Source organism: Streptomyces sp. NPDC040432, assembly GCF_055595445.1.
Window position 1 is genome coordinate 1 of the sequence record NZ_JBVIVP010000022.1, and the last position, 57,033, is coordinate 57,033.

Annotated in this window: 51 protein-coding genes (1 of these 51 only partly in view); 18 read left to right on the forward strand and 33 right to left on the reverse strand. The window is 73.0% G+C overall.

Annotated elements, in window-relative coordinates:
• The first annotated feature begins 733 nt into the window (after positions 1-733).
• Entirely contained in the window at positions 734-1,732 is a 999-nt protein-coding gene (gene trpS, locus ACZ58N_RS31130) for a tryptophan--tRNA ligase (protein WP_471166616.1), read from the forward strand.
• A gap of 23 nt (positions 1,733-1,755) precedes the next feature.
• Here the strand turns inward: trpS and proC are convergent, their stop codons facing one another.
• The 5 genes from proC to ACZ58N_RS31155 form a co-directional block, all read right to left on the reverse strand.
• The gene (proC, locus tag ACZ58N_RS31135) at positions 1,756-2,565 is read right to left on the reverse strand and encodes a pyrroline-5-carboxylate reductase (RefSeq protein WP_281209170.1); all 810 of its coding nucleotides are present in this window, start codon (positions 2,563-2,565) and stop codon (positions 1,756-1,758) included.
• 104 nt (positions 2,566-2,669) lie between these two features.
• On the reverse strand, positions 2,670-3,407 hold the full coding sequence (locus tag ACZ58N_RS31140; protein WP_471166619.1) for an ABC transporter permease: 738 nt from the start codon (positions 3,405-3,407) through the stop codon (positions 2,670-2,672).
• The gene (locus ACZ58N_RS31145; protein WP_471166622.1) at positions 3,404-4,249 is read right to left on the reverse strand and encodes an ABC transporter ATP-binding protein; all 846 of its coding nucleotides are present in this window, start codon (positions 4,247-4,249) and stop codon (positions 3,404-3,406) included. Before ACZ58N_RS31145 ends, ACZ58N_RS31140 begins: the two co-directional genes overlap by 4 nt.
• A gap of 92 nt (positions 4,250-4,341) precedes the next feature.
• A complete protein-coding gene (locus tag ACZ58N_RS31150) occupies positions 4,342-4,791 on the reverse strand; it encodes a hypothetical protein (protein ID WP_471166884.1) in 450 nt (149 codons plus the stop codon).
• Positions 4,792-5,098: 307 nt separating this feature from the next.
• A complete protein-coding gene (locus tag ACZ58N_RS31155) occupies positions 5,099-5,431 on the reverse strand; it encodes a peptidase (RefSeq protein WP_471166625.1) in 333 nt (110 codons plus the stop codon).
• Between the two features lie 106 nt (positions 5,432-5,537).
• On the opposite strand from ACZ58N_RS31155, the gene ACZ58N_RS31160 reads away from it, so the two are divergent.
• Positions 5,538-7,685, forward strand: a complete 2,148-nt coding sequence (locus ACZ58N_RS31160; protein WP_471166628.1) for a serine/threonine-protein kinase — start codon at positions 5,538-5,540, stop codon at positions 7,683-7,685.
• Between the two features lie 31 nt (positions 7,686-7,716).
• On the opposite strand, the gene ilvD is transcribed toward ACZ58N_RS31160, so the two are convergent.
• From ilvD to ACZ58N_RS31180, 4 genes are all read right to left on the reverse strand, one after another.
• A complete protein-coding gene (ilvD, locus tag ACZ58N_RS31165; protein WP_471166631.1) occupies positions 7,717-9,567 on the reverse strand; it encodes a dihydroxy-acid dehydratase in 1,851 nt (616 codons plus the stop codon).
• Between the two features lie 138 nt (positions 9,568-9,705).
• Positions 9,706-10,329, reverse strand: coding sequence for a TetR/AcrR family transcriptional regulator (locus tag ACZ58N_RS31170; protein WP_471166633.1), 624 nt, complete (start codon positions 10,327-10,329; stop codon positions 9,706-9,708).
• Positions 10,326-11,135 (reverse strand): sugar phosphate isomerase/epimerase family protein, encoded by an 810-nt coding sequence (locus tag ACZ58N_RS31175; protein WP_471166636.1) that lies wholly within the window; start codon positions 11,133-11,135, stop codon positions 10,326-10,328. Before ACZ58N_RS31175 ends, ACZ58N_RS31170 begins: the two co-directional genes overlap by 4 nt.
• A 137-nt stretch (positions 11,136-11,272) precedes the next feature.
• A complete protein-coding gene (locus ACZ58N_RS31180) occupies positions 11,273-12,199 on the reverse strand; it encodes a Ppx/GppA family phosphatase (RefSeq protein ID WP_471166639.1) in 927 nt (308 codons plus the stop codon).
• A 62-nt stretch (positions 12,200-12,261) separates the two neighbouring features.
• Here ACZ58N_RS31180 and ACZ58N_RS31185 point away from each other — a divergent pair, with 62 nt between their 5' ends.
• A complete protein-coding gene (locus tag ACZ58N_RS31185; protein WP_281209179.1) occupies positions 12,262-13,062 on the forward strand; it encodes a DUF3109 family protein in 801 nt (266 codons plus the stop codon).
• Between the two features lie 47 nt (positions 13,063-13,109).
• On the opposite strand, the gene ACZ58N_RS31190 is transcribed toward ACZ58N_RS31185, so the two are convergent.
• Positions 13,110-14,990 (reverse strand): RNA polymerase sigma factor, encoded by a 1,881-nt coding sequence (locus ACZ58N_RS31190; protein WP_471166643.1) that lies wholly within the window; start codon positions 14,988-14,990, stop codon positions 13,110-13,112.
• A gap of 304 nt (positions 14,991-15,294) precedes the next feature.
• Here ACZ58N_RS31190 and radA point away from each other — a divergent pair, with 304 nt between their 5' ends.
• Together radA and disA are read left to right on the forward strand one after the other, a co-directional pair.
• Entirely contained in the window at positions 15,295-16,710 is a 1,416-nt protein-coding gene (gene radA, locus ACZ58N_RS31195; RefSeq protein ID WP_471166646.1) for a DNA repair protein RadA, read from the forward strand.
• 225 nt (positions 16,711-16,935) lie between these two features.
• Positions 16,936-18,060, forward strand: a complete 1,125-nt coding sequence (gene disA, locus ACZ58N_RS31200) for a DNA integrity scanning diadenylate cyclase DisA (RefSeq protein ID WP_471166649.1) — start codon at positions 16,936-16,938, stop codon at positions 18,058-18,060.
• Between the two features lie 152 nt (positions 18,061-18,212).
• Here disA and ACZ58N_RS31205 read toward each other — a convergent pair whose 3' ends face one another.
• Complete coding sequence (locus ACZ58N_RS31205; RefSeq protein ID WP_471166652.1) at positions 18,213-18,971, reverse strand: hypothetical protein; 759 nt, start codon at positions 18,969-18,971, stop codon at positions 18,213-18,215.
• A 223-nt stretch (positions 18,972-19,194) separates the two neighbouring features.
• Between ACZ58N_RS31205 and ACZ58N_RS31210 the strand changes: the two genes are divergently transcribed.
• From ACZ58N_RS31210 to ACZ58N_RS31240, 7 genes are all read left to right on the forward strand, one after another.
• Positions 19,195-19,800, forward strand: a complete 606-nt coding sequence (locus ACZ58N_RS31210; RefSeq protein WP_471166655.1) for a phosphatase PAP2 family protein — start codon at positions 19,195-19,197, stop codon at positions 19,798-19,800.
• 29 nt (positions 19,801-19,829) lie between these two features.
• Complete coding sequence (locus ACZ58N_RS31215; protein ID WP_471166657.1) at positions 19,830-20,735, forward strand: HhH-GPD family protein; 906 nt, start codon at positions 19,830-19,832, stop codon at positions 20,733-20,735.
• Positions 20,736-20,951: 216 nt separating this feature from the next.
• Positions 20,952-21,512 carry a SigE family RNA polymerase sigma factor gene (locus ACZ58N_RS31220; RefSeq protein WP_281209186.1) on the forward strand — a complete coding sequence of 187 codons (561 nt, stop codon included), beginning with the start codon at positions 20,952-20,954 and terminating at the stop codon, positions 21,510-21,512.
• A 65-nt stretch (positions 21,513-21,577) separates the two neighbouring features.
• The gene (locus tag ACZ58N_RS31225) at positions 21,578-22,231 is read left to right on the forward strand and encodes a hypothetical protein (protein ID WP_471166660.1); all 654 of its coding nucleotides are present in this window, start codon (positions 21,578-21,580) and stop codon (positions 22,229-22,231) included.
• A gap of 13 nt (positions 22,232-22,244) precedes the next feature.
• Positions 22,245-22,955 (forward strand): two-component system response regulator CseB, encoded by a 711-nt coding sequence (gene cseB / locus ACZ58N_RS31230; RefSeq protein ID WP_471166662.1) that lies wholly within the window; start codon positions 22,245-22,247, stop codon positions 22,953-22,955.
• Positions 22,952-24,268 (forward strand): two-component system sensor histidine kinase CseC, encoded by a 1,317-nt coding sequence (cseC, locus tag ACZ58N_RS31235; RefSeq protein ID WP_471166664.1) that lies wholly within the window; start codon positions 22,952-22,954, stop codon positions 24,266-24,268. Before cseB ends, cseC begins: the two co-directional genes overlap by 4 nt.
• A 108-nt stretch (positions 24,269-24,376) precedes the next feature.
• Entirely contained in the window at positions 24,377-25,573 is a 1,197-nt protein-coding gene (locus ACZ58N_RS31240; protein WP_471166667.1) for a LamG-like jellyroll fold domain-containing protein, read from the forward strand.
• A 66-nt stretch (positions 25,574-25,639) separates the two neighbouring features.
• Here ACZ58N_RS31240 and ACZ58N_RS31245 read toward each other — a convergent pair whose 3' ends face one another.
• On the reverse strand, positions 25,640-26,263 hold the full coding sequence (locus ACZ58N_RS31245) for a M23 family metallopeptidase (protein ID WP_471166669.1): 624 nt from the start codon (positions 26,261-26,263) through the stop codon (positions 25,640-25,642).
• Between the two features lie 865 nt (positions 26,264-27,128).
• Positions 27,129-29,654, reverse strand: coding sequence for an ATP-dependent Clp protease ATP-binding subunit (locus ACZ58N_RS31250; protein WP_471166671.1), 2,526 nt, complete (start codon positions 29,652-29,654; stop codon positions 27,129-27,131).
• Between the two features lie 450 nt (positions 29,655-30,104).
• On the opposite strand from ACZ58N_RS31250, the gene ACZ58N_RS31255 reads away from it, so the two are divergent.
• Positions 30,105-30,701: an SCO3374 family protein gene (locus ACZ58N_RS31255; RefSeq protein WP_471166674.1), complete on the forward strand. Its 597-nt coding sequence runs from the start codon at positions 30,105-30,107 to the stop codon at positions 30,699-30,701.
• On the opposite strand, the gene ACZ58N_RS31260 is transcribed toward ACZ58N_RS31255, so the two are convergent.
• The 11 genes from ACZ58N_RS31260 to ACZ58N_RS31310 form a co-directional block, all read right to left on the reverse strand.
• Complete coding sequence (locus ACZ58N_RS31260) at positions 30,683-31,018, reverse strand: histone-like nucleoid-structuring protein Lsr2 (protein WP_281211103.1); 336 nt, start codon at positions 31,016-31,018, stop codon at positions 30,683-30,685. The two genes, ACZ58N_RS31255 and ACZ58N_RS31260, sit on opposite strands and share 19 nt — an antisense overlap.
• Before the next feature lie 165 nt (positions 31,019-31,183).
• Positions 31,184-31,714: an amino-acid N-acetyltransferase gene (locus tag ACZ58N_RS31265; RefSeq protein WP_471166678.1), complete on the reverse strand. Its 531-nt coding sequence runs from the start codon at positions 31,712-31,714 to the stop codon at positions 31,184-31,186.
• 9 nt (positions 31,715-31,723) lie between these two features.
• The gene (locus ACZ58N_RS31270) at positions 31,724-32,176 is read right to left on the reverse strand and encodes a BlaI/MecI/CopY family transcriptional regulator (protein WP_471166681.1); all 453 of its coding nucleotides are present in this window, start codon (positions 32,174-32,176) and stop codon (positions 31,724-31,726) included.
• Positions 32,177-32,300: 124 nt separating this feature from the next.
• Positions 32,301-32,468, reverse strand: coding sequence for a hypothetical protein (locus ACZ58N_RS31275; RefSeq protein WP_362882126.1), 168 nt, complete (start codon positions 32,466-32,468; stop codon positions 32,301-32,303).
• Between the two features lie 142 nt (positions 32,469-32,610).
• Complete coding sequence (locus ACZ58N_RS31280; protein ID WP_471166683.1) at positions 32,611-33,246, reverse strand: hypothetical protein; 636 nt, start codon at positions 33,244-33,246, stop codon at positions 32,611-32,613.
• A 236-nt stretch (positions 33,247-33,482) separates the two neighbouring features.
• Positions 33,483-33,677, reverse strand: coding sequence for a DUF397 domain-containing protein (locus tag ACZ58N_RS31285; RefSeq protein WP_471166686.1), 195 nt, complete (start codon positions 33,675-33,677; stop codon positions 33,483-33,485).
• Between the two features lie 606 nt (positions 33,678-34,283).
• On the reverse strand, positions 34,284-35,093 hold the full coding sequence (locus ACZ58N_RS31290; RefSeq protein ID WP_471166689.1) for a type III pantothenate kinase: 810 nt from the start codon (positions 35,091-35,093) through the stop codon (positions 34,284-34,286).
• Between the two features lie 3 nt (positions 35,094-35,096).
• Positions 35,097-36,065, reverse strand: a complete 969-nt coding sequence (nadC, locus tag ACZ58N_RS31295) for a carboxylating nicotinate-nucleotide diphosphorylase (protein ID WP_471166691.1) — start codon at positions 36,063-36,065, stop codon at positions 35,097-35,099.
• Between the two features lies 1 nt (position 36,066).
• Entirely contained in the window at positions 36,067-37,818 is a 1,752-nt protein-coding gene (locus ACZ58N_RS31300) for an L-aspartate oxidase (RefSeq protein ID WP_471166694.1), read from the reverse strand.
• Complete coding sequence (gene panC, locus ACZ58N_RS31305) at positions 37,815-38,810, reverse strand: pantoate--beta-alanine ligase (protein WP_471166697.1); 996 nt, start codon at positions 38,808-38,810, stop codon at positions 37,815-37,817. Before panC ends, ACZ58N_RS31300 begins: the two co-directional genes overlap by 4 nt.
• Positions 38,807-39,757 (reverse strand): Rossmann-like and DUF2520 domain-containing protein, encoded by a 951-nt coding sequence (locus ACZ58N_RS31310; RefSeq protein WP_471166700.1) that lies wholly within the window; start codon positions 39,755-39,757, stop codon positions 38,807-38,809. The genes panC and ACZ58N_RS31310 overlap by 4 nt, the downstream gene beginning before the upstream one ends.
• A 108-nt stretch (positions 39,758-39,865) precedes the next feature.
• On the opposite strand from ACZ58N_RS31310, the gene ACZ58N_RS31315 reads away from it, so the two are divergent.
• Positions 39,866-40,993: a threonine aldolase family protein gene (locus tag ACZ58N_RS31315; RefSeq protein WP_471166702.1), complete on the forward strand. Its 1,128-nt coding sequence runs from the start codon at positions 39,866-39,868 to the stop codon at positions 40,991-40,993.
• Between the two features lie 100 nt (positions 40,994-41,093).
• Here ACZ58N_RS31315 and ACZ58N_RS31320 read toward each other — a convergent pair whose 3' ends face one another.
• Entirely contained in the window at positions 41,094-41,306 is a 213-nt protein-coding gene (locus ACZ58N_RS31320) for a hypothetical protein (RefSeq protein WP_471166705.1), read from the reverse strand.
• 166 nt (positions 41,307-41,472) lie between these two features.
• Here ACZ58N_RS31320 and ACZ58N_RS31325 point away from each other — a divergent pair, with 166 nt between their 5' ends.
• Together ACZ58N_RS31325 and ACZ58N_RS31330 are read left to right on the forward strand one after the other, a co-directional pair.
• Positions 41,473-42,594, forward strand: a complete 1,122-nt coding sequence (locus ACZ58N_RS31325; protein WP_471166707.1) for a DUF5937 family protein — start codon at positions 41,473-41,475, stop codon at positions 42,592-42,594.
• A 168-nt stretch (positions 42,595-42,762) separates the two neighbouring features.
• The gene (locus tag ACZ58N_RS31330) at positions 42,763-44,319 is read left to right on the forward strand and encodes a M20/M25/M40 family metallo-hydrolase (RefSeq protein WP_471166709.1); all 1,557 of its coding nucleotides are present in this window, start codon (positions 42,763-42,765) and stop codon (positions 44,317-44,319) included.
• 36 nt (positions 44,320-44,355) lie between these two features.
• Here ACZ58N_RS31330 and ACZ58N_RS31335 read toward each other — a convergent pair whose 3' ends face one another.
• Positions 44,356-45,411, reverse strand: coding sequence for an SAM-dependent methyltransferase (locus ACZ58N_RS31335; protein WP_471166712.1), 1,056 nt, complete (start codon positions 45,409-45,411; stop codon positions 44,356-44,358).
• A 107-nt stretch (positions 45,412-45,518) separates the two neighbouring features.
• Here ACZ58N_RS31335 and ACZ58N_RS31340 point away from each other — a divergent pair, with 107 nt between their 5' ends.
• Together ACZ58N_RS31340 and ACZ58N_RS31345 are read left to right on the forward strand one after the other, a co-directional pair.
• On the forward strand, positions 45,519-46,721 hold the full coding sequence (locus ACZ58N_RS31340; protein WP_471166714.1) for a sensor histidine kinase: 1,203 nt from the start codon (positions 45,519-45,521) through the stop codon (positions 46,719-46,721).
• A gap of 12 nt (positions 46,722-46,733) precedes the next feature.
• On the forward strand, positions 46,734-47,402 hold the full coding sequence (locus tag ACZ58N_RS31345; RefSeq protein ID WP_319196060.1) for a response regulator transcription factor: 669 nt from the start codon (positions 46,734-46,736) through the stop codon (positions 47,400-47,402).
• 15 nt (positions 47,403-47,417) lie between these two features.
• On the opposite strand, the gene ACZ58N_RS31350 is transcribed toward ACZ58N_RS31345, so the two are convergent.
• The 7 genes from ACZ58N_RS31350 to ACZ58N_RS31380 form a co-directional block, all read right to left on the reverse strand.
• Positions 47,418-48,827, reverse strand: coding sequence for a DUF6177 family protein (locus ACZ58N_RS31350; RefSeq protein WP_471166718.1), 1,410 nt, complete (start codon positions 48,825-48,827; stop codon positions 47,418-47,420).
• Positions 48,824-52,894 (reverse strand): type VII secretion protein EccCa, encoded by a 4,071-nt coding sequence (eccCa, locus tag ACZ58N_RS31355; RefSeq protein ID WP_471166720.1) that lies wholly within the window; start codon positions 52,892-52,894, stop codon positions 48,824-48,826. The genes ACZ58N_RS31350 and eccCa overlap by 4 nt, the downstream gene beginning before the upstream one ends.
• Complete coding sequence (locus tag ACZ58N_RS31360; RefSeq protein ID WP_471166722.1) at positions 52,891-54,021, reverse strand: hypothetical protein; 1,131 nt, start codon at positions 54,019-54,021, stop codon at positions 52,891-52,893. Before ACZ58N_RS31360 ends, eccCa begins: the two co-directional genes overlap by 4 nt.
• Before the next feature lie 16 nt (positions 54,022-54,037).
• Positions 54,038-55,384: a type VII secretion integral membrane protein EccD gene (gene eccD, locus ACZ58N_RS31365; protein ID WP_471166725.1), complete on the reverse strand. Its 1,347-nt coding sequence runs from the start codon at positions 55,382-55,384 to the stop codon at positions 54,038-54,040.
• Positions 55,385-55,397: 13 nt separating this feature from the next.
• The gene (locus ACZ58N_RS31370; RefSeq protein WP_471166727.1) at positions 55,398-55,640 is read right to left on the reverse strand and encodes a hypothetical protein; all 243 of its coding nucleotides are present in this window, start codon (positions 55,638-55,640) and stop codon (positions 55,398-55,400) included.
• 230 nt (positions 55,641-55,870) lie between these two features.
• Entirely contained in the window at positions 55,871-56,629 is a 759-nt protein-coding gene (locus ACZ58N_RS31375) for a hypothetical protein (protein WP_471166730.1), read from the reverse strand.
• Positions 56,630-56,880: 251 nt separating this feature from the next.
• On the reverse strand, positions 56,881-57,033 hold the 3' portion of the coding sequence (locus ACZ58N_RS31380; RefSeq protein ID WP_471166733.1) for a hypothetical protein. Its footprint extends 927 nt past the window's final position; only the last 153 of its 1,080 coding nucleotides appear in the window; its start codon lies off the right edge, out of view; the stop codon is at positions 56,881-56,883.

Below are 57,033 nucleotides of genomic sequence, written 5' to 3' on the forward strand. Positions count from 1 at the left end.
CCCTCGCGGGTTTTCCTCCGGGCTTTCGTTCTGTTGTCCTGCTCTGTTCTTGCGTTTCCGACTCTATCAGACTCTCTCGGGCCCGATTTCCTCGGTGCTTTCCAGGTCCTGCGCTTTCACGCTTTCCCTTTCCGGCGATTCCGACTCTATCAGATCCTTTCGGGCCTGACTCCCAGTCAGCGGGGTTTGCCCTCGGGGCTGTTGGGCCCTTCCGGCGAGTGAGACAGTAGCGGATTCCCTGCCCCCGAAGCCAATCGGCGGCTGCGTCCTGGGACGCGGATTCCTCATTCGCAAATACGCATGAAAACGAGACGACAACGTGAGTCGTTCGTTCGAATGTGTGGTGCGGGATGGCTGTCCGGGGACCGACCGGGGTCGGCGCTCACTTCGGACAACTCGAAGAACCTTACGGATCGGGCACGGGTGTGTCAACCCCCGGCTGACCGCGCGTGAACCGCGGGAGCGGAGGGGCGGAGGTGCAGCCGGGCGCGGCGCGGGTGTGGGCGGAAAACGCTCCGCCCGGCGCCCTCCCCGGGCTACGGTGGTTCGTATGACCACGCATGCGATCACGCTCGACCTTCGCTGGTGGGCCGCCTGACGGCGGCCACCTTCCACGCGAGCAGACATGCGTACCCGGCCGCCCTTACGGCGGCCGTTCCTGTTCCTCCCCTCCCGGGGGTGGCTCGGTCGCCCGACACGGCGGCCACGACACCACACACAGAGGGAGCGGGACATGACGAGGATCTTCAGCGGGGTCAAGCCGACCGGGCACCTGACCCTGGGGAACTACCTGGGGGCCGTGCGGCAGTGGGTCGCCGCCGAGCAGAAGCCCGACGACGCGCTGTTCTGCGTCGTCGATCTGCACGCCCTGACCGTCGAGCACGATCCGGCGCGGGTGCGCCGGCTCAGCAGGCAGGCCGCGACGCTGTTGCTCGCCGCCGGGCTGGGCCCCGAGAAGTGCACGCTGTTCGTGCAGAGCCACGTGGACGAGCACACCCGGCTCGCGTACCTGCTGGAGTGCACGGCCTCGGACGGCGAGCTGCGCCGGATGATCCAGTACCGGGAGAAGGCAGCGAAGGCGCAGGACGCCGGCGAGGGCGTACGGCTGTCGCTGCTCACCTATCCGGTGCTGATGGCCGCCGACATCCTGGCGTACGACACCGCCGAGGTGCCGGTCGGTGAGGACCAGCGGCAGCACGTGGAGCTGACCCGGGACCTCGCCGTGCGGTTCAACCAGCGGTACGGGCACACATTCACCGTGCCCAGGGCCACGCATCCCCAGGTGGCCGCGAGGGTCATGGACCTGCAGGAGCCGACCTCGAAGATGGGGAAGTCCCACGAGAGCGGTGCGGGGATCGTCTACCTGCTCGACGAGCCGGCGGTGATCCGCAAGAAGGTGATGCGGGCCGTGACCGACAGCGGTGCGGACGGCGTGGTCTACGACCGGACCACGCGCCCGGGAGTCGCGAACCTCCTCGACGTCCTCGCGGCCTGCACGGGCGACGAGCCGGCGGTGCTCGCGCGGGGGTACGCGCAGTACGGGCCCTTGAAGCGGGACGTCGCCGACGCCGTGGTGGAGCTGCTGCGGCCCCTGCGCGAGCGGCACGCGGAGATCTCCGCCGATCCGGGCGAGGTGGAGCGCGTGCTGCGGGACGGTGCGGGGAGGGCGAGGGCGCTGGCGCGGCCGGTGGTGGACCGGGCGTACGAGGCCATCGGGCTGCTGGCCCCCTGAACCCGTACGCCCTCCCCGTACGGTCAGCTGTTGCCGGAGGCGAGTTCGCGGCTGCGGTCGCGGGCCGCCTCCAGGGCGGCGATCAGGGCCGCCCGTACGCCGTGCTTCTCCAGCTCGACGATGGCGTTGATGGTCGTACCGGCCGGGGAGGTGACGGCCTCGCGGAGCTTGACCGGGTGCTCGCCGCTGTCGCGGAGCATCACGGCGGCGCCGATCGCAGCCTGGACGATGAGGTCGTGGGCCTGGGCGCGGGGCAGGCCGAGGAGGATGCCGGCGTCCGTCATCGCTTCGACCAGGTAGTAGAAGTAGGCGGGTCCGGAGCCGGAGAGCGCGGTGGCCGCGTCCTGCTGGGATTCGGGGACCCGAAGGGTCTTGCCGACGCCGCCGAAGATCTCCTCCGTGTGCTGGAGGTGCGCGGCGGTGGCGTGGCTGCCGGCCGAGATGACGGACATGGCCTCGTCGACGAGGGCCGGGGTGTTCGTCATGACACGGACGACCGGGGTGCCGGGGGCGAGCCGTTCCTCGAAGAAGGAGGTGGGGATGCCCGCGGCGCCGCTGATGACCAGGCGGTCGGCCGGGATGTGGGGTGCCAGCTCTTCGAGGAGCTTGCCCATGTCCTGCGGCTTGACGGTGAGGATGAGGGTGTCGGCGCGCTTGGCGGCTTCGGCGTTGCTGACGGCCTCGACGCCGTAGCGGGTGCTGAGCTCCTCGGCGCGCTCGGCGCGGCGGGCGGTGACGAGCAGCTTGCCCGCCGGCCGGCCGCCGCGGATCATCCCGCTGAGCAGGGCCTCGCCGATCTTGCCGGTACCGAGGACTGCGACTGTCTGGGTCATGCCGGGTTCACCTCGCCGAACGAACGTAAGGACGTACGGGTTCATCCTTGCACCCGGTCGGGGGGCGGCGGGCGGGCGTCCGGTCCGTGGGCGGGCGGGGGCGGCTACGGGGTGCGGCGGCGGAGGGTGGCCGCGCCGAGGACGAGGACGAGCAGGGCGCAGCCGGCGACGACGAGGGTGTCGCGGACGAAGTCGGCCGTCATGTCGGTGTGGGTGAGGACCTGGGTCATGCCGTCGACGGCGTAGGACATGGGCAGGACGTTCGAGAGGCCTTCGAGGACGGGCTGCATGGTGTCGCGGGGCGCGAAGAGTCCGCACAGGAGCAGCTGTGGGAAGACCACGGCGGGCATGAACTGGACGGCCTGGAACTCGGACGCGGCGAAGGCGGAGACGAAGAGGCCGAGGGCGGTGCCGAGGAGGGCGTCGAGGAGGGCGACGAGGAGGAGCAGCCAGGGCGAGCCGATGACGTCGAGGCCGAGGGCCCAGAGGGCGAGTCCGGTGGCGAGGAGGGACTGGACGACGGCGACGGCGCCGAAGGCGAGGGCGTAGCCGGCGATCAGGTCGCCCTTGCCGAGGGGCATGGCGAGGAGGCGTTCCAGGGTGCCCGAGGTGCGTTCGCGCAGGGTGGCGATCGAGGTGATCAGGAACATGGTGATGAGGGGGAAGATCCCGAGGAGGCTCGCGCCGGTCGTGTCGAAGGTCTGCGGGCTGCCGTCGAACACGTAGCGCAGCAGGGTCAGCATGACCACGGGGACCAGGAGCATCAGCGCGATGGAGCGCGGGTCGTGGCGGAGCTGGCGCAGGACGCGGGCGGCGGTGGCGAGGGTGCGGGCGCCGTTCATCGGCGGGTTCCTTCGGTGGAGGGCGCGGCGGGCGCCGGGGTGGTGGGCGTGCCCGCGTCGTCCACGAGGCGGAGGAAGCCCTCTTCGACGGTGGCGGAGCCGGTGCGGGTGCGCAGGGCGTCGGGGGTGTCCTGGGCGAGGATCCGGCCCTCACGCATGAGGAGCAGGTCGTGGCAGCGCTCGGCCTCGTCCATGACGTGCGAGGAGACGAGGATCGTCGTGCCGCGGCGGGCGGTGAGGTCGTGGAAGAGGTTCCACAGGTCGCGGCGCAGGACGGGGTCGAGGCCGACGGTGGGTTCGTCGAGGACGAGGAGTTCGGGGGTGCCGAGGAGCGCGACGGCGAGGGAGACGCGGCTGCGTTGGCCCCCGGAGAGGTTGCCGGCGAGGGCGTCGGCGCGGGTCGTGAGGTCGACGTCGGCGATGGCGCGGGTGACGGCTTCCGCGCGGCGGGCCGCCGCGGTGCGGCCGGGGTCGAGGACGGCGGCGAAGTAGTCGAGGTTCTGCCGGACGGTGAGGTCGTCGTAGACGGAGGGGGCCTGGGTGACGTAGCCGATCCGGGCTCGGTTCCCGGGGTGGCCGGCGGGGCGGCCGAGGACGTCGAGGGTGCCGGTGACGTGGGCCTGGGTGCCGACGACGGCGCGCATGAGGGTGGACTTGCCGCAGCCGGAGGGGCCGAGGAGGCCGGTGATGCGGCCGCGGGGGACGTCGAAGGCGATGGCGTCGAGGACGGTGCGGGGGGAGCGGCCGGTGCCGCGGCGGACGGTGAGGCCGTGGGCGTGGACGGCAGGGGCGGGGTGGGCAGGGGTGTGGGGCCCCGTTCCCTCCGGGTCTTTATTCATCATGTGATGAATAATGCTCCCGGCGGTGCCGGGGCGTCAATCGGCCGGGGGGTACGGACTTGGGGCGGCGCCGCGGGGAGGGGCGGGAGGAGCCGCTACTTCTTGCGCTTGGGGCGACGGGCGGCGGGGTTGCCCGTACGGCTGCTGCGGCGGCGGTCGAACTCGGTGACGGCACGTTCGTACTCGGCGCGGTGCAGCTTCTCCCCGGGGGCCTCGACGAGGCAGCGCAGGAAGTACGCGATGAGGGAGCCGATGAAACCGATCGCCTTCAGACCCTTGAGGGCGGCCTCGTCGGAGGAGGGGGCGGCGCGGCGACCGAAGGACTCCCAGGTCTTGGCGAAGGCGATGGAGCTGGCGATCGCGAAGAGGATGACGACGGAGATGCTGAGGAACGGGCCGACGTTGCCGATCTCCAGGCCCTCGTAGGCGAGGCGCAGCAGGTAGGCGCCGGCGACGGCGGCGACGAGCGCGCCGACGGCGACGGCCGCGCGGCGCGGGGCGTAGCCGTTGTCGTGGTTCACCCAGGTGGTGCCGAAGAACCGGATCGGCTCGGGCCGGGGGCCGGGCGCGGGCTCGGCGGACGCGGTGGGCGCCGCGGGGTCGGCGGGCGCGGTGTCCCCGCCGGCGCCGCCGGTCGGGCCGTTGCCCCGGCCGGGTTCCTGGGCCCGCCCGCGACCCCGGGCCTGCCCCTGTCCCTGTCGCCGCCCCTGGCTCGGGCTCTGGCTCTGGTCTCGCTGCTGGTCGTCGCTCACAGCAGCGATTATCCCCCGGCGGATCCGGTCGGCCGGGGGCGTCTCGCGTGGCGGAACGGGTGACGGGCCCAGGTCCCGGGGAGGAGCCCCGGATCGGCGCTCAGCCGCAGCGGCCGGCCACGTAGCCGTCGCTGCCCGTCCTGACGTAGGCATCGGAGACGAACTGGCCGTTGCCGATGCAGTCCCACAGGTCGGTGGTGCCGTACGGGCCGCTGATCATCGTGCCGGGGCACTGGCAGCGGATCGTGACGGTGGCCCCCAGCGGCAGGACCCGGGCGATCGAGTACTGGGTGCCGGGGCCCGTGCGGACGTTGACCTGGTGGCCGGGGGCCACCGGGAAGGACGGGAAACCGGAGGCGGCGGCAGCCACCAGGCTCTCCGCGGCCTCGTTCTCCTGGGTTTCCGGCCGGCCGGAAACGTTCTCGACGGACATGTGAAACATCCCCCCTCGGATGTGCCCTTGCGCAACGCGCGCAGGGTGGCGAGCCCTTGGATGTTCCCACGGGCCATCGACTAGGCTCCGGCGGGGGTGGTGAGCAGTGCAGTCGCGGCGTGCGGACTACGCGGGATTTCCGGAGTACGCCGGGCAGTACCGGCTCGAATCCGTACTCGGCTCCGGTGGCATGGGCGTCGTCCACCTGGCCGCTTCCAGCTCCGGGCTGAAACTCGCCGTCAAGGTCGTGCACGCCCAGCACGCGGTGGACCCGGAGTTCCGGGCGCGGTTCCGGCAGGAGGTCGAGGCCGCCCGGCGGGTGAGCGGGGCGTTCACCGCGCCCGTCGTCGATGCCGATCCGGATGCCGAACGGCCCTGGATGGCCACCTTGTTCATCGATGCCCCGACGCTGTCCGAGCGGGTACGGGAGCGGGTCCTGGACGCCGTCGAGCTGACCCGGCTCGCCGCGGGCCTGGCCGAGGCGTTGCGCGACATCCACCGGGCCGGGGTCGTGCACCGGGACCTGAAGCCGAGCAACGTCCTGATGGCCCCGGACGGGGTGCGGGTGATCGACTTCGGGATCTCCCGCCCGGCCGACAGCGACCTGCGCACCGAGACCGGCAAGCTGATCGGCACGCCGCCGTTCATGGCGCCGGAGCAGTTCCAGCGGCCCCGGGAGGTGGGGACGGCCGCCGACGTGTTCGCGCTGGGCGCCGTGCTCGTGCACGCGGCCACGGGACGGGGGCCGTTCGACTCCGACAGCCACTACCTCGTCGCCTACCAGGTCGTGCACAGCGAGCCCGATCTGACCGGGCTCCCCGCCCGGCTCGTCCCCGTCGTGGCCCGCTGCCTGTCCAAGGATCCCGCGGAACGACCGACGGGTGACGAGCTGATCGCGGAGATCCGCAGCCTGGGCGGTCGGACGGCGGAGGACACGCAGGCCTTCATACCGCAGCCGCGCCCGCCCGTGCCCGACGAAGTCGTCACGCACCAACGGGACGTGGCGCAGGCCGTGTCCGAGGTCCCGCCCGGTACGCCGCCGCCGTCCCGCCCCCGGCGGACACCGCGCAAGGCGCTGGTCGCGGGCGGGGTGGCGCTCCTGCTGGCCGTCGCCGCCACGGGCGGGTACGCGCTCCTCGGAGACCGTGCCGAGGAGGCGGACCAGCAGGTGACGGCCGTTTCGGCGAAGCCCCCCGCGGTCGTGCCGTGGGCGGTGGAGGTGGGTGAAGGCGCGGCGGGCAAACGGTTCGCCGCCTGTTCCTGGTCCGCCCCGGCCCTCCACTGCTCTGCGCGGGGCACGGCCGTGGTGCGGCTCGATCCGGCGGACGGTTCCGTGGTGTGGTCGGCCGCCTCGCCGGCCGCCGCCGACCGTACGGCGACGGACAGCGCTCCCGTGTACGGCGGCGGCGTCGTCGTCTCCCTCGCGTCGGGCAGTCGGCTGTTGCGCGCCCTGGACCCGGCGGACGGCAAGGAGCGCTGGAGCCGCCCGCTGCCGGACGGCACCCGACTGGTGGCCGCCGGGGAGCAGCTGCTGCTGGTGGGGTCGGGCGGCGAGGTGACCGCCCTGAGCACGGCGTCGGGCACCCCCCGGTGGACGAGGCGGATCGGCGGCCCGGGCGCCGAATGGTGGGCGGGGCCCGACGCGTCGGGGCAGCCGGCGTTGTACGCGGCCACGCGCGACGCGTCCGGCAGGTCGACCCGGTTGGCCTCGGTGGACCCCGGGAGCGGGCAGGAGCGTTGGCACGTCGATCGGCCGGGACTGCTGCGGCCGACCGGGGTGGCCGCGGGCGCCGTGCACCTGCTGGAGATCGATGCCTCCAGCGCGGCCCTCGCGGTCGTCCGGGTGGACCTGTCCGAGCGGTCCGTGCGGCGGACGCCGCTGTCGGCTCCGCTGCCCGACGCGGAGGCGACCGCCGGCCCCGACGGGACCGTCTACGCCCTCGGCACCGGGGGCCGGATCGTGGCCGTCGGATCCGACGGCGAGCGTTGGCGGTTGGAGACGGGTACGGCCTCCGCCTCCCGTCCCGTGTACGCGGACGGGCGGCTGTACCTGACCACACCGGACGGGCGGCTCCTGGCGGCCGACACCGGCACCGGGCGGCTGGTGGGGCAGACGAGGACCCGCATGGGCAGTGGGCAGGACACGTTCAGCTCCGCGATCCCCGCCCCCGTGGTCGCCGACGGCCGGGTCTTCGCGTCCGCGCCGGACGGGAGCGTGTTCGCCGTGGACGCGAAGAACCCCGCCGGGTGGTGAAGCGCCCGGCGGGGCTCGGAGCGGAGCGGGGTCAGCCCAGGCGGGAGACGTCGCGGACCGCGCCCTTGTCGGCGCTGGTGGCCATCGCCGCGTAGGCGCGCAGGGCCGCGGAGACCTTGCGCTCGCGGTCCTTCGGGGCGTAGACGCCGCCCAGGGCCTCGTGGCGGGCAGCGAGGGTGGCGTCGTCGACGAGGAGCTCGATCGAGCGGTTCGGGATGTCGATCCGGATCCGGTCGCCGTCCTCGACGACGGCGATGGTGCCGCCCGAGGCCGCCTCGGGCGAGGCGTGCCCGATGGACAGGCCCGAGGTGCCGCCGGAGAAGCGGCCGTCCGTCACGAGCGCGCAGACCTTGCCGAGGCCGCGGCCCTTGAGGAAGGACGTCGGGTAGAGCATCTCCTGCATGCCCGGGCCGCCGCGCGGGCCCTCGTAGCGGATGACGACGACGTCGCCCGCCTTGATCTCCTTGCGGAGGATCTTGTCGACGGCCTCGTCCTGCGACTCGCAGACGACGGCCGGGCCCTCGAAGGTCCAGATCGACTCGTCGACACCGGCCGTCTTCACGACGCAGCCGTCGACGGCGATGTTGCCGCGCAGGACCGCGAGGCCGCCGTCCTTGGAGTACGCGTGCTCCACCGAGCGGATGCAGCCGCCCTCGGCGTCGAGGTCGAGGGTCTCCCAACGCTCGGACTGCGAGAACGCCGTCGCGGAACGCTTGCAGCCGGGGGCCGCGTGCCACAGCTCCATGGCGGTGGCGGAGGCGGTGCCGGAGCGGGCGTCCCACTCCGCCAGCCAGTCCTCCAGGTTGTCCGAGTGGACGGAGGTGACGTCCTTGTTGAGCAGCCCGCCGCGGTGCAGCTCGCCCAGGATGGCCGGGATGCCGCCGGCCCGGTGGATGTCCTCCATGTAGTAGGTGCCGCCGGGCGCCACGTTCGGCGCGACCTTCGACAGGCACGGGACACGGCGCGACACCTCGTCGATGTCGGTCAGGTCGTACTCCAGGCCCGCCTCCTGCGCCGCGGCCAGCAGGTGCAGGATCGTGTTCGTGGAGCCGCCCATCGCGATGTCGAGGGCCATGGCGTTCTCGAAGGCCTGCCGACTGGCGATGTTGCGCGGCAGGACCGAGTCGTCGTCGCCCTCGTAGTAGCGCTTGGTGATCTCCACGACCGTACGGCCGGCGTCCTCGTACAGGGCGCGGCGGGCGGTGTGCGTGGCGAGGACCGAGCCGTTGCCCGGGAGGGCCAGGCCGATGGCCTCGGCGAGGCAGTTCATCGAGTTGGCGGTGAACATGCCCGAGCAGGAACCGCACGTCGGACAGGCGTTCTCCTCGATCCGCAGGACGTCCTCGTCGGAGACGTTCTCGTTCGAGGCGTCGACCATGGCGTCGATCAGGTCGAGCTTGCGGACGGTGCCGTCGACGAGGGTGGCCTGACCGGCCTCCATGGGGCCGCCGGACACGAACACGACGGGGATGTTGAGGCGCATCGCGGCCATCAGCATGCCGGGGGTGATCTTGTCGCAGTTGGAGATGCAGATCAGCGCGTCGGCGCAGTGCGCCTCGACCATGTACTCAACCGAGTCGGCGATCAGGTCGCGCGAGGGCAGCGAGTACAGCATGCCCGCGTGGCCCATGGCGATGCCGTCGTCGACCGCGATGGTGTTGAACTCGCGCGGGATCGCACCGGCCTCGCGGATGGCGTCGGAGACGATCCGACCGACGGGCGCCAGGTGGGTGTGGCCCGGGACGAACTCGGTGAAGGAGTTGGCGACCGCGATGATCGGCTTGCCGATGTCCTCGCTCGCTACGCCCGACGCGCGCATAAGCGCACGTGCGCCTGCCATGTTGCGGCCGTGGGTGACGGTGCGGGACCTCAGCTCGGGCATCGGGTTCACTCCCCATGAGTGCGGCCGGCCCGACGGACGCGACCGCGACTGTAGATATGAATCAGTTACGAGGCTACGCCTGTCGCCCGCGATACGGACAGGCTGTCCGGATGTCGGGACGGGCGGCTCATTCTTCGGTCAGGTGCCGCCCTCGGTCAGGTACCGCTGGAGCGTCGGCGCCACCAGGGCCACGATGTCCTCCGGATCCGCCGACGCGAGCGGCTCGACCTGGACGACGTAGCGCAGGACGGCGATCCCGACCATGTGCGAGGCGGCCAGCTCCGCCCGGAAGGTGGGCTCCGGCACGTCCAGATCGGCGGCGACCCGCTCCAGGACCCGGCGCAGGATCAGCCCGCGCAGGACCTTCGCCGCCGCCTCGTGGGTGAGGGCGGACCGCATCACCGCGAGCATCGGGGCCCGGGTGACCGGGTTCTCCCAGACGCCGAGGAAGTAGCGGGCGAGCCGTTCCCCGATGCCGTCCGGGCCCTCGCCGACCACCGCCGGGACGATCAGGGCGGGCTCCATGCTCACCTCGATCGCCGCGGCGAACAGGTCGTCCTTGCTGCCGAAGTAGTGGTGCACCAGCGCCGGGTCCACCCCGGCGACCTTCGCGACGCCGCGTACGGACGTCTTGTCGTAGCCGCGCTCCGCGAACACCTCCCGGGCCGCGAGCCGGATGACCTCCTGGGTGCCGGGGCCGTCACCGACCTCGTCCTGCCGGGGCCGGCCGGGACCGCGACGCCGCTTCACGGGCTCCGTCATCGGCGCCGCGCCGGGTCCGCGAGGTGCAGCCGGGTGAAGGCCAGCGCCTCGGCGAGGTCGGCCTCGCGCTCGGCGGAGGACATCGCCCGCCGCGTGTTGACCTCGATGACGATGTGCCCGTCGAAGGACGTACGGGCCAGGCCGGCCAGCAGCTCCGCGCAGGGCTGGCTGCCACGGCCGGGCACCAGGTGCTCGTCCTTCGCCGATCCGTTGCCGTCGGCGAGGTGGATGTGCGCGAGCCGGTCGCCCATCCGGTCGATCATGGCGTTGGCGTCCGTACGGGCGGTCGCGGTGTGGGACAGGTCGACGGTGAAGTGCCGGTAGTCGTCCTTGGTGACGTCCCACTCCGGGGCGTAGGCGAGCATCTCGCGGTCCCGGTAGCGCCACGGGTACATGTTCTCCACGGCGAACCGGACGTCCGTCTCGTCCGCCATCCGCCAGATGCCGGTGACGAAGTCCCGCGAGTACTGCCGCTGCCACCGGAACGGCGGGTGCACGACCACCGTCGACGCCCCGAGGCTCTCGGCCGCCGCCCGGGCCCGCTGGAGCTTGATCCACGGATCCGTCGACCAGACGCGCTGGGTGATCAGCAGGCAGGGGGCGTGGACGGCCAGGATCGGCACCCGGTGGTGGTCGGACAGTCGGCGCAACGCGTCGACGTCCTGACTGACCGGGTCCGTCCAGACCATCACCTCGACGCCGTCGTACCCGAGGCGCGCGGCGATCTCGAAGGCGGTCGCCGTGGACTCCGGGTACACGGAGGCCGTGGAGAGCGCGACTTTCGGGATCCGGACTGGTTCTGCCACGGGGACAGGTTACGGGGCGGGGGCGGAGCCGGGGTGGGACAGGTCGACGCCGGGGGTGGGGCCGGTCCGCGGCCGGGGTGGGCGGTGCTCCCCCGGCCCCCGGCCCCCGCTCCCCGGCCCCCGCCCCCCGCCCACCCCTACGGCAGGTGGTCCAGCCTGCGGAGGATGACGCCCTCCCGGAGGGCCCAGGGGCAGATTTCCAGTTCCTCCACGCCGAAGAGGTCCATGGTGGCCTCCGCCACGAGGGCGCCGGCCAGGAGCTGGGAGGCGCGGCCGTCGGAGACACCGGGCAGGGCCGAGCGTTCGAGCGTGGTCATCGCGGCGAGCCTCGGGACCCATTCCACCAGCGACTTCCGGGTCAGGTCGCGCTGGATGTAGAGGCCGTCGGCCTCACGCGCCGCGCCCGCGATGCGGGCCAGTTGCTTGAAGGTCTTCGAGGTGGCCACGACGTGGTCCGGCAGGCCGGAGCGGCTGAACTCCCCCACCGTGCGGGCGATCTGGGCCCGGACGTGTCTGCGCAGGGCCTTCACGTCCGCCGGGTCCGGCGGGTCGCCGGGGAGCCAGGCGGAGGTGAGGCGGCCGGCGCCGAGGGGGAGGGAGACGGCCTTGTCGGGGTCCTCGTCGATGCCGAAGGCAATCTCCAACGACCCGCCGCCGATGTCCAGCACCAGGAGCTTGCCGGCGGACCAGCCGAACCACCGCCGGACCGCCAGGAAGGTCAGGCGGGCCTCGTCCTCGCCGCTGAGGACGGGCAGGTCGATGCCGGTCTCGGCCTTGACGCGGGCGAGGACCTCATCGGCGTTGGTGGCCTCGCGCACCGCGCTGGTGGCGAAGGGCAGCAGGTCCTCGCAGCCCTTGTCCTCGGCGGCCTGCACGGCCTCGCCGATCACCGCGACGAGCCGGTCGATGCCCTCGGGGCCGACCGCACCGTGCTCGTCGAGGAGTTCCGCCAGCCGCAATTGCACCTTGTGCGAGTGCGCGGGCAGGGGGCGCGCACCGGGGTGTGCGTCCACCACCAGCAGATGAATCGTGTTCGAACCCACGTCAAGGACACCGAGTCTCATACGAGAAACGCTACTGGGCGGAACGCGTGGGGGTGGAGTAAGGGGCGCTTAGGCTTGGGTTTGTGCCAAATACGAAGAAGGCCAACAAGACCCGGTCCAAGAAGGACAAGGGCAAGGAGCCCGACGAGAAGGGCCTGGACTTCCCCCGGGCCTGGGTGGAATTCCCCGATCCGGCGGACGACGAGCAGGTCTTCCGGTGCGACCTGACCTGGCTGACCTCCCGCTGGACCTGCATCTTCGGCAGCGGCTGTCAGGGCATCCAGCCGGGCCGCGCCTCCGACGGCTGCTGCACGCTGGGCGCGCACTTCTCGGACGAGGACGACGAGAAGCGCGTCGCGGAGCACGTCGCGCGGCTCACCCCGGAGGTGTGGCAGTTCCACGACGTCGGCAGCGAGAGCGGCTGGACACAGTTCGACGACGACGGCGAGAAGCAGACGCGCCGCTGGGACGGGGCCTGCATCTTCCTGAACCGGCCCGGTTTCCCGGCGGGCGCGGGCTGCTCCCTGCACATCCTGGCGCTCAAGGGCGGCCAGGAGCCGCTGGAGACGAAGCCGGACGTGTGCTGGCAGTTGCCGATCCGGCGCACGTACGACTGGATCGACCGGCCTGACGACACCCGGATCCTCCAGGTGTCGATCGGCGAGTACGACCGGCGGGGCTGGGGTCCGGGCGGCCACGACCTGCACTGGTGGTGCACGTCGGCGACGTCGGCGCACGGCGCGGGCGACCCCGTGTACGTGTCGTACCGGCCGGAGCTGACGGAGCTGATGGGCAAGGAGGGCTACGACGCCCTCGTCGCCCTCTGCGAGGCACGGTTGGCGTCCCTGCTGCCGATGGCGCCGCACCCGGCGGACCCGGCCTGACCCGCACTCGCGCCCGCACCCGCACCCGCACCGACGGCTCCCCCGCTCTATCCCCCGGCCGGCGCCGGGGGCGGGTCGGGGGAAACCGTTCCTCCTGAGGAGGGTTCCGGCGTCGGAGTCGGGGTGCCGGGGTCCGGCGGGGTCGGGGTCGGTGTGGGCGTCGGCGTGGGCGTGGGCGTCGGGGTCGGCTCCGGGGTGGGTGCCGCGGTCGGCGTGGGCGTCGGGGTCGGCTCCGGGACGGGGGCCGGGCGGCCCCGGCCCTGGATGGAGACGACCGCGCCCGCCGGGTCCACGCCCACCCGGGCGCTCCAGGCGCCGACGGGCTGGGCAGCGGCGTCCACGGTGATCCGTAGGGTGACCGATTCTCCGGGCCGCATCGTGCCCGCCGTCTGACTCGCCCGGAGCCACGGGGCGTCGGACCAGAGCCGCCAGTCGACGGGACTGCCGCCCGAGGCGGTGAGGGTGAGCAGGGTGACGGACCCCCGGGTCGTGGCGGCTGCGGTGAGCCGGCCGGGGGTGCCCGGACCGGCCGCTTCCGGGGTCGGGGGCTGGCCGACGCTGATGACCTCGACGGAGACGTCGGGGCCCGCGGCGCCCGGGGCGAAACCGGGCTCGCCGGTGGTGTGGGCGGTGTTGCCGGTGTTCTCGTAGGCGGTGAGCGAGCGGCCGTCGGCGTACGGCAGGGGGATGTCGGACTCGCTGGCGGAGATCCGGGTGCCCTCGCCCCCGACGGGCTCCCCGGTGCTCGGAGCTCCCCGGTACGCCGCCCACAGCGCGATGACCGGCGCGGCGACGACGGTCGCGACGACGGTGGTGGTCACGGCCCGGGCCCGGAGCCGGTCGCGGCGGGCGGCGCGGTCCTTGGGGTCCATGGGGAAGCCGGTCCGGTCGAAGCGCGGGCCGGGGCGGCCACCGCGGCGGCGCCCGGAGCGCAGCATCGCCGCGTGGACGGCGGGGCGGGGCGCCGGGACGAGCGGGAGGGCGGCGTCGACGCCGCCGGTGCCCGGCCAGGGCGCGCCCGCGCCGCCGCGTTCGGCGGCGCGGCGGCAGCGGGGGCAGTCGTCGACGTGGCGGACGAGTTCGGTACGCAGGGAGCTGGACAGCAGGACGTTGCCGTCGCCCCCGTCGCCGTCGTCGCCGGTGAGTCGGGAGACGACGGGGCAGTTCCCGGTCTCGACGACGGCGAGGGCGGCGCGGGTGCGTTCCACCTCGCAGGCGGCCCCGGACAGCAGCTCCCGCGCGGCCGCGGGTCCGGTGCCGAGCACGGAGGCCAGTTCGGGGACGCCGAGGCGGTGGCGGACGGCGAGTTCGAGGGCCTCGCGCTGCTCGGGGGTGGTGCCGGCGGCTTCGGGCCAGGCGAGTCGGGCCAACTCCGTGCGTCGGTAGGCGCTGACGTCGAGTGCGCGATGGGCACCCGGCGCGTGGTCGGGGTCGCCGTGCTCCGGCGCACGCCGGGCGGAGTGCGCGCCCTGGCGGGCGCGGCGTCGCTCGGCCAGCCGGCGCAGGCAGGCCCAGCGGGCGAGGGCGTACAGCCAGGCGCGCCGTTCCCCTTCGTCGGGGCAGCGGCCGGGGTGTCGTTCGGCGACGGCGAGGACGTCCCCGAGGACGTCGGTGGCGGCGTCGTGGTCGCACAGGACCGACAGGCAGTACGTGAACAGGCCGTCCAGGTAGGGCTCGTGCCGGAAGGGCGGTGGCGGGGGCGGCGCGGTCGGCCGCTCGTCGGGGGTGTCGGGGGCACCGGTCGGGCGGGCGGCCGAATCCGGGGCCGGGGTGCCCGCGGTGGGTGGTCCGCCGGTCGGGCGGCCGGTGGCGGCGTCAACCGGTCCATCGGCCGGGACTCCGGATCCTGGCGTGCTCCGCCCCCCATGCGCCTCATGCGCCCCTCGTGCCCCGGGTGCCCCGTACTCCTCGTACGCCCCGTCCGTCACGTCGGCCGCACCCTTCCTCTCGGGCCTCTCGGGCCCCTCGGCAGCCCCGACGGCTGGGGCGGGCGCGCCCCTCGTCGGACCCGCGGCGGGCATGCGCCCGTGCGCCCGGTGTGCGCCGGTGCGCGCTGCGGGGTGTCGTTGGTTGCTGCTGTTCACCTGGCGACCGTAGGCGGCGCGCCGGTGACGGCCCGGAAGCCTTCAGCAGTTTTAGTCCTTACGGGTGAACAGATCGGCTCCGAGCTGACGGTGCCCCTGACGACCGCTCCGCCCGGCGTTGTCGGTGGGGGCCGCTACCGTGGGGCGCATGGCTGCCCGCACCGCTCGTTCATCCGCCAAGGACCGGCCGTCCTACCGCTGCACCGAGTGCGGCTACACGACCGCTAAGTGGCTCGGGCGCTGCCCGGAGTGCCAGGCCTGGGGGACGGTCGAGGAGATGGGCGGCGCCCCCGCCGTACGGACCACCGCGGCCGGGCGCGTGTCGTCACCCGCGCTGCCGATCGGCCAGGTCGACGGCCGGACGGCGACGGCCCGCAGCACCGGGGTGGACGAGTTGGACCGCGTCCTGGGCGGCGGGCTGGTCCCCGGGGCCGTCGTCCTGCTGGCCGGGGAGCCGGGCGTCGGCAAGTCGACGCTGCTCCTCGACGTCGCGGCGAAGGCGGCCGACGGCGACCACCGCACCCTGTACGTCACCGGTGAGGAGTCGGCGAGCCAGGTGCGGCTGCGGGCCGACCGGATCAACGCCCTCAGCGACCACCTCTACCTCGCCGCCGAAACCGACCTGTCCGCGGTCCTGGGCCACCTCGACGCCGTGAAGCCGTCGTTGCTGGTCCTGGACTCCGTACAGACCATCGCCTCACCCGAGATCGACGGCGCGCCCGGCGGCATGGCCCAGGTGCGCGAGGTGGCCGGGGCCCTGATCAGGGCCTCCAAGGAGCGGGGCATGTCCACGCTCCTCGTCGGACACGTCACCAAGGACGGGGCCATCGCGGGCCCCCGTCTGCTGGAGCACCTGGTGGACGTGGTGTTGAGCTTCGAGGGCGACCGGCACGCGCGGCTGCGTCTGGTGCGCGGCGTGAAGAACCGGTACGGGGCCACCGACGAGGTCGGTTGCTTCGAGCTGCACGACGAGGGCATCACCGGGCTCGCCGACCCGAGCGGTCTCTTCCTCACCCGGCGGGCCGAGGCGGTGCCCGGGACCTGTCTGACGGTGACCCTGGAGGGCAAGCGTCCGCTGGTCGCCGAGGTGCAGGCACTGACCGTCGACTCGCAGATCCCCTCGCCCCGCCGGACCACGTCCGGGCTGGAGACCTCACGCGTCTCGATGATGCTGGCCGTCCTGGAGCAGCGCGGCCGGATCACCGCGCTGGGCAAGCGGGACATCTACAGCGCGACCGTGGGCGGGGTGAAGCTGACGGAGCCGGCGGCGGACCTGGCGATCGCGCTGGCGCTGGCCTCGGCCGCCAGTGACGTACCGCTGCCGAAGAACCTGGTGGCGATCGGGGAGGTGGGCCTCGCCGGTGAGGTGCGGCGGGTGACGGGCGTGCAGCGCCGGCTCGCGGAGGCGCACCGGCTGGGCTTCACGCACGCGCTGGTGCCGGCGGACCCGGGCAAGGTCCCGGCCGGCATGAAGGTGACCGAGGTCGCGGACATGGGCGAGGCCCTGCGGGCACTGCCGCGCGGCCGGTCCCGTACGGCGGCCAAGGAGCGCGGGGCGGAGTAGGGGAGCGGCGCCCCGGCGACGCCGGCCAGGAGCGGAATCAGGGGGTCCGCCAACGGGTCGGGCAGCAGGTCAGGGGCCTGCCGCCGGCATCCGCGGGACGGGTACGGGCCAAGGCTCGGCGGGCTCACAGCCCGCGCCGGTAGACTTTGTGCTGGTCCGCCCGGCCGTACGCACGCCCTCGTGCCCGTGGCGCGGGGCGGTACGACCCGCGACCGGAGGAGTGCAGTGGCAGCCAAGGACGGGGCAGCAGCATCCGGCAAGTCGGGCGCCGGCTCCAAGCAGGAGGCCATGATGCGCGCCTCGCTCAGCGCGGTCGCTCCTGGTCAGCCCCTACGTGACGGCCTGGAGCGGATCGTTCGCGGCAACACGGGCGGGCTCATCGTCCTCGGCATGGACAAGTCCGTCGAGGCGATGTGCACCGGCGGTTTCGTGCTGGACGTGGAGTTCACCGCGACGCGGCTGCGCGAGCTCTGCAAGCTCGACGGCGCGCTCATCCTCGACAAGGACATCACCAAGATCCTGCGGGCCGGCGTGCAGCTGGTGCCGGACGCGTCGATCCACACGGAGGAGACGGGCACCCGGCACCGCACCGCGGACCGCGTGTCCAAGCAGTGCGGCTTCCCCGTGGTGTCGGTGTCGCAGTCCATGCGCCTGATCGCGCTCTACGTGGACGGCGAGCGGCGCGTCCTGGAGGAGTCCGGGGCGATCCTGTCGCGGGCCAACCAGGCCCTGGCGACGCTGGAACGGTACAAGCTGCGCCTCGACGAGGTCGCGGGAACGCTCTCCGCGCTGGAGATCGAGGACCTGGTGACCGTCCGCGACGTGACCGCGGTCGCCCAGCGGCTGGAAATGGTTCGCCGGATCGCGACCGAGATCGCCGAGTACGTGGTCGAACTGGGCACGGACGGGCGACTGCTGTCGCTCCAGCTGGACGAACTGACGGTCGGGATCGAGCAGGAGCGGGAGCTGGTGATCCGCGACTACGTCCCGGAGCCGACGGCGAAGCGTTCCCGCACGGTGGAGGAGGCGCTCCCGGCACTGGACGCGCTGACGCACCCGGAGTTGCTGGAGCTGGCCATCGTGGCGCGGGCCCTCGGCTACACGGGCTCCCCGGAGACCCTCGACTCGGCGGTCTCGCCGCGCGGGTACCGGCTGCTGGCGAAGGTGCCGCGGCTGCCCGGGGCGATCATCGAGCGGCTGGTGGAGCACTTCGGCGGGCTGCAGAAGCTCCTCGCGGCGAGCGTCGACGACCTGCAGACCGTGGACGGCGTCGGGGAGGCCCGCGCCCGGAGCGTCCGCGAGGGCCTGTCGCGCCTCGCGGAGTCCTCGATCCTCGAACGCTACGTCTGATCCCTTCGCGGACTCCGCACGGGACACCCGCGTCGGACTCCACGCCGGGCACCCGTCGCGGGACACCCGCCCCGGGCTCCCGCCCCGGGCTCCCGCCGGGCACCGGCCACGGACACCCGCCCCCGGGCGCCGTTCCCGGCGCCCGGGGCGCCTCAGTCCTGCTTCAGGACGAAGGACGCCTGCACCACCGGCATCCCCGGGGCCTTGACCTCGACCATGTAGGTGCCGGGGGTCGCACTGCCCGCCGGGGGCGTCTGGCACTGGTCCGCCGCGCTGAACTTGCGGTCCCATTCCAGGGACTGCTTCGTCTCGCCCTGCGCCGGCACCCGGAAGAACGCCTCGGCGGCGCCCGCCGGGCAGTCGCCGGAGGACCAGACGGCCTTGGCGCCGTTCGACTGAACGATCGTCAGCACCGCTTGCTTCGGGCCGAGTCCGACCTTGCAGGTACTGCCGGAGGTGTTGCGGACGAGCAGTTCGAGACGGGGCTTCTCGTTCGTCTCGTACTCGTTCTTCACGCTCTTGACCTCCCAGCGCAGCGAACCCGCCGGGCAGGTGGGCAGCGGGGAGTCCGCGGGCACCTGCGCCCCGCCGCCGGCGCCGCCCGAGCCGCCCGAGCCCGCGGCGCCGGCCGAACCGGCCCCGCCGCCCGCGGCGTTGCCGCCACCGGGCTCACCGTTCTTGCCCGAGCTGCCGGTGCCGCCGCCGGAGCCGGAGCCCCCGCCGGAGCCCGACTCGGTCCGCCCGCCCGGGGCCTGACTGATCGCCGAGCCGGACGGGGACGGTCCCGCCGTGATCGTGTCCCGCGGGCCGGAGCCGTCGCCGCCCTTGCCGTTCGTACTCGACTTGCCCGCGCCGGAACTGACGGTCCATACGGCGAGGAGGGCGAGGAGCGCCACAACGGACGCCAACACGGCCCTCCGTCGCCAGTAGATGGAAGAGGGGAGCGGCCCGACCGGATTGCGCATAGATCCCACGCACCGAACCTTACGAGAACTCGCACGGCGATCAGCGCCCCCCATGCCGTACAACCGGCAGGTTTTGCCGATGATCATCCTGCGGGAGCAGAGCGGATCGCAAAGTTCCGGCCAAGGGTCCGATGCGATGACGATCCGTCCTTGAGTACGGTCTGTGACCATGGACAGTTCCGACCTCTATCGCGACATCACCGACTTCGCCCGTGACACGCCCTCCTGGGTGCAGTCGGCGTTCGAGGCCGAGACCAAATACGGGCTCCTGCTCTTCGGTGTGCTCTTCATAGCCGTCTGGTGGCGTTCCCGCGGTCACGACGACCGGGCCGTGGCGCTCGCCGTCCTGGCACCGCTGGTCACCGCCATCACGTACGTCGTCTCCGAGACGGTGAAGTCGACCGTCGACGAGGAACGGCCCTGCCGTGCCGTCGCCGGCGCGGCGGCCTCACTGATCGCCTGCCCCGAGTACGGGGACTGGTCGTTCCCGAGCAACCACTCCGCCATCGCGGGCGGCGCGGCCGTCGGCCTCGCCATGGCCGCCCGCCGGCTGGCCGTGTGGACCCTGCCGCTGGCCGTGCTGATGGCCTTCTCCAGGGTCTTCGTGGGGGTGCACTACCCGCACGACGTGGCGATGGGCCTGCTGCTCGGCTTCTCGCTCGCCGCGCTCCTGATGGTCGCGCTGGCCGGTGTGATGAGTCGCGTCGTGGCCGCCGTACGGGCGAGCCGGGCGCCGGTGGCCGTCTGGTTCACCGGTCCGGGCCCGGCGCGCTGAGCCCGAAACGTGCCAGGATGCCGTCTGCCATGACTGCATCCACCACTCCTTCCCCCGACGTCTCCCACGCGCTGCACTCCCCCGTCATCGCGTGGTTCGACGAACACGCCCGTGATCTCCCCTGGCGCCGCCCCGAGGCCGGCTCCTGGGGGGTCATGGTCAGCGAGTTCATGCTCCAGCAGACCCCCGTCAGCCGGGTCCTGCCGGTGTACGAGCAGTGGCTCGCCCGGTGGCCCCGGCCGGCCGCCCTGGCCGCCGAGGCACCCGGCGAGGCCGTCCGCGCCTGGGGCCGGCTCGGCTACCCCCGCCGGGCCCTGCGCCTGCACGGGGCGGCCGTCGCGATAACGGAACGGCACGGCGGCGACGTACCGCGCGAGCACGCGCACCTGCTGGCGCTGCCCGGGATCGGCGAGTACACGGCCGCCGCCGTGGCCTCCTTCGCGTACGGGCAGCGGCACGCGGTGCTGGACACCAACGTGCGCCGGGTGTTCGCCCGCACCGCGACCGGGGTCGAATACCCGCCGAACGCCACCACCGCCGCAGAACGCCGCCTGGCCCGCGCCCTGCTGCCCGAGGACGAGGCGACGGCGGCCCGCTGGGCCGCCGCCTCGATGGAACTGGGCGCCCTGGTGTGCACCGCCAAGAGCCCGGACTGCGTCCGCTGCCCGGTGGCGGGACTGTGCGCGTGGCGCCTCGCCGGGAAGCCCGCGCACGACGGTCCGCCGCGACGCGGTCAGACGTACGCCGGGACGGACCGGCAGGTGCGCGGCAAACTGCTGGCGGTGCTGCGCGACGCCGTGGGCGCGGTCCCGCAGGCGGTCCTCGACACCGTGTGGGACGAACCGGTGCAGCGGGCCCGGGCACTGGACGGTCTGGTCTCCGACGGTCTGGTGGAGCCGCTCGCGCAGGGCATGTACCGGTTGCCGCAGAGCTGAGTCCGCGGCGGTCGCGAACTCCTCGAACCCGGCTCGTAGCTGACTCAACTATTCCGCTTCGGGCCGGGAAACCGCAGCTCACCGGCACTGTTACACAACCTACGGCTGTCCGTGCGTCCACCGAAGGCTCACCCGCACAGTGCCGTGACAACCCGTCCGTACCTTCGGATCCGTAAGACGGCGGAGACGGTTGTACGGCAGCGGAGGCGGTCAGAGATGGCACACGGCGAGGTGCTCGGTTTCGAGGAGTACGTACGCACCCGGCAGGACGCGCTGCTGCGCAGTGCCCGCCGCCTGGTTCCGGACCCCACGGACGCCCAGGACCTCCTCCAGACGGCTCTCGTGCGCACCTACGGCCGCTGGGACGGCATCGCCGACAAGTCCCTGGCCGACGCCTACCTCCGCCGTGTCATGATCAACACCCGGACCGAGTGGTGGCGGGCCCGCAAGCTCGACGAGGTCCCCACCGAGCAGCTCCCCGACGCGTCCGTCGAGGACGGCTCCGACCAGCGCGCCGACCGCGCCCTCCTCATGGACATCCTCAAGGTGCTCGCGCCCAAGCAGCGCAGTGTCGTCGTCCTGCGACACTGGGAGCAGATGAGCACCGAGGAGACGGCCGCGGCGCTCGGTATGTCGACGGGAACCGTGAAGAGCACCCTGCACCGCGCACTGGCCCGGCTCCGGCAGGAGCTGGAGAGCCGGGACCTCGACATGCGCGCGCTCGAACGCGGCGACCACACCAGCCGGTACGAGGGGCGGGAGCGGTGCGCGGCCTGAACGGCCAAGACCTGAGTGACAGAGGCTCCCCCCCGGCCCGTGCCGGGAGGGGGCCGCTCGTACTGGTGTCGGCGGGGACGATCGTCCTCGTCGGCACCGTGCTGTTCGCGGTCGGTTGCTCCACGGGCGGCAGCGGGCTGCGCGACGGCGGCCCCGCCCACACCGATCAGGTGGCCAGGACGGCCAAGCCCTCGGAGGACGCGGACACCGCGCCCGTCCCGCCCGGCAACGCCCCCGCGTCGTCCTCCGGCAGCCCCCTCAAGAAGGTCGACGCGGTGGCCCTGCTGAAGGCGGACCCCAAGGTCAGCCCCGCCGTCAAACGGGACCTCAAGCCCTGCACGGGCAAGGAGTACCCGATCGACGTGAGCTACGGGAAGGTCACCGGCGGCGGCTCCGTGGACGTCGTCGTCAACGTCCTGTCGTGCGCGGACGCGCTCGGGCTCGGCTCGTACGTGTACCGGGCCGATGGCGGGAAGTACGAGAATGTGTTCACGGACGAACAGTCACCGGTCTACGCGGAGATCGACCGGGGCGACCTGATGCTCATCAAGCAGGTTTACGGCAAGGGCGACGCCCTGGCCTATCCCTCCGGCGAGGACGTGATCACGTACCGCTGGAGCGGGGAGAAGTTCACCGAGCAGGACCGTGTGCACACGGAGTACAGCAACGTGGTCGACGGCGGGGGCCAGCCCGCCCCGGCCCTGACGCAGAAGAACTGAAGTGAGGCTGGGCATGGCCGAGACCCATGTGCTGTTCGTGGAGGACGACGACGTCATCCGCGAGGCCACGACCCTGGCGCTGGAGCGCGACGGGTTCGTGGTCACCGCCATGCCCGACGGGCTGTCCGGACTGGAGTCCTTCCGGGCCGACCGGCCCGACATCGCCCTGCTGGACGTGATGGTCCCCGGGATGGACGGCGTCAGCCTGTGCCGCCGCATCCGTGACGAGTCCACCGTCCCCGTGATCATGCTGTCGGCGCGTGCCGACTCCATCGACGTGGTCCTCGGCCTGGAGGCGGGCGCCGACGACTACGTCACCAAGCCCTTCGACGGCTCCGTGCTCGTCGCCCGCATCCGCGCCGTCCTGCGGCGCTTCGGCCACGCCGGCGGACCGCAGAACGGCGGCCAGGGCGGCGGCGAGGGACCGGCCGGGGAACGCGGCGTGCTCTCCTTCGGCGACCTGGAGGTCGACACCGAGGGCATGGAGGTCCGCCGGGCGGGCGCCCCCGTCGCCCTGACGCCGACCGAGATGCGGCTGCTGCTGGAGTTCTCGTCCGCACCCGGCACCGTGCTCTCCCGCGACCGGCTGCTGGAGCGCGTCTGGGACTACGACTGGGGCGGCGACACCCGCGTCGTGGACGTCCACGTCCAGCGACTGCGCACGAAGATCGGTCAGGACCGGATCGAGACGGTCCGGGGCTTCGGATACAAGCTGAAGGCATGAGGAGCTTCACCCTCCGCACGGGCATCCGCTGGAAGATCACACTCGCCATCGCCGCCGTGGGCGCCCTCACCGCGGTCGCGCTGAGCCTGGTCGTGCACAGTGCTGCCCGCGTGTCGATGATGGAGAGCGCCCGCGACGCCGAACTGGAGCGCGTCCAGTACATCGCCACGCGCAACGCCGACATGGGCCGCAAGCCCATCTGGGGGGCCAAGCTCAACGACCCCGAACTCCCGCCGCAGTTGCGGGAGAAGGCCCGGTCGGGCCGGCGCGGCACCTACGTGCAGGAGCACCCGCACAAGCCGCCGGAGGTGTGGGCCGCCGTCCCCCTCGGGAACGGTCAGGTGCTCTCCCTGCACCACCCCTTCCGGGAGAGCGCCAACATGGTGCGCGACCTGGACCAGGCCCTGCTGGTCGGCTCCCTCTCCGTCGTCATCGGCGGTTCGGCCCTCGGCGTGCTCATCGGCGGCCAGATCTCGCGCCGCCTGCGCAAGGCGGCGGCCGCCGCGCAGCGCGTGGCGCACGGGGACCCCGAGGTCCGGGTGCGGGACGCCGTCGGTGGCGTCGTACGGGACGAGACGGACGACCTCGCGCGGGCCGTGGACGCCATGGCGGACGCCCTCCAGCAGCGACTGGAGGCCGAACGGCGGGTCACCGCCGACATCGCGCACGAGCTGCGGACCCCGGTGACGGGCCTGCTCACGGCGGCGGAGCTGCTGCCCCCGGGCCGGCCGACGGAACTCGTGCGGGACCGCGCGCAGGCCCTGCGGGCGCTGGTCGAGGACGTGCTGGAGGTGGCCCGGCTGGACAGCGCGTCCGAGCGGGCCGAGCTCCAGGACGTGGCGCTGGGCGAGTTCGTCAGCCGACGGGTGACGTCGCTGATGCCGGAGGCGGGCGTACGGATCGTCGCGGACGAGATCGTCAGCACCGACCCGCGCCGACTGGAGCGGATCCTCGGCAACCTGCTGGCCAACGCCGCGCGGTACGGGCAGCCTCCGATCCAGGTCGACATCGAGGGCCGCGTCGTGCGCGTCCGGGACCACGGGCCGGGCTTCCCCGAGGCGTTGCTCCGGGAGGGCCCGAGCCGCTTCCGGACCGGGTCGACGGACCGGGCGGGCGTCGGGCACGGACTGGGCCTGACCATCGCGGAGGGCCAGGCCCGGGTGCTGGGCGCCCGGCTGACGTTCCGCAACGTCGCGGCGCCGGGCGGCGCCGCGGGAGAGGACGCGTCGGCGGGCGCGGTGGCGGTGTTGTGGCTTCCGGAGCACGCGCCGACGGCGACGGGGAGCTTCCCGATCATCCAGCTGCCGGGGTGAGTCGGGGCGTACGGCCGGGCACGGGGCGGGGCGGGCCCGGACGGATCGCGACCGTATCGGAACCGTCGGCCGTTCGTTCGGACACGGCGATGTTTTAGCATCCGTGCCATGACTGACGGTACGGATCGCCCGCACAACCCCCAGCCCGACCCCGCCGCCGGGAGCGGCGGCGGTTACGGATTCCCGCAGGGGATACCCGGCGGGTACGGCGGCCGGCCGGACTCGGGGCAGCCGGGTGCCGGCCTGCCGGGGCCCGCGCAGCCCAATCCGTACCAACAGGAGCCCCCGCAGGGACAGCCGCAGCCCGGCCGGCCGCTGGGGGTGTTCCCGCCGGCGGAACCGTTCGCGCAGGCCGAGCCGTTCGCACCCGCACCGGCACCCGAGGCCTTCGCCTCGTCCTCGCAGCCGGACTGGCAGGCGATGGCCGACCGCAGCGAGGCGCAGCAGCGCAAGCGCCGGCTGTTGACCATCGGGATCGGGGCCCTGGCCGTGGTGCTGGTGGCCTCGGGCACGGCGTTCTTCCTGCTCAAGGGGGACGGGGAAGCCACGGACAAGCCGACGACGGCGGCCTCCGGCTCGCCGAGCCCGTCGGAGCAGTCGTCGGAGGCGCCCGAGTCGAAGGCCCCGGAGGACGACTCCCCCACCGTGGCCGGTGAGCCGAACCTGCTGCGCGACCGCAACGGTCGGATGGGCATCGCCCTGGGCCCCGGTGCCTCGCTGGGTGAACTCTCCAAGCGGACCGAGGTCAGGTTCAAGGGCACCGACGACTCGTACGCCCAGGGCGCCGAGGCGGCCGTGGACGTCACGAAGAGCTTCACCGTCTCGACGCGTGCCTACAACGTGGCCGAGACGGGCTCCCGGATGGCGGTGAGCCAGGGCGACGGGGTCTCGTACTCGTTCGAGCTGGGCTTCGAGGTCGTGAACGGCAAGAAGGCCTGGGTGTTCCGGGTTCAGACCGGGGACAAGGGCCAGGCGGCCACGGCGCAGCAGGTCGTGGTGGACAACGTCGAGACCGTACGGACCTGGGCCCTGTTGACGGGTACGTACGACGCGGAGAAGAAGACCATCTCGCTCTGGGTGGACGACAGGATGGTCGGCCAGGCGCAGGTCTCCGGCATCTGGGCGGGCCCCGGTCCACTGCAGTTGGGCCGGGCGCGCCACCACGGGATCTGGAGTGCCGCGTGGGACGGCCCGCTGGACCACATCCGGGTCTTCGGGCAGGCCCTGGGTCAGGAACAGATCACGGGGCTGAAGAACAACAAGCTCGACAAGAAGACCAAGCCGACGCACGCGTGGCTGATCTGATCCCCTGCCGGGATACGCCCCCCGGGGCTCCTACGGCCCCTGGGGTGGGCGCGGCGTCGACGTTCGTCAGAGGCTGACGCCGGCGTTGCGCAGGAAGGTCACCGGGTTGATGGCCGAGCCGTAGTTCGGGGTGGTGCGGATCTCGAAGTGCAGGTGCGGGCCGCTGGAGTTGCCGGTGTTGCCGGACAGCGCGATCCGCTGGTCGGCGCCGACCTTCTGACCGATCCTGACCTGGATCTTCGACAGGTGGGCGTACTGGGAGTACTTGCCGTTCGCGTGCTTGATCACGATGGCGTTGCCGTAAGCGGGGCCGTCACCGCCGCCGTTCGGGCCGGCCTTGACGACGGTGCCGGCGGCAGCGGCGGACACCGGGGTGCCCACGGGAACGGCGAAGTCCTGGCCGGAGTGCTTGTGCGACCACATGCTGCCGCCCTTGCCGTAGGTCGCGGAGAGCGTGTAGCGCTTGACCGGCTTCTTCCAGGCGGTGCTCTTGCCACCGGCGGCCTTGGTGGCCGCCTTGGCCTGCGCCTGGGCCTGCACGGCGACCAGTTCGGCGGTACCGGATGCGGCGGCCGGCGCCGTGTCGGCGATGGCCGCGTTCGCTCCGGCCCCGAGAGCCAGAACCGCACCGAGTCCGGTGGCGACGACGGCGATACGGGTACGACGGGTGCTGACGCGGTTCGCGGACATGTGCAGACCTCCGGGGCCGGGGACAAGGAAGTGAATCGGGCAAGAAAGGACCCGGCTCTGCGGCGCTGAAGCCGTCGGTGCCGGGCTTGCTCAACCTTGGTAACCCGGGCCCCCGGACTTCCCCAAACCTCCCCGTTACTACCCGGACTCGTAGCCGAGCGGAGGGCGATCTTCCTGTTGACGCCCCCCAGGCTGGGCCTGGAGGTGGACAAAAGGGACGTCAAAATCTACGAGAGGTCCTAGTAGGTCCGATTTGTTCTGTGCGGCTTGTCACCGGGCCCCAGCCCCCATTGAGACCCCGGTCACCACGACCAACACCCCACGCCCCACGGCGTATCCACACCCCCGCCCTCACCTGCCCACCCCGACCCCGAACACTCCCCACGACCACGACCCACCACGACGGCCCCGGGGCACCCACAGGCCGAGAGCCGGGGCCGTGGGCCAGAACCGGGGTCCCAGGGCTTGGGGGTCCGGGCAAGCCCACGGGCCGAGAGCCGGGGCTGCGGGCCAGAACCGGGGTCCCAGGGCTTGGGGGTCCGGGCAAGCCCTGGTCGGCCCAGGTCGACCCTGGTCGGCCTTGGTCGGCCCGGACGGCCCGGACGGCCCGGACAGTCTGCGGCGCGCCTCAGCCGGCCCGCTCCCCACGGCATGCGCCGGGGCCCGGCGCCCACCACCCAGGTGCAGGGAAGGGGGCGTGGCCCCGGCCCCTCCCCGCTACGCCGGCCGCCACCGCCACCGGGCTGCCGGGGGGCCGGCTCCGGGCACCGGGACGGCCCCGCCGCAGCCCGGGCAGCGAAAAGGGGCGGCCCCGGGACTCGAAGTCCCGGGGCCGCCCCTTCGTCCTGCTACCAGCGGCTAGCGCCTACGCACCCTTGGAGAGGTCCGGGCCCGAGCCCGTCGCCTCGATCGGGGGGAGGTCGGGCAGTGCCGACTTCTCCTCGCCGCGGAAGGTGAACTTGGCGTCCTCGCCCTCACCCTCCACGCCGACGACCACGATGTGACCGGGACGCAGCTCGCCGAAGAGGATCTTCTCCGACAGCAGGTCCTCGATCTCGCGCTGGATGGTCCGGCGCAGCGGGCGCGCACCCATGATCGGGTCGTAGCCGCGCTTGGCCAGGAGCAGCTTCGCGTCACCGCTGAGCTCGATGCCCATGTCGCGGTCCTTGAGGCGCTCGTCCACCTTGGCGATCATCAGGTCGACGATCTGGATGATGTCTTCCTGCGTGAGCTGGTGGAAGACGACCGTGTCGTCGACGCGGTTGAGGAACTCGGGCCGGAAGTGCTGCTTGAGCTCTTCGTTGACCTTCGCCTTCATCCGGTCGTAACCGGTCTTGACGTCGCCCTGGGCGGCGAAGCCCAGGTTGAAGCCCTTGGAGATGTCCCGCGTACCCAGGTTGGTCGTCATGATGATGACCGTGTTCTTGAAGTCCACGACCCGGCCCTGGGAGTCGGTCAGGCGACCGTCCTCCAGGATCTGGAGAAGGGAATTGAAGATATCCGGGTGCGCCTTCTCGACCTCGTCGAAGAGGACGACGGAGAACGGCTTCCGGCGGACCTTCTCGGTCAGCTGGCCGCCCTCTTCGTAGCCCACGTAGCCGGGGGGCGAACCGAAGAGACGCGAAACCGTGTGCTTCTCGCTGAACTCCGACATGTCGAGGGAGATCAGCGCGTCCTCGTCACCGAAGAGGAATTCGGCGAGCGTCTTGGAGAGCTCGGTCTTACCGACACCGGACGGGCCGGCGAAGATGAACGAGCCACCGGGACGCTTCGGGTCCTTCAGACCCGCACGGGTGCGGCGGATGGCCTGCGAGAGCGCCTTGATGGCGTCCTTCTGGCCGATGACGCGACGGTGGAGCTCGTCCTCCATGCGCAGGAGGCGGGAAGACTCCTCCTCCGTGAGCTTGAAGACGGGAATGCCGGTCGCGGTCGCGAGGACTTCGGCGATGAGCTCGCCGTCGACCTCGGCGACGACGTCCATGTCGCCGGCCTTCCATTCCTTCTCGCGCTTGGCCTTCGCGGCGAGCAGCTGCTTCTCCGAATCACGGAGCGAAGCCGCCTTCTCGAAGTCCTGGGAGTCGATGGCCGACTCCTTGTCGCGGCGCACGCCCGCGATCTTCTCGTCGAACTCGCGGAGGTCCGGCGGCGCGGTCATCCGGCGGATGCGCATTCGGGAGCCGGCCTCGTCGATCAGGTCGATCGCCTTGTCCGGCAGGAAGCGGTCCGAGATGTACCGGTCCGCCAGCGTCGCCGCCTGGACGAGGGCCTCGTCCGTGATGGAGACGCGGTGGTGGGCCTCGTAGCGGTCGCGCAGACCCTTGAGGATCTCGATCGTGTGGGGGAGGGAAGGCTCCGCCACCTGGATCGGCTGGAAGCGGCGCTCAAGGGCCGCGTCCTTCTCAAGGTGCTTGCGGTACTCGTCCAGCGTGGTGGCACCGATGGTCTGGAGCTCACCACGGGCCAGCATGGGCTTCAGGATGCTCGCGGCGTCGATCGCGCCCTCGGCGGCACCCGCACCCACGAGGGTGTGGAGCTCGTCGATGAACAGGATGATGTCGCCGCGGGTGCGGATCTCCTTGAGGACCTTCTTCAGGCGCTCCTCGAAGTCGCCGCGGTAGCGGGAACCCGCCACCAGCGCACCCAGGTCCAGGGTGTAGAGGTGCTTGTCCTTGAGGGTCTCGGGCACCTCGCCCTTGACGATCGCCTGGGCCAGGCCCTCGACGACGGCGGTCTTGCCGACGCCGGGCTCGCCGATGAGGACCGGGTTGTTCTTCGTCCGGCGGGACAGCACCTGCATGACCCGCTCGATCTCCTTCTCGCGCCCGATGACCGGGTCGAGCTTGGATTCACGAGCGGCCTGCGTCAGGTTGCGGCCGAACTGGTCGAGGACGAGCGAGGTCGAGGGGGTTCCCTCGGCCGGGCCGCCTGCCGTGGCCGACTCCTTACCGCCTCCGGTGTAGCCGGAAAGCAGCTGGATGACCTGCTGCCGGACCCTGTTGAGATCGGCTCCCAGCTTCACGAGGACCTGGGCGGCGACGCCCTCGCCCTCGCGGATCAGGCCGAGCAGGATGTGCTCGGTGCCGATGTAGTTGTGGCCGAGCTGGAGGGCCTCGCGGAGCGAAAGCTCCAGGACCTTCTTCGCCCGCGGGGTGAAGGGGATGTGGCCGGACGGGGCCTGCTGCCCCTGGCCGATGATCTCCTCAACCTGCTGGCGAACAGCCTCGAGCGAAATCCCGAGGCTCTCCAGGGCCTTAGCGGCGACACCCTCACCCTCGTGGATCAAGCCCAGGAGGATGTGCTCGGTGCCGATGTAGTTGTGGTTGAGCATCCGGGCTTCTTCCTGAGCCAGGACGACAACCCGCCGCGCGCGGTCGGTGAACCTCTCGAACATCGTTTATCGCTCCTCAGAGCGGTCGGGCAGTTCGGGGTCGGTCCCCGCCCTGTCCTACCGCATGCTAGTCCCGTGAGGCGGGACAGCTCATTCCAACTGCCGACATCCGTCCACGGCTCACCCCCACATCGGTGAGGAAAACCGGCTGTAAGAGCCGACTACTGCTCCAACCCGATCCTGCGAGACGATGTTCCCGCAGGCCAGGCAGATACCCGTCACACGTGTACGCCGATGGCGAACGGAAGCCGCCCAAATCAGCGTGTCGCCCCGATCCACTAGGAATGTCTTACCCGTAAGGACTGACACTCCATGCCGATGGGCGCGGTTCCCTCCGCTACGGGCGAACACGCTTGTGTCCCGAATGTGGGACTCCACTCTGCGGACGTTTACGTTCCGCATTGTTTCCGGCGCACTGCGTAACCCCGGGGCGTTCCACGGAGTTGCTCAGGCATGGCCGTCAGCTCCGTCAGCTCGATCAGCTCCGTCGGTGTGCCGCCGCCCCGCGTCCCGCCCGAGCGGGACGGGTGCGCCCCGTGGTCCCTCTGGTACGAGCGCGTCCTCGGCTGGAAGCTCGCCGCCGGGACTCCCGCACAGCTCGTCACCGGTCTCCGGTTCGACGTGCTGGAGCTGCCGGCGGACGCCGGGGCGGAGGTGCTGCGCAGGCCCGTGCCCACCGGTCCGGTGGCACTGATGGGACGCAGGATGCGCTTCCTGGTCGCTCCGGGCTCCGCCGAGGAGCTGGAGGGGCTGCTCGACTGGCTGGAGTGGGGCGGGGTGCCCCTCGACCTCACCGCCGTCGGTTCCGGGGGCAGGATCACCGCTCCCGTACCGCCGGGGTGGGCGCAAAGCCCTCGGGGGGCCGCCGTCTGGCTGCGGCCCCCCGAGCTGGGGTGCGAGGCATCGCTGCCGTCCCTGCCCGGTCCCGGGCAGGGCGCCGGTTCCGGACGGAGCTCCGGTCCCGACCTCGTACGGCTGGTGGCCGCGGCGGCGACGGAATGCCACCGCGCCCGCCTGTGGCGGCGTACGCCTCAGCCCCTGGCTTCGTAGGCCTCTCGGATCTCGGCCGGTACGCGGCCTCGATCGTTCACGCTGAGACCCTGGGCCTTGGCCCACGCGCGGATCTCGGCGGTGTCCGGGCTGCCGGAGGAAGCCGCGGCGCGGCCCTTCGTGCGGCCGGCGGACGCGCGCCCGCCGGTGCGGCGGCCGCTCTTGGCGTACGGGTCGAGCAGCCCGCGGAGCTTTTCAGCGTTGGCGGTGGTGAGGTCGATCTCGTAGGTCTTGCCATCCAGAGCGAACGTCACGGTCTCGTCCGCCTCGCCACCGTCGAGGTCGTCGACAAGAAGGACCTGAACCTTCTGTGCCACCGGATTTCCTTTCATCGAAAATGCAGTACGCGGAAAGGAAACCGCTTTTGCCAGGAAAACACAAACCCCCGGTGAGAGGTTCAGGACCTCAACAAGGCGGGAAACGTGCGCGATTCGGACATAGGCCACAGGGGGCCGGGGCCCGGAAAATGCCGCTGTGATCGTTCACAGGTGCAGAAGCATCCGACTGTTGCCCAAGGTGTTCGGCTTCACTCGTTCGAGACCGAGGAACTCGGCGACACCCTCGTCATAGGAACGCAGGAGCTCCATGTAGACATCGGTCTCGACCGGGGTCTCGCCGATCTCGACGAAGCCGTGCTTCGCGAAGAAGTCCACTTCGAAGGTCAGGCAGAATACCCGGCTCACCCCGAGCAGACGGGCCGTCTCCAACAACTTGGCGAGCACCTGGTGCCCGACGCCGGCGCCCTTCAACTCAAGGTCGACCGCGAGTGTGCGTACTTCCGCGAGGTCTTCCCACATGACGTGGAGAGCCCCGCACCCCACGACCTGCCCGTCACCGTCGCGTTCCGCGACCCAGAACTCCTGGATGTCCTCGTAAAGGACCACGGGGGCTTTGTCGAGGAGGATCCGCTGCTGCACGTACTGGTCGAGCAGGCGGCGCAGCGCCGGAACATCACGGGTGCGCGCTCGGCGGATGGTCACTGTTTTCACGTCTGCGGCGGAAAGCTCTCCCATACCCGGACGCTATCGCCCCGGCTCGGGTTCCTGCGCGCCGGACTCCCCTTCCGGTTCGGCGGGGGCGGGTGCCGGCTCGGGATCCGCGGGAGTACCGGCATCGTCGTGCTGAACCACGCGCATGGCATCGCGGAGGGCTTCGCGCTGTTCCGGGGACATCATGCCGAAGAAGGCCACGAGAGCGGCGGCCGGACTGTCACTGGTGGACCAGGCTTCGTTCATCAGTGCGGCCGAGTAGGCGGCGCGGGTGGAGACCGCCGTATATCGATAGGCGCGGCCTTCGGCTTCCCGGCGGACCCAGCCCTTCTGATGGAGATTGTCCATAACCGTCATGACCGTGGTGTACGCGATGGACCGTTCCTGCTGGAGGTCTTCCAGGACTTCCCGAACGGTGACCGGGCGGTTCCACTGCCACACCCGCGTCATGACGGCGTCTTCGAGTTCTCCCAAGGGGCGAGGCACAACAGCACGATAGTGCGGAATCGACCGAATTGCCCGACCATTCGTCGGGCAACGCGCGGCCAAACCCGTCGGGCGGCCCTCGCCGGGGCGCCCGCCGCGGCCGGTCGGGCCGCGGGTGGCGCCGTTACTTCTGCGGCTGCTGGGCGGCCTCGGCGCGGGCGATCACGGCGTCGACGGCGGCGTCTTCCTTGTTCTTGTTGGCACCGCCCTGGCTCTTCACGATCGTCACGACGAGAGCGATGAAGAACGCGGCCATCACGACGGGGGGCACGAGAGCGGATACGTAGTCCATGCCCCCAGCGTAGCCAGTGCCGGGTATGGAAGGAGCTGCCGGGTCGCGGTGTCCGACACGGCCTGCGGCACGGGCGTCGCGGGCCTGATCCGCGACGCCCGTACCGCACGTGACGCGTGGGCTCCGCCCGTGCGGACGGCCCTCAGCCGACGGCGCGGCCGGCCGCCGGGGGCGGGGTGGGCTTGCGGCGCGGCGGGAAGACCTCGCCGGGCGTCGGGACGGGTCGGGCCGGCTGCGCGGGGCGCGGCTCCTGCGGCTTGCGGTCCGGCGTCGGCTTCGGGCCGGGCTGTCCGGGGGGCGGGGAGCCGGCGGAGCGGTGTTCCTCGCGCCCGCCGGCCAGGGCCAGCAGCCGGGTGCGGGGTGCCGGCGCGGCGGCCGACAGGCGGCGGCGCACGGAGCGCTCCGCGATGGTCCGGGCCCGCGCCAGGAGGGCGGCGGCGACGGGGTTGCCGCGCAGGGCGCGCAGGGCCGCGAGGTCGTCGGGGACCGGCTCGTACCCGGCGGCCAGGGCGTCCTGGAGCAGCTCCAGGTATCCGGGGAGACTGCCGGGGAGGGCGTCCCGGTAGCGGGCCAGATCGGCCAGCAGGAAGGCTCTGAGCCGGCCCGCCTCCGCCACCGCGTCGTCCACCGACGCCGCGAGGCGCAGGCAGTCCTGGACCTCGGCGGCCGTCAGGGGGGCCGAGGAGGGCTGGAGGGCGTGGGCGAGGAGGCGCCTGAGCACGAGCAGCTCGGCGGCGCCGAACGCCATGCCGCCGCGGGATCCGTAGGGCGTGGGCATGCGCCGAAGATACGCCTAATCGGACAAAATCCCCTTATGGTGGGGAATTTCGGCGCGGCGGGAACCGCGGCGGGACTGCGGCCGGACCGAGACGGGGCCTCGGCGAGGGCCTCGGCGGTGCGGCGTGTTCCGGGACCGGTCGACCACCGAACCGTCCACCGCCCGCCCCGGCACGTTCCCGGACGGGCTCTCGGGCGGTCTCTCCGGGCGGTTTCGGAGCTGGTTCCGGGCGGCTGTCAGCCGGTCGTCTTCACGGACCGCAGGAAATCGGCCCAGGCGGCGTGGGTGGTGGCCATCACGAGGTGCGCCGGGTCGGCCCGGTCCGCGACCCGTACGAGCTTCCCCGGGGCTGCGGCGACGTAGACGCAGGCGTCCCCGTCGCCGCAGTAGGACGACTTCTGCCAGGCCGGCCGGGCGGCGTTCTCGGTCATGGTGTCTCCTCCACCGTGGAGTGGGTTCGTGTGGTTCTCGACCGGCACGCTATAGCCGGTGGAGTCGCACTCCGGCCATTTCCGTCAAAATCACAGCGCAAAAATTACCAACGCCGTACGCGGGGGCCGCGCCCCGGGTATCCGGGCGAAATGCGGAGGGCACGATCCGGGGCGTCGTTCCGGCCCTCGCCGTCACAGCGGGTGCGCCCGATCCCGGTGATCGACGCGCCGAGGCGGACGCCGGGCGGGCGGGCCCGGTCCTGGTTCGCCCGGGACGGGCTCGGGACCCCCACCACGGGGATGACGGTGAGGGCGATGGGCCGCATCCACGCGCCGGCGCCCCCACCGCGCGGGGCGTCCACCTCGGCCGATGCGACGGGCGTCGAAGGGACGAGTGTCAACGGCGCGCGGGGTGACGTGAGTTCGGCGGTCCGTCGTCGGCAGCGTTGCGTTCGGGGACCGGTACCCGGAGGTGAGGCCGCCGGGCGCACGACGGCCCCCGCCCGGGGTGCGGGCGGGGGCCGGTGGGCGGAGGCGTCGCCGTCGGTGCCGGGCGACCGGTGCCGGGCCTCGGCGTCGGCTCCGGCGTCGGCTCCGGCCTCGGCGTCAGGCGAACTTGGGCGCGTTGCGTTCGTACACCAGCCGCAGGCCGATCAGGGTCAGCCAGGGCTCGTGGTCGTCGATCGCCGAGGACTCGCCGAGGACGATCGGGGCGAGCCCGCCCGTCGCGATCACGCGGACGTCGTCCGGGTCGCCGCCCGGACCCGCGAGCTCCTTGGCCATGCGGGCGACGATCCCGTCGACCTGGCCCGCGAACCCGTAGACCACGCCCGCCTGCATGGCCTCGACCGTGGACTTGCCGATGACGTTCCGCGGCCGGGCCAGCTCGATCTTGCGCAGTTGCGCCCCGCGCACGCCGAGCGCCTCCATCGAGATCTCGATGCCCGGGGAGATCACCCCGCCCACGTACTCGCCCTTCGCGGACACCGCGTCGAAGGTGGTGGCCGTACCGAAGTCGACGACGATCGCCGGGCCCCCGTACAACTCGGCGGCGGCGACCGCGTTCACGATGCGGTCCGCGCCGACCTCCTTCGGGTTGTCCATCAGGATCGGCACGCCCGTCTTCGTGCCGGGCTCCACCAACACCGCCGGGACGTCGCCGTAGTAGCGGCGGGTGACCTCGCGCAGCTCGTGCAGGACGGAGGGCACCGTCGCGCAGATCGCGATGCCGTGGATGCCGTCGCCCAGCTCCGTGCCGAGCATCGGGTGCGTCCCCATCAGGCCCTGCATCAGGACGGCCAGTTCGTCGGCCGTCCGGCGCGGGTCGGTCGAGATGCGCCAGTGCTCGACGATCTCGTCACCGTCGAACAGGCCCAGGACCGTGTGGGTGTTGCCCACGTCGATGGTGAGGAGCACCGCTTACACCGCCTCGCGCAGGTCGAGCCCGATGTCCAGGATCGGCGAGGAGTGCGTCAGGCCGCCGACCGCCAGGTAGTCCACGCCGGTCTCCGCGTAGCCGCGCGCCGTCTCCAGGGTGAGCCGGCCCGAGGACTCCAGGGTGGCGCGGCCCGCGACGAAGGCGACGGCCTCCTTGGTCTGCTCGACGGTGAAGTTGTCCAGCAGGATCAGGTCGGCGCCCGCGGCCACGACCTCGCGGACCTGGTCCATCGTGTCGGCCTCGACCTCGACCGGCACCTCCGGGAAGGCCTCGCGCACGGCCTTGAAGGCCTGCGCGATGCCGCCCGCGGCGATCACGTGGTTGTCCTTGACGAGCGCCGCGTCCGACAGCGACATGCGGTGGTTGACGCCGCCGCCGCAGCGGACCGCGTACTTCTCCAGGGAGCGCAGGCCGGGCGTGGTCTTGCGGGTGTCGCGGACCTTGGAGTCGGTGCCCTCCAGGACGTCCGCCCAGCGGCGGGTGGCCGTCGCGATGCCCGACAGGCGGCACAGGATGTTCAGGGCGCTGCGCTCGGCGGTCAGCAGGTCCCGGGTGCGGGCGCGGACGGACAGCAGCACGTCGCCCTTCGCGACCCGGTCGCCGTCCTCGGCGTGCCGCTCGACCTCGAAGGACTCCGTGCAGACGACGGAGAACACGGCCTCGGCGATGCGCAGTCCCGCCACCACGCCGTCCTCGCGGGCGACGAAGTCGGCGATGGCCTCGGCCTCCTCGGGGACGGTGGCGACGGTGGTGACGTCGACACCGCCGTCCAGGTCCTCGGACAGCGCCATGTGCGCGATGTCCTCGACCTCGATCGGGTCCAGGCCCGCGTCCTCCAGCAGCTGTGCCAGCGCCGGGTCCAGGCCGGACTCCTCGCCCTCGCCGCAGCCGCAGTCGTCGCCGCAGCCGCCTTCGTTCTGGTCGATCAGGGGAAGTTCGGGGGTGCTCACGTCACTGCTCCATGCTCGGGGGGTTGAGGGGGACGTCGACGGACGGGAAGTCCGCGGAGTCGGTGGGGGTGACGACCAGGGCGCGCTTCTCCGTCGCCGACAGTCGTACGACGAGGTGGCGGCGCCAGTCGGCGTCGTCCCGGTCGGGGTGGTCCTCGCGCCAGTGGCAGCCGCGGGTCTCCGCGCGCCGTTGGGCGGCGGCGACCAGGACCCGGGCCACGCACAGCAGGTTGGTCGCCTCCCAGGTCTCCACCCCCGGTACGGCCGTCTTGCCGTGGCTCTCCAGCTCGCCCAGGGCCCGCGCGTACAGGGTTTCCAGGGCCTCGGCGGCCTCGGCCAGCGAGCCGGCCGACCGGAGCACGCCCGCGCCGTTCGTCATGATCCGCTGGATCTCGTGGCGGGCCTCGGCCGGCTGGAGGGGGCCGGTGGCGGGCGCGGGGGTCTCGGGCCGGCTGCCGGACGGCGTCCGGGCGATGATGTCGTCGGCGATCCGCTCGGCGAAGACCAGGCCCTCCAGGAGGGAGTTCGAGGCCAACCGGTTCGCGCCGTGCACGCCCGTGCAGGCCACCTCGCCGCAGGCGTACAGGCCGGGGACGGTGGTGCGGCCCTGGAGGTCCGTCCGGACGCCGCCGGAGGCGTAGTGCGCGGCCGGCGCGACCGGGATCGGCTCCGTCACCGGGTCGATGCCGTGGGACCGGCAGGCGGCCAGGATCGTCGGGAAGCGCTGCTCCCACATCTCGGCGCCGAAGTGCCGGGCGTCGAGGTACATGTGCGGGACGCCCTGCTCCTGCATGCGGCGCATGATGCCCTTGGCGACGATGTCGCGCGGGGCCAGCTCGGCCAGCTCGTGCTGCCCGGTCATGAAGCGGACCCCGTCCGCGTCGACGAGGTGGGCGCCCTCGCCGCGGACCGCCTCCGACACCAGGGGCTGCTGGCCCTCGGCGTCCTCGCCGAGGAACAGCACCGTCGGGTGGAACTGCACGAATTCGAGGTCGGAGACCTCGGCGCCGGCGCGCAGGGCGAGGGCGACGCCGTCGCCCGTGGAGACCGACGGGTTGGTGGTCGCGGAGAAGACCTGGCCCATGCCGCCCGTCGCGAGGATCACGGCCGGCGCGTGGACGGCGCCGACGCCGTCGTGCTGGCCCTCGCCCATCACGTGCAGGGTGACGCCGGCCGTGCGACCGGCGGCGTCCTGGAGGAGGTCCAGGACCAGTGCGTTCTCGACGGTCTCGATGCCGGCGGCGTGGACGGCCTCGACCAGGGCCCGGGAGATCTCGGCGCCGGTGGCGTCGCCGCCCGCGTGCGCGATGCGGCGGCGGTGGTGGCCGCCCTCGCGGGTCAGCTCTATCTCGCCGGTCTCCGCGGAGGTGTCGAAGACGGCGCCGGTCGCGATGAGTCGGCGCACCGCGTCCGGGCCCTCGGTGACGAGGAGCCGGACGGCCGCCTCGTCGCACAGGCCGGCGCCCGCGACCAGGGTGTCGTCCAGGTGCTGCTCGGGGGTGTCTCCGTCGCCGAGCGCCGCGGCGATGCCGCCCTGCGCCCAGCGGGTGGAGCCGTCGTCGAGCCGTGCCTTGGTGACCACGACCGTGCGGCGGCCCGCGGCGGCGCAGCGCAGTGCAGCGGTCAGCCCCGCGACACCGGATCCGACGACCACGACGTCCGCTTCGACGGCCCAGCCGGGCGCCGGGGCGTGCAGCCGTATGCCGGTTCCCTTGCCGCCGCCGGGCGCGGTGCCTCTGCCTGTGGTGCTCACGCGTGTGCTCCGAATTCCAATGGGATGTTGTCGATCAGCCGGGTCGTGCCGACCTTCGCCGCGACGGCCAGCACGGCCCGTCCGGTGAAGCCGTGGCCGACGTCGGCGAAGTCCTGGGGGTCGACCAGCGCCAGGTAGTCCAGCACCAGCGGCGGCTCGTGCCGGCCCGCCTCCTCCAGGACGTGGCGGGCCGCCGCCCGGACGGCGTCCGGCAGCCCGGAACCCGCCGCCGACACGGCGTGCGCGTCGGCGGAGGCACGGATCTCGCCGAGCCGGGCCAGGGCCGTCGCCCGCTCGTCGCTCGTCGGGGCGGCCTCGGCGCGGGCGCGCAGCGCGGCCTGGGCGGCGAGCCGGTCGCGGCCGGCGAACAGGGCCCGGGACAGGGCCAGGGCCGTGCGCCGTTCCTCGGCGGAGAGGTAGCGGTTGCGGGACGACAGCGCGAGGCCGTCGTCCTCGCGGACGGTCGGTACGCCGGCCACCTCGACGGGGAAGTTCAGGTCGGTCACCATGCGCCGGATCAGGGCCAGTTGCTGGGCGTCCTTCTGGCCGAAGAGGGCCAGGTCGGGGCGGGTGAGGTGGAGCAGCTTCGCGACGACGGTGAGCATGCCGTCGAAGTGGCCGGGTCGGGTGGCCCCTTCGAGGCGTTCGCCCATGGGTCCGGCCGCGACCCGTACCTGCGGGGCGCCGCCCGGGTAGACCTCGTCGACGGAGGGTGCGAAGACGGCGTCCGCGCCGGCTCCCGCACAGATCGCGAGGTCGGCGTCCAGGGTGCGGGGGTAGCGGTCGAGGTCCTCGTTCGCGCCGAACTGGAGCGGGTTCACGAAGACGGTCACCACGACCTGGCCCCGCGGGCCGGCTTCCGCGCGGGCGGCGCGGATCAAGGTGGCGTGGCCCTCGTGGAGGGCGCCCATGGTCATCACGACGGCGCGGCGGCCGGTCCGGGGGAGCTTTTCGAGCTCTTCGGCGGTGTTCAGCAGGAGCGGGCCGGTCATCGCTCGCCACCCTCCGGTGCGGCGGTGTCCTCGGCGCCGGTGTCCGCGAGGACGCCCAGCAGGTCCTCGGCGAGTTCGGGCTTGAGCAGGCCGTGCGCGAGGGCCCGGTCGGCGGTGGTGCGGGCCATCGCCAGGTATCCGGGGACGGTGGCCGGGGCGTGCTTGCGCAGCTCCGACACGTGCGCGGCTACGGTACCGGCGTCACCGCGGGCGACGGGCCCGGTGAGGGCGGCGTCGCCGGAACGCAGCGCGTTGTCGAGGGCCGCGCCGAGCAGCGGGCCGAGCATCCGGTCGGGGTGTTCGACGCCCGCCCGGGCCAGCAGCTCCATCGACTGCGCGACGAGGGTGACCAGGTGGTTCGCGCCGAGGGCGAGAGCCGCGTGGTACAGCGGGCGGTCCCCCTCCGCGATCCATTCGGGTTCCCCGCCCATCTCGATGACCAGGGCCTCCGCGGCGAGCCGCAGCTCGTCGGGGGCGGTCACGCCGAAGGAGCAGCCGGCCAGTCGCTGCACGTCGACCTCGGTGCCGGTGAACGTCATCGCGGGGTGCAGGGCCAGCGGGAGGGCGCCCGCCCGGCGGGCCGGGTCCAGCACGGAGGTCCCGTACCGGCCGGAGGTGTGCACGAGGAGTTGGCCGGGCCGGACGGCACCGGTCTCCGCGAGGCCCTCGACGAGGCCCGGCAGTGTGTCGTCGGGGACGGTCAGCAGGACCAGGTCGGCCCGCTCCAGCACCTGGGCGGGCGGCACGACCGGTACGTCGGGGAGCATCCGTTCCGCGCGGCGCACGGAGGCGTCCGAGACGGCGGACACGGCGACGGGTCGGTGTCCGGCCTGCTGGAGGGCCCGGGCCAGGGCGGGACCGACGCGTCCGGCGCCGACGACGCCGACGGCGAGCCGGGCGGGGCGGTCGGACGGATCCCGGGGCTCCGTCTGATGGGGTGCGTTCACGCGGGGAATGCCTTCCGTTCCAGTCCGCGGGGGGTACCGGACGATACGCCGCCATGCTAGCCCCTGGGGCGCGGGGGCGATCGGCGGCGATCGGCGATGATCAGGGGCATGACTGACGACGCGGAACGCGGGAAGCGGCTGGTGGCGGCGTGGCGCGGGGCCGATCGGGTCCTGTCGCACAGCCTGCTGGAACCCACGGTCGGCGAGCTGCTGGCGGGGCTCGCCGAGGCCCCGTACGACATGGACGCACCGGCCGACCTGTACGGCGACGGCGTCGTCGGCGACCTGGAACGCCGCGTCGCCGAACTGCTGGGCACCGAGGACGCCGCTTTCTTCCCCTCCGGGACGATGGCCCAGCAGATCGCGCTGCGGTGCTGGGCGGGACGCACCGGGAGCCCGGTGGTGGCCCTGCACCCCATGAGCCACCCGGAGCGTTGGGAGGGCGGCGCCCTGTCCGTCGTCTCCGGGCTGCGCGCGGTCCACCCGGTGGCGGAGGCCCGGCAGCCGACCGCCGCCGAGGTCCGGGACCATCCGGAGCCCTTCGGGACCCTGATGCTGGAGCTGCCGCTGCGCGACGCGGGGTTCCTGCTGCCGACCTGGGAGGAACTGACGGAGCTGGTCGGGGCGGCCCGGGAGCGGGACGCGGTCGTCCACCTGGACGGGGCCCGGCTGTGGGAGACCACCGTCCACTTCGGCCGTCCGTTGTCGGAGATCGCGGGGCTCGCCGACTCCGTGTACGTCTCCTTCTACAAGTCGCTGGGCGGCCTGAGCGGCGCCGCCCTGGCGGGCTCCCGGTCGTTCGTCGAGGAGACCCGGGTGTGGCGCCACCGGTACGGGGGGCAGATCTTCCGGCAGTTCCCGCAGGCCCTGTCCGCGCTGGCCGGCCTGGCCGGGGAGCTCCCCCGCCTGCCGTCCTACGTCGCGGCGGCCCGTACCGTCGCCGGGGCCCTGCGGGAGGGCTTCGCGGAGGCCGGGCTGCCCTGGTTCCGGGTCCATCCGGAGGTGCCGCACACCCACCAGTTCCAGGTGTGGCTCCCCCACGAGGCGGACCGCCTCACGGAGGCGGGGCTGCGCCTCGCGGAGGAGACGGGCACGGTGCTGTTCCGCCGCTGGTCGCCCGACGGGCCCCCGGGCCTCGCGATGACGGAGCTGGAGGTGACCGCGCCGGGCCTCGCCTGGACCGCGCACGACGTCCGGGACGCGGTGCGGGGGTTCCTGGCGCGGCTGGAGGCGTAGGCGGGTCCCGGCGGGTCCCGCCGGGCGGATCCGCCCCGCGGGATCCGGCGGTGATGCCGGGCGGGTCCGCCCTTTCGATGGTGGTGCCGGGCGGGTCCGCTCAGCAGGCCCTGCGGCGCAGCGGGAGCAGGCGGCGCAGCCTCGTGCGCCACCGGTGGCCGGCCGGGCGGCCGGCGAGGACGGAGCGGAACCGGGCCTCGGTGTGCAGGGCGCGCAGCGCGGCGACGTCGTCCCGGCCCGGGGGCGGAGGCATCGGCGTGCGGTGCTGGGAGGCCCGGTAGGTGTCGATGAGGTACTGCTCGATGGCGGTCATGCATCCACCCTCACCCCGTCGGGCGCAGCCCGCCCATCGATTGACGTTCCGCGTCAATCGATGCCCCCGACCTGCGACGGAGCCCTCGTGCGGGTCGCCCGGACGGCGGCGTCGCCCAGTGCACCCCGGGCCGCGGCGGCCCGGTGGGCCGGGCCAGAATGGGGCGATGAGCGTCACCATCGACATCGCCGGACTCCCCGTGGAGCGGATCGGCTTCGCGCCGTCCCCGCTCGCCGAGCTCTGCATGGCCCTGCACGCGCTCTCGCAGCCCGCCCACCACCCGGGGCTGAATTCCTGGACGGCCGCCACGACCGCTTCCCTCGATTCCTGCCTGGCGGACCGGTTGCTGGACGCCGACTTCATGTGGCGCAGTTCGTTCTCCGACATCTTCATGGCCTTCGCGGGCGTGCCCGGAGCGGGCCTGCCGGCGGCGACGCTGGCCGAGGAGCTCGACGTCCTCGACCGGATGGACGACGAGCGGTTCGTGATGGCCGCCCTGGAGCACTGCTGGCTGGCCCTCTACAACGAGGGCGGCGGCCCCTCGCCCCTGCACGATCCGGCGGCCCGGGCGAAGGCCCTGGACACGGCGGCGGCGCGCGGGCCGCGGCAGTTGGCGTTCTCGCTGCGGCTGATGGACGACACGGCCGGCGTACGGGTCTGGTTGCGACGGCTGTTGGAGGACTGCGACGAGGCGTTCTTCGCCGAGACGTGGCGCCGGATCGGGCCCCGGCAGAGCGCGGACGCCCGGCACAAGGCGGAGGTGCTGCGCCGCAAGGGCCTGCCGGCGGCGCTGCGGGAGGTGTCGCCGGCGCTGAGCGTCGACGGGGAGCAGCGGACGATATCCGTCGACAAGATGGTGCACGGGCAGGCCACCGCCACGGATCCGCGGCTCGGGGCCGGGCTGGTCTTCGTACCGACCGATTTCGGCTGGCCGCACCTGCTGGTGCTGCACGCGCCCGGCTGGCGTCCGGTGGTGCACTATCCGCTGGAGTCGCCGGAGCCGGCGTCCGCCCCGGGTTCGGTGGAGCTGCTCCAGCGGCGGATGGAGGCGCTGGCCCATCCGATGCGGATGCGGTTGTGCCGCAGTTTGGCGCGGGCCCCGTACACGACGAGCGAGTTGGCGACGGTGTACGGGATATCGGCGCCGGAGGTGTCCCGGCACCTGACGGTCCTGAAGAAGGCCGGATTGTTGCGTACGTGGCGCCAAGGCCGCTATGTCCAGCATCAGTTGGATCTGTCCGTGGTAGCGCGGATAGGCTCCGATTTCATCGAGGGCATTCTGCGCTGACCTTTTTCCGGACGCCGGCCTGATTTGTTCGGCGGAGACTCACCGATATACGGATTTCACAAACCGGAAGCAGTGAAAACTCTGGCGAGGGACGCCCGTTGGTGCCTAACGTGCGTCCACCACTCCCCCACGCACCGTGCGATGCGCACCTGCTGTGAAAGGACCTTCATGCCCTCTCGCCGTATAGCCGCAGCCACCGCCGCACTGGCGGCCGCGGCCCTCGTCTCCCCGCTGATGCTCGCCGGACCCGCCGGTGCCACCGGCAGCCCGCAGAGCGACGCCGCCCGGGGTGACGCGCTGGCCAAGAAGCTGGTCCAGGAGGCGACCGGGAAAGGCGCCAACAACCACCTGAAGGTCTTCCAGTCGCTCGCCGACTACAACAACGGAAATCGGGTCGCGGGTTCCAAGGGCCACGTGCAGTCGGCGCAGTACGTCGAGGCCGTGCTGAAGGGCGCCGGTTACAAGGTCACGAAGAACGAATTCGACTTCGTCTACGTCGAGGCCATCGCCGAGAAGCTCGCCGTGAACGGCGACAACGGGCGCGACATCCCGATCCACTTGATGACGTACACGGCGAGCGGCCCGGAGGAGGGCGTGACCGCCCAGGTCTCGGTCGTCCCGGTGGACGCCGACGGCACGAACGGTTGCGAGCCCGGCGACTTCGCGGCGGGCGCCTTCACGGGGAAGATCGCCCTCGTCCAGCGCGGCGGCTGCACCTTCGCGGTGAAGCAGGAGAACGCGGCGGCGGCCGGCGCGGTCGGCACGATCATTTACAACAACACCGACGGCGCCCTGAACGGCACCCTCGGCGACGCGAACGCGGGCAAGGTCCCCACCGGCGGCATCACGAAGGCGGACGGCGAGAAGCTGGCCGCCGAGGTGGCGGCAGGCCCGGTCGAGGTGACCCTCGACATCCGCGAGCTGCGCGAGAACCGCAAGACGTACAACGTGATCGCCGAGACGAAGGGCGGCGACGAGAACAACACCGTCTTCCTCGGCGCGCACCTGGACTCGGTCGCGGCCGGACCCGGCATCAACGACAACGGCTCCGGTTCCGCCGGCATCCTCCAGGTCGCGCAGCGCCTGGCGAGCCAGCAGACGAAGATCAAGAACAAGGTCAAGTTCGCCTGGTGGTCGGCGGAGGAGTACGGCCTGCTCGGCTCCGAGGCGTACGTCGCCTCCCTCACCGAGGAGCAGAAGAAGCAGATCAAGCTGTACCTGAACTTCGACATGATCGGCTCGCCGAACGCCGCCTACTTCGTCTACGACGGCGACGACTCGGACGCGACGGGCGCGGGCCCCGGCCCGGAGGGTTCGGCGCAGCTGGAGAAGGGGATCACCGACTTCCTCGACTCCAAGAACATCCCGCACGAGGGCACCGACTTCTCGGGCCGTTCGGACTACGGCCCGTTCATCGAGGTCGGCATCCCGTCGGGCGGTACGTTCACCGGCGCCGAGGGCATCAAGTCGCCGGAGCAGGCCGCGAAGTTCGGCGGTCAGGCCGGTGTCGCCTACGACGTGAACTACCACGGCAAGGGTGACGACATCACGAACATCGACCAGAAGGCGCTCGACATCAACGTCGACGTCATCGCGAACGCGGTCGGCCACTACGCCCACGACCTGGCCCCGCTGTCGCAGCCGGTCGTCTCGCAGCCGACCACCCCGGGCACGGGCAGCGGTGGCGGCCTGCACGAGGGCCACGGCCACGAGGTCACCAAGTAACGACGAGGTCGCCGAGCGGCCGGGGCCGGGATTCCCTCAGGGGGTCCCGGCCTCCGCCGCGTCCCCGGCCCCGGTGGCGGTGGCGGTGGCGGACCCGATCCCGCCCGGCCAGGCCCGGACGCCGACCGGCTGCACCAGCCAGCCGAAGTCGCCGAGGCCCCCGCTCGCGGTGAGCTCCGCCGCCTCGCCCGCCGCCGACAGGGCGCGGACGTACGCCGCCGGGTCCGTGGAGGCCAGGGCCAGCGGGGGCCGGCCGCCCGAGACGCCCAGGGCGCCCAGGGCCTCGCGCTGGGTGAGCAGGGTCGCGCCCGGCCCCGCGCAGGCGTCCAGCGCGACGTGCGCGGTGACGTCGCAGCTCCCGTCCGGGACGGGGGCCACCTCCCGGCCCGCCCGGAAACCGGTCAGGGTGCCGTACGGGGGCCTGGCCTCCCGGGTGTGGCAGTAGTCGACGGCCACCGCGAGGCCCCGGTCCAGAGTGGCGACGGCCGCCGCCCAGGCCTCGTCCCGGGGCCGGCCGATCTCGGCCCGCCCCGACCGCAGGCCGTCCGGCCACCACCGCTCCAGCCAGGCCCGATCGGCCGCGTCCGGGGGGCCGCCGGGACTCTCCGTACCGTCGGCGGCCACCAGGACGTACCGGCCGTCCTCCACGACGTCCAGCGGCACGTTGTCCAGCCATTCGTTCGCGAAGAGCAGCCCGGTCGTCCCCCGAGGGGGCTCCGCCACCCACCGGATCCGCGGGTCCGGCCCGCCCGGGGCCGCCGCGTCCGGCGCCTGCGCGCGCTCCACGGCGTACGGGCGCACCCGGGCGGCCGTGCCGGCCGGCAGGGCCGCGAGGACGCCGGTCAGCAGCTCGCCCCGGCCCGCCCCCACGTCCACCAGGTCGAGCCGCGCGGGCCGGCCCAGCTCGGCGTCCACGGCGTCCAGCAGACCGGCCACGGCCCGCGCGTACAGCGGGGAGGCGTGCACGGACGTGCGGAAGTGCCCGGCGGGGCCGGGGCCCGGGCGTACGTAGAACCCGCCGGGGCCGTACAGCGCGGCCTCGGCCGCCGGCCGCCAGCGGACCGGCCCGCGGGTGTCGTCCTGAGCGCTCATCAAACGAAGGTTAGGCTCACCCTCCACCTTGCGGAGTACACCCCCGTCACAGGGATCGCTCCTGTGGTTGACTCCAGCACCTATCTCCGTTCCCTACTCTGGGTGACGTGCAGCGCCTCTACGATTTCATCCGCAGACACCCGACGGGCGTCGACAGCTTCTGGGCTGTCCTCTTCTTCGGGATCTCGATGATCGCCGTGGTGGACAACCCCGAGCCGAGCACCGCGCTGCGCCTGGCCACCGTGCCCGTCGTGGTCGCGCTGACGGCCGCCCTGGCCCTGCGCCGCAGGTGGACGCAGGCCATGTTCTGGACGACGGTCGGCGCGGGCGTCTGGCAGTTGGCCCTCGGCATCGAGGCGCAGATCTTCGACATCGCGATGCTGGTCGTGCTGTTCACCGTCGCCGCCGGGGACGTCCCGCGCTGGGTGTCACGCGCGGCCCTGGGCGTCGGGCTGCTGGCATCACCCGTGTACTTCCTGCGTTTCGGCGTGGACAAGGGGCTGAGCTTCACCCAGAGCGTCACCTTCGCGCTGATGGTGATCGTCCCGTTCGCCCTGGCCTGGGTCACGGGCGACTCGCTGCGCACCCGGCGGGCGTACTACGCCCAGCTCGTGGAGCGCAACCAGCGGCTGGAGAAGGAGCGCGAGGCACAGGCGAAGGTGGCGGTGGCCGCCGAGCGGGCCCGCATCGCCCGCGAACTGCACGACGTCGTCGCGCACAACGTGTCGGTCATGGTCGTCCAGGCCGACGGCGCCGCGTACGTCATGGACGTGGCCCCCGAACAGGCCAAGGAGGCCCTCCAGACGATCTCCGGGACGGGCCGCCAGGCCCTCGCCGAGATGCGCCGCCTGCTGGGCGTGCTGCGCACCGGCGAGCCGCAGGACTCCGAGGACTACGTGCCCCAGCCGGACGTCGAGCAGATCGAGGTCCTGGTCGAGCAGGTCCGGGCGTCCGGTCTCACGGTGGACTTCGTCGTCGAGGGCACCCCCCGCAAGCTGCCGAGCGGCGTCGAGCTGACCGCGTACCGGATCGTGCAGGAGGCGCTGACGAACACGCGCAAGCACGGGGGCCCCGAGGCCGGGGCGAGCGTCCGGTTGGTCTACTTCGACGACGGGCTGGGCCTGCTCGTCGAGGACGACGGCCGGGGCGCGGCACACGAGTTGTACGAGGACGGCGGCGCGGACGGCGCCGGACACGGTCTGATCGGCATGCGGGAGCGCATCGGTATGGTCGGGGGAACCCTGGACGCGGGACCGCGGCCCGGCGGTGGCTTCCGCATCAGTGCTTTGCTCCCGCTCAAGAAGAGGTAGAGGTATTCACCGATGTCCATCCGAGTGATGCTGGTCGACGACCAGGTGCTGCTGCGCACCGGCTTCCGGATGGTGCTCGCCGCCCAGCCGGACATGGAGGTCGTCGCCGAGGCGGGGGACGGCCTGGAGGCGCTGGAGGTGCTGCGCGCGACGAAGGTCGACGTGGTGCTGATGGACGTCCGCATGCCGAGGCTCGACGGGGTCGAGGCGACCCGGCGGATCTGCGAGCCGGAGGAACACCCGAAGGTGATCATCCTGACCACCTTCGACCTGGACGAGTACGCCTTCTCCGGGCTGAAGGCGGGGGCGAGCGGGTTCATGCTGAAGGACGTCCCGCCCGCGGAGCTGCTGGCCGCGATCCGCTCCGTGCACAGCGGGGACGCGGTCGTGGCACCGTCGACGACCCGGCGGCTGCTGGACCGCTTCGCCCCGATGCTGCCGACGACGACGAACGAGCCGAAGAACAAGGACGTCGAGCGGCTGACGGAGCGCGAGCGCGAGGTCATGCTGCTGGTCGCCCAGGGCCTGTCGAACGGCGAGATCGCGGCCCGACTGGTCCTCTCGGAAGCCACGGTCAAGACGCACGTGGGCCGCATCCTGACGAAGCTGAGCCTGCGCGACCGGGTCCAGGTCGTGGTCCTGGCGTACGAGACGGGCCTGGTCCGCGCGGGCGGCCTGTAGCGGCGGCTCCGGCAGCTACCCGGCGGTGGGGACCGAGGTGCGCAGGTGGGCCAGCAGGATGCCCAGGGTGTCCCAGCCGGCCGGGTCGGTGCCGTCGCCGAGCGGATAGTGCAACCCGGGCCGGCGGGCCGGACCGACCTGCGCGGGCTTCAGGGGCAGCGGGGGTCGCCGGGCGAAGGTCAGGCCGGTCCCGGCGACTCCGGCGCCGCCCAGGGTGAACGACACGGGCAGCGGCGGCGACGCGATCCGCGGGGCCGCGCTGGGGTCCCGGCGGGCCGGGCCGGCCGATACGAGCATGCTGATCAGGCCGTGTCGGGCCACGAGCTCCTCCGCGAGCTCGGGCAGCGCGGCGAGCGGTGGTTCCTCCGTCGGGCCGTGGCCCAGGGACAGGGTGACGTCCTCCTCCACCCCGCCGGCCGTCCGGGTCACGCGCAGGGTCGCCAGCGCGGGCCGCTCCGGCCGGCCGACGACGGTGATCAGCGTCGGCTCGGGGACCCGGCGGCGCGCCAGGTCGGTGAGCAGTCGGGGGGACCAGGGCAGGTTGACCGGCTCGGCGGTGCCCCAGCCGGCGGGCGGCTCCCCGGTCAGGATCCGCCAGGCGGCTTCCAGGGAGCGGCCTAGGGTGAGTTCCTCCTCGGCGGGGTGCTCCGTACGGAACGAGACGGTCAGGCGGCGTTCGCCGGGTGCGTCGGGCCGGGTGAAGGCCTCGGCGGCGCGGGCCCGCCCGGCCTCGTCGCGGATCGGGGCGAAGGTGCCGTCCTGCCAGGAGAGGACCGCGCCGGACAGGCCGTCGTAGTAGCCGCCCCCGTCCTGCACGACCCACCGGTTGGGGGCGCCGGTCAGCGCGTTGCGCAACGGCAGGCTGAGCCGGCAGTGGGCGGGCGTGACGATGTGCAGGGCCGCGCCGAACGCGGCGGTGGTCCGCAGGACGTCCGACAGCCAGGCCGTCAGCGGGATCACGGGCCGGTCGGCGAGGACGACGGCGGTGGACCCGGTGACCACGTCGACGGTGGGCAGCGCGCCGACGGGCGCGGGCGCCGCCGAGGCCGCGGAGGCGATCTCCACGCCGCCGACGCTGCCGGCGCCCTCGGGCCAGACGGCGCCGCCGAGCACCTCGGCGAGCCGGCCCGCGACCGCGCCGGCGAGTGCGGCCGCTTCGGGAACGGCGGTGGACGCGCGGGTCTCCGTCCACCAGACGGGCGTCGCGGACGGCGTCCCGAGGAGGCGCTCGGTCTCCCCGGGGACCTGGACGAGTACCGGGGCCTCCACGGAGACCAGTGGCCGGCCGCCCGCTCCGAGGAGCTGGATGACGGCGCCGTCCTCGGACGGCGAGACGTCGAGGTCGCCGCCGCCCGCCGCGAGGGCCACCAGCATCGCGGTCGTGTCGGGCATGGCCGGGGTGAGGGCGATGACGTCCTTGGTCACGGTGCTTCCCGGTCGGCGTGGGGAGCCTGCTCGGACGGCGCGGGAACGGTCGGGCCGGGAACGGTCGGGCCGGTCGCGGCGGCGCTGCTCAGCGCGGTCTGCACGATCTGGTGCGGCCGGCCGCGGCGGACGAGCTTGCCCCGGCCCGGTGGCTGCGCGCTCGCGTACAGCTGCGGGAACAACTGTCCCTCGGAGCGTTCGCCGCTCATCACCAGCGCGGCGGTGCCCGATTCGCGCAGGGTCGTCATCAGCGGTTCGTACAGGGCCCGGGAGGATCCGGCGACGCGGCGGGCCAGCACGAAGTGCAGCCCGATGTCCTGCGCGGACGGAAGGTAGGGCACGAACGCCTGGAGGGGCTGCTGCCCCGCGGTGGTCAGGATGTCGTAGTCGTCGACGAGGACGACGATGCGCGGGCCTGTGAAGCCGGGACCCTCGCCCGGTTCGGCGTCCGGGTCGATGCCGTCCTCCGGAAGCCGCTTGTCGAGTTCCTTGGCGATGCCCGCCGACAGCGCGAACGCGATCTTCGCGTTGTGCGCGTACCCGCCCCGGTAGGGCTCGGGCACCACTCCGCGCAGACCGCGCCGCGGATCGTAGACGGCGAAGACCAGCTCGTCCTCCCCGTAGCGGGCGATGAGTTGGCGGGCGATCAGGGCGAGGAGGTTCGTCTTCCCGCACTCGTTGTCACCGAGCACCATCAGGTGCTGGTCCTGCTCGAAGAGGTCGAGGAGGACCGGCGCGAGGACGTCCTGGTCCACGCCGATGGGGATCCGGTACGGCTCGTCCTGCGGGGACGGCAACCGCTCGGCGGGCAGCCGCGCGGGCAGGACCCGTACCGGGGAGGCCAGGTCGCCGTGCCAGGTGGCGCGGACGGTGTCCGCGGCTTCCTCCAGGGCAGCGGCCAGGTCGGTGTTCCCGGTCCGGGAGTCGATGCGGGGCAGGGCGACCTGAGCGAACAGCTTTCCGTCGGTGAGGACCCGGCCGGGGGTGTCCGGGGACAGGGTTTCGGACAGCTTGCGGTCGATGGCCGAGTCGGAGGGATCGCCGAGGCGGAGCTCGACACGTCCGCCGAACAGGGACTGGTTGGCGATGCGGACGTCGTTCCAGCGGAGCATCCCGGCGACGACGTGGATGCCGTAGCCGCCGCCGCGCTTGAGGAGGTCGGTCACGGCGTCGTCGAGTTCGTCGAACTCCTCGCGCAGGGCCCCGTACCCGTCGACGATCAGCACGATGTCGGTGGAGGTCAGCTCGGGCAACCCGCCCCCTGAGCGCAGCCGGCGCAGCTGGTCGACGGAGTCGATGGAGTGCTCGCGGAACAGTTGCTCGCGGGCGGACAGCATGCCGCGTACCTCGGCGACCGTTCGGGCGGCCCGTTCGCGGTCGGCGCGCCCGGCGATCCCGCCGACGTGCGGGAGCCCGGCGAGCGCGGCGAGGCCGCCGCCGGCCAGGTCGAGTCCGTAGATCCCGACCTGCTGCGGGGTGTGCGTGAGGGCCAGGGAGAGCGCGAGGGCGCGCAGCAGGGTGGTCTTGCCGGACTGGGGGCCGCCGGTGACGGCGGTGTGGCCGCCCGCCACGGTCAGGTCCAGTTCCCACGGGCCGCGCCACTGCCGGGCGGGGTCGTCGAGGACGCCGAGGGGGACGCGCAGCGGGCGGCGTTCGTCGCCGTCCAGGCGCAGACCGCCGCCGGTGACGGAGAGCGGTCCGGCGGCCGCGTCGAGGGAGATCGCGTCGGGCAGCGGTGGCAGCCAGATGCGGCGGACGGGCGGGGCGGCCGCGGCGAGCTGGTCGACGATGACGGACAGCACGCTGGGGCCGGTCTCGCGGACGGTCGCGGCGGGCTTGTCCTCGCCGTCGTCGGGGGCGGCGGTCGTGGCGCGCAGGGTGTTGAAGGTGGGGTAGGCCAGGGCGAGGGGGCCCCGCTCGTCCTCGCGGTCGGCGGCAGGACCGCGGTGGCGGCCGGAGACGTAGCCGGCCTTGAAGCGGGTGTAGGTGGAGGTGTCCACCTTGAGGTAGCCGAAGCCGGGCAGCGGCGGCAGCATGAAGGCGTCGGTGGTGTCGAGGACGGTGCGCGATTCGTCGGCGGAGAAGGTGCGCAGGCCGAGCCGGTACGACAGGTAGGTGTCGAGGCCCTTGAGCTTGCCGCCCTCGATGCGCTGGCTGGACAGCAGCAGATGGACGCCGATGGACCGGCCGATACGACCGATGGACAGGAACAGGTCGATGAAGTCGGGCTTGGCGGTGAGGAGTTCGCCGAACTCGTCGATGACGACGAACAGGTGCGGCAGGGGCTCCAGTTCGGGCTTCTCGGCGCGCAGGACGGCGTAGTGGCCGATGTCGGCGACGTTCCCGGCGGCCTTGAGGACCTGCTGGCGGCGCTTGACCTCGCCGGCGAGGCTCGTGTGGACGCGTTCGACGAGTCCGGCCTGGTTCTCCAGGTTGGTGATGACCCCGGCGACGTGCGGGAGCTGCGCGAAGGGTGCGAAGGTCGCGCCGCCCTTGTAGTCGACGAGGACCATGGCGAGGTCCTCGGGCGAGTGGGTGGCGACCAGCGCGAGGACGAGCGTGCGGAGCAGCTCGCTCTTGCCGGAGCCGGTGGCGCCGACGCACAACCCGTGCGGGCCCATGCCCAGCTGCGAGGACTCCTTGAGGTCCAGCAGGACGGGACCGTGGCGGTCGTCCACGCCGATGGGCACGCGCAGGAAGTCCCGTTCGCCGCGCGGCGCCCAGAGGCGCTCCACGTCGAGGGCGGCGGGGTCGGTGATGCCGAGCAGGCCCATGAAGTCGACGGGACCGGAGACGGGGGTGCCCTCGGCTACCGACTCGGCGGACAGCCGCAGCGGGGCGAGCATCCGGGCGAGGCCCTCGGCGGTGGCGGGCGCGAGCGCGTCGGTGAGGCCCTCGGCGGCGGGGCCGTGCGGGGTGCGCAGATCGCGGACGGTGACGCGGGAACCGTCGACGGTGATCCGTATCGTCACCGCGTCGGGCTCGTGCACCTGCTCGGCGAGGAGGTGGAGCACGGTGGTGTTCATGTCGGTCAGGCCCACCGCGCTGTCGGGGCGCGGCAGGTCGACGGCGTTCTCGCCGTACTCGTCGCTGACGACGAGGAGCCGGCCGGCCAGTCGCAGCGCTCCCCGGTCGGACAGGCCGCGGCGGACCTCGGCGGCGTAGGAGGCCCGGCGGCGCAGGTCCGCGCCGAGGACGTCGGCCAGCTGGGACAGGCCGGGGGCGATCCGGCGGGCGGGGACGGGGCCGTCGAGTTCCTGCGGATCGAGGACGTGGGGAAGCCACTTGACCCAGTCCCAGTCGGCAGCGAGGCGTTCGCCCGGAACTCCGAGAGCGATGGCGACGTCGTCCGGGGCGTGCAGGACCGCGGTGTGGACGAGCAGGGCGCGGGCGACGCGCAGGACGCCTTCGCGGTCGCCGATGATGCTGACGTTCCCGGCACGGTCGAGGGGGACCGTCAGCGGGAAGTCGCCGGCCCGCTCGAAGCGGGACATCAACGCGCCGGCCTCGTTGAGCATGAACCGGTCGGGCGGGGTCAGTACCCCGCCCGCGCCCGGGGCGAGGCCGAGGCTCTGGACGGCGACGGCGCCGGTGCCCAGGCGCGGCCGCAGGAAGTCGGGGTCGGTGCGGCGGCGTTCCCACAGGCGGGCGGGGTCCCGTACGAGGTCGTACAGGGCTTCCGGCGGCGGGTTGAGGCGGCGGGCCTCGGTACGCAGTTCTCGTTCGCGGGCGCCGAGTTCCTCGCGCTGTTCCTCCAGGTACTCCAGGTAGCGCTCGCGCTGGGCGCGCCGGGTGCGCTGGGCCTTGCCGCGCTGGGACCAGAACAGGGCGACGGCGCCGAGCAGGGCGATGACGAGGACGATCGCGCCGATGGCGGCGAACTGGCTGTTGCGGACGACGGTCATCATGACGACCGAGCCCATGACGCCGGCCATCGGCAGCAGTGCGGTGGCGGGGCTGCCGATCTTGCCCTCGGGAAGGTTGGGCGGAGCTTCGACGGTGCGGGGTTCGGCGGGGGCGGGGGGCAGGGTGCCCCGGGCGGGCCGGTGGACCAGGTGCTGCGTCACCGGGCGGCCCCGGCTCCGGCCGCCGGGAGCGCGACCGCCCGCTGGAGGACTTCCGCGGCGAGCCGGACGGCGGCCTGCCGGGTTTCGGCGCCGAGGAGTTCGGTGCGGACGGCGCCGCCGGAGGCGAGGTGCCGGTCGTACGGCAGGACGACGACCCCGGCGCCCGTTTCGCGCAGGGTCGCGGCGGCCTTGGCCAGGTCCACGGCCGGGTGCGGGAACTGCGAGGTCAGGACGACCACGGTGCGCGGCAGGACGGGCACGGGCAAGGAGCCGAGCCAGTCGAGGACGGCGTGGGTGGAGACGATGCCCTCCGTGGTGGCGGGGGCGGTGAGAACGCGGGCGTGCGCGGTGTCCAGGGCGGTGCGCGCCACTTCGCCGGGCAGGGTCTCGCAGTCGACGACGGTGACGCCGAAGTAGCGGCGCAGCGCGACCATGACGGTCCGGTAGGTGGCGACGTCGACCTGCGCGCCGATCCGGCCCTGGCTGCCGGGCAGCAGCCAGCCGCCGTCGGCGAGCGGCACGAGGTAGCCGGTTACGTCGGTCAGTTGCATGGAGGGGCGGACGATCTGCGCGAGGTCGCCGACGGTCCAGCGCAGGGACGGGACGCCGAGCCGGACGGGGAGGGTGCCGAGGGCGGCGTCGGCTTCCAGGGTCAGCACCGGGTCGTGACGGAAGTGGTTGTAGGTGCGGCTGAGCAGGGCGGTGACGGTGGTCTTGCCGGAGCCGCCGCGGATGCTGGTGACGACGATGTGGCGGCCGGTGGTGACGGGCTGCTGCACCCGCGTCGCCAGTTCCGTCTCGGCGGCCACGGCCCGGGCGACGGAGGAACCGAGCGCGCCGCGCAGGGTCCGCAGGGTGCGCCGCACCATCGGGTCACCGTGCCGGGGCCGGCCCGTGGGGGTTTCGGAGCCGGCGACCGGGACGGTCTCGGGGGCGGCGCGGGGCGCGGCCGGGCGAGGGGCGGGAGCCTGCTGCCGGGGCTGCTCGGCCTGCTGGGGATGCTGGGGCCGCTGCGCCTGCCGCGCCTGCTGCGGTGCGGCAGCGGGCTCGGGGGCCGCGACGGGGGTCCCGGTCAGCTCGCCCAGGACCCCGGCCTGCCAGTCGTCGCGCTGGTTCATGTCTGCCATGTCTGAGAAACAACCCCTACGCGAAGGTGCCGAGCAGCCGCCCGTACACGCCGAACACCCCGATGAGCAGCGGGAACAGCACGATGACGCCGACGGACTCGGCGGCGTCCCCGATCCGACGCAGCCTGACCCGTACGTGCTCGGGCGGCTGCACGGCCAACACCCCGAGCGCGATCAGTGCGAAGCCCAGCAGCGTGGCCAGGGGTCCGGCGGAGCCGGACCGCCCGGCCCACACGAGCAGCGCGGCCACGGTCACGGCGCCCCCGGCCAGCAGGAGCGCCACCACCTCCGCGACGAGCGGGAACGCCCGTGCGCGCAGCCACAGAACGGCGGCTACGGCCACGGCCAGCGACACCGTCCACACATCGGGGTCCCGCAGCGCGAGCACCCCGGCCGCGGCCGCCGAGGCGGCGGTGGCGAGGGTGGCCAGCACCAGGCCCCGGTGGGTGGCGCCGAGGGCGGTCGCGACCTCGTACCGGCTGACGGAGACCCCGCGGGCCCGCCGGTCGTCGAGCCCGGTCAGTCCGGCGGCGGCCAGCGCGAGGCGCGGCAACAGTCCGAGCAGCACCACCGAGGCCACGGCGAGCACGGCCCCGGTGCGGGCCGCGTCGCCCTGGAACAGGGCCACGCCCTCCCACATACCGGTCAGACCGGCGACGGCCACCGCCCCGACGAACCCGCCCCGCCCGAGGGACGTGAACCACCCCAGCAGCGCGAGCCCCACGGCCAGGGCGCCCGACACGGCGGCGAGCCGCCCCATGCCGCCCCAATGCTGGGCGTCGCCCATGGTCCACGCCCCGAGCACACCGGTCACGCCCGCCGTGGCGAGCAGCGCCGCGGCGAGCCCGGACTGCTTCAGCCGGCCCGACAGCGCCCCGGCCACCGCGCACACACCACCGGCCGCGAGCAGGGCCGCGGCCACCGCACCCGGCGCGAACTCCCGCCGGGCGAACCACCCGGCGAGCAGCACCCACCCGACGAGCCCGGCCCCGGCGGTGACCCGCCGCGCCGACGCCCGCCAGCGCCAGGACCGTACGTCGAGGTCCTCGGCCGCCTCGTCGGTGACGTCGTGCACCACGGGCGCGGACGGCGAGTCCTGCACCCGCACGAGCCGCAGCACGGCCCCGTCGGTGACGCCCGAGTCGGCGAGGGAGGTGTCGTGTTCGAGTACCGACCCGTCGCCGGTCACCAGGTGGCGGAGCATCGGCTGCGCCGCCACCCGGTCGTCCAACAGTCTTATGACATCGGGCAGGAGCCGCCCGACGGGTTCATGGGAGGGCAGTACGAGATCCATCCGTCGGCGCTCACCGACCAGGGTGACCCGACTCAGTGCCGACCCGCTCGTCGTCCCCGTACTCACCACGCGTTCGAACCTATCACCGAGTGCTGACCTGTCCCGGGGTGCCGGTCTTGCCCATCAGCCGGTTCGAGACGAACGACCAACCGACGCAGCCGGCACACAACACGGCAGCGATGACCAACCCGGCGACCGCCTTGCCGATCCGCTCGTCGGCCATCCGACGCCCGCGCTGGGCCCCGAACAGCACGGCGTCCCGCAGCCGCCGGCGCCGTACCGCGACCGACTCCAGCAGCTGGCTGTCGTAGTCCTGCGCCGCCATGACGCTGCCCCTTCCTGTCGGCCCCCGACGCTAGTACGCCGCCGCTCCCCCGCGAAACCCGCCCGAAGCCGGCCTCCCGCCCCGAGGACGCCCTCACCCCCGCACGGTGTTCCGTGCGGCACGACCGGGCTCGCGTCCCGGCGGCCTCCACCGGCCCCCCGACCTGACGGACCGCATGTGATCGCCCCCGACGACCCCGACCGGCACTTGCGCCCACGACCGGGAGGTGATCACGGCTCCGGCTCCGCCGCCGCGTGCTGCTGCCCGATGAGCCGGGCGGCCTCCAGCTCGTCGACCGTGACGAGCCCGGCGCCCCGCACCGCCTCGTCCGAGGCGGGAATCAGATCCGTCGGCTCCCAGCGGAGATCGCGGCCGAGGGACTGGTCCGTCGGCCCGTCCCGCCGTACGCACCGCCGCAGCAGCGGCCGCAGGCCGTCCGCCGAGGTGTAGTACGTGACCCGTCCGTCCACGTCGAGCGCGTCGAGGACGATGTCGCTCAGGTCGGTCACGGGCGGGTTGCCCGCGCAGGCCCCCAGCGGGCCGGGGCGGATCAGCACACCCGTCAGGTCGATGAAGCCGGCATCGTCGCGGGCGAACTCGCCGCCCCGCTCCCAGAACAGGAGCAACGGCTCGTAGAGGTCGGGAAGGCCGGCGAAGGCCTCCGGCTCCCGCCCCCGGAGTTCCGCCAGCCGCACCGCCCCCGAACAGGTGCTCCGCACCTCACCATCGGAAGGACGGCGCAACAATTCCGCGAGCTCCTCGGCCACTGCCGGGGAGAGCCGGAAGTCGGGATCCACGTACGGGGTGACATCGGAGAGCAGCCAACTGCCCCGGCCGCCGTGGGCCCGGGACCACACGGCCGCCCGCCGCAGGTATTCACGGAACAGCACGCGACGCGACCCGACGTGGCCGAACGCGAAGTCCCACTCGCCCGCCCACTCCACCGCCCGAAGCCGGTCCAGCACGGCGCGGGCCGCTCGGTCGGTCACTCGAACCCCCTTCCCTTCACGGCATCGGCGCTCCTGATCGAGCGCCGGCAGCGCCGGCGCCTCGAACGCGCCCGCTTCGGCCGCCGAACTCGCCTCGGGCCGCCCACCGCGAGCCGGTGGGCGGCCAGGACCGCGTAGGCGGACAGCAGATCGGACAGGCAGCTGAAGGGCGCGGGCTGCCTCGCCGTCGCGGCCCCGTCCACCGGGCAACAGGCGTACGGGCCATCAGGGCATTGCCCCCGCCCCGTACGTCACGGCTTCGACGACGGATGCTCCTGCCGCGCCAGCTGTCCCAGCTTCCAGAACTCGTCCACGTCGGTCGCCCGGTCCGCCTCGGGCCGCCCGGCCACAGGATCGGCGGGAAGCCGTCCGAGTTCGACGAGCGCGGCAGCCGGGGACAGCCC

What these genes read in the sequence shown, in the direction of transcription:
- ACZ58N_RS31250 (WP_471166671.1), bottom strand. Translation starts at nt 29,654, where the DNA reads ATGTTCGAGAGGTTCACCGACCGCGCGCGGCGGGTTGTCGTCCTGGCT.
- ACZ58N_RS31240 (WP_471166667.1), top strand. Translation starts at nt 24,377, where the DNA reads ATGACTGACGGTACGGATCGCCCGCACAACCCCCAGCCCGACCCCGCC.
- ACZ58N_RS31210 (WP_471166655.1), top strand. Translation starts at nt 19,195, where the DNA reads ATGGACAGTTCCGACCTCTATCGCGACATCACCGACTTCGCCCGTGAC.
- ACZ58N_RS31170 (WP_471166633.1), bottom strand. Translation starts at nt 10,329, where the DNA reads ATGACGGAGCCCGTGAAGCGGCGTCGCGGTCCCGGCCGGCCCCGGCAG.
- ilvD (WP_471166631.1), bottom strand. Translation starts at nt 9,567, where the DNA reads ATGCCCGAGCTGAGGTCCCGCACCGTCACCCACGGCCGCAACATGGCA.
- ACZ58N_RS31315 (WP_471166702.1), top strand. Translation starts at nt 39,866, where the DNA reads ATGACTGACGACGCGGAACGCGGGAAGCGGCTGGTGGCGGCGTGGCGC.
- trpS (WP_471166616.1), top strand. Translation starts at nt 734, where the DNA reads ATGACGAGGATCTTCAGCGGGGTCAAGCCGACCGGGCACCTGACCCTG.
- panC (WP_471166697.1), bottom strand. Translation starts at nt 38,810, where the DNA reads ATGACCGGCCCGCTCCTGCTGAACACCGCCGAAGAGCTCGAAAAGCTC.
- ACZ58N_RS31285 (WP_471166686.1), bottom strand. Translation starts at nt 33,677, where the DNA reads ATGACCGAGAACGCCGCCCGGCCGGCCTGGCAGAAGTCGTCCTACTGC.
- ACZ58N_RS31275 (WP_362882126.1), bottom strand. Translation starts at nt 32,468, where the DNA reads ATGGACTACGTATCCGCTCTCGTGCCCCCCGTCGTGATGGCCGCGTTC.
- ACZ58N_RS31245 (WP_471166669.1), bottom strand. Translation starts at nt 26,263, where the DNA reads ATGTCCGCGAACCGCGTCAGCACCCGTCGTACCCGTATCGCCGTCGTC.
- cseC (WP_471166664.1), top strand. Translation starts at nt 22,952, where the DNA reads ATGAGGAGCTTCACCCTCCGCACGGGCATCCGCTGGAAGATCACACTC.
- ACZ58N_RS31220 (WP_281209186.1), top strand. Translation starts at nt 20,952, where the DNA reads ATGGCACACGGCGAGGTGCTCGGTTTCGAGGAGTACGTACGCACCCGG.
- cseB (WP_471166662.1), top strand. Translation starts at nt 22,245, where the DNA reads ATGGCCGAGACCCATGTGCTGTTCGTGGAGGACGACGACGTCATCCGC.
- ACZ58N_RS31320 (WP_471166705.1), bottom strand. Translation starts at nt 41,306, where the DNA reads ATGACCGCCATCGAGCAGTACCTCATCGACACCTACCGGGCCTCCCAG.
- ACZ58N_RS31180 (WP_471166639.1), bottom strand. Translation starts at nt 12,199, where the DNA reads ATGAGACTCGGTGTCCTTGACGTGGGTTCGAACACGATTCATCTGCTG.
- ACZ58N_RS31345 (WP_319196060.1), top strand. Translation starts at nt 46,734, where the DNA reads ATGTCCATCCGAGTGATGCTGGTCGACGACCAGGTGCTGCTGCGCACC.
- ACZ58N_RS31140 (WP_471166619.1), bottom strand. Translation starts at nt 3,407, where the DNA reads ATGAACGGCGCCCGCACCCTCGCCACCGCCGCCCGCGTCCTGCGCCAG.
- ACZ58N_RS31155 (WP_471166625.1), bottom strand. Translation starts at nt 5,431, where the DNA reads ATGTCCGTCGAGAACGTTTCCGGCCGGCCGGAAACCCAGGAGAACGAG.
- ACZ58N_RS31255 (WP_471166674.1), top strand. Translation starts at nt 30,105, where the DNA reads ATGGCCGTCAGCTCCGTCAGCTCGATCAGCTCCGTCGGTGTGCCGCCG.
- proC (WP_281209170.1), bottom strand. Translation starts at nt 2,565, where the DNA reads ATGACCCAGACAGTCGCAGTCCTCGGTACCGGCAAGATCGGCGAGGCC.
- ACZ58N_RS31330 (WP_471166709.1), top strand. Translation starts at nt 42,763, where the DNA reads ATGCCCTCTCGCCGTATAGCCGCAGCCACCGCCGCACTGGCGGCCGCG.
- ACZ58N_RS31280 (WP_471166683.1), bottom strand. Translation starts at nt 33,246, where the DNA reads ATGCCCACGCCCTACGGATCCCGCGGCGGCATGGCGTTCGGCGCCGCC.
- ACZ58N_RS31325 (WP_471166707.1), top strand. Translation starts at nt 41,473, where the DNA reads ATGAGCGTCACCATCGACATCGCCGGACTCCCCGTGGAGCGGATCGGC.
- ACZ58N_RS31145 (WP_471166622.1), bottom strand. Translation starts at nt 4,249, where the DNA reads ATGATGAATAAAGACCCGGAGGGAACGGGGCCCCACACCCCTGCCCAC.
- ACZ58N_RS31215 (WP_471166657.1), top strand. Translation starts at nt 19,830, where the DNA reads ATGACTGCATCCACCACTCCTTCCCCCGACGTCTCCCACGCGCTGCAC.
- ACZ58N_RS31335 (WP_471166712.1), bottom strand. Translation starts at nt 45,411, where the DNA reads ATGAGCGCTCAGGACGACACCCGCGGGCCGGTCCGCTGGCGGCCGGCG.
- ACZ58N_RS31370 (WP_471166727.1), bottom strand. Translation starts at nt 55,640, where the DNA reads ATGGCGGCGCAGGACTACGACAGCCAGCTGCTGGAGTCGGTCGCGGTA.
- radA (WP_471166646.1), top strand. Translation starts at nt 15,295, where the DNA reads ATGGCTGCCCGCACCGCTCGTTCATCCGCCAAGGACCGGCCGTCCTAC.
- ACZ58N_RS31265 (WP_471166678.1), bottom strand. Translation starts at nt 31,714, where the DNA reads ATGGGAGAGCTTTCCGCCGCAGACGTGAAAACAGTGACCATCCGCCGA.
- ACZ58N_RS31360 (WP_471166722.1), bottom strand. Translation starts at nt 54,021, where the DNA reads ATGGCAGACATGAACCAGCGCGACGACTGGCAGGCCGGGGTCCTGGGC.